This is a genomic window from Halopseudomonas sp. (genome assembly GCF_047631575.1).
Classification (GTDB): domain Bacteria; phylum Pseudomonadota; class Gammaproteobacteria; order Pseudomonadales; family Pseudomonadaceae; genus Halopseudomonas.
Genome location: NZ_JBLIAB010000002.1, coordinates 403,701 through 461,371 on the forward strand (window position 1 = coordinate 403,701; position 57,671 = coordinate 461,371).

48 protein-coding genes and 3 tRNA genes (2 of these 51 cut by a window edge) are annotated in these 57,671 nt (G+C 55.5%); 24 read left to right on the plus strand and 27 right to left on the minus strand.

Annotated elements, in window-relative coordinates:
* The 6 genes from clpX to ACJAXR_RS05940 all read right to left on the minus strand — a co-directional run.
* A protein-coding gene (clpX, locus tag ACJAXR_RS05915; RefSeq protein WP_415057324.1) for an ATP-dependent Clp protease ATP-binding subunit ClpX crosses the window boundary here: on the minus strand, positions 1 to 90 show its 5' portion. It extends 1,194 nt beyond the left edge of the window; the window shows 90 of its 1,284 coding nt (coding positions 1-90); it begins with the start codon at positions 88 to 90; its stop codon lies off the left edge, out of view.
* A gap of 154 nt (positions 91 to 244) precedes the next feature.
* Positions 245 to 886 (minus strand): ATP-dependent Clp endopeptidase proteolytic subunit ClpP, encoded by a 642-nt coding sequence (clpP, locus tag ACJAXR_RS05920; protein WP_415057325.1) that lies wholly within the window; start codon positions 884 to 886, stop codon positions 245 to 247.
* Positions 887 to 975: 89 nt separating this feature from the next.
* A complete protein-coding gene (gene tig, locus ACJAXR_RS05925) occupies positions 976 to 2,322 on the minus strand; it encodes a trigger factor (protein ID WP_415057326.1) in 1,347 nt (448 codons plus the stop codon).
* A gap of 161 nt (positions 2,323 to 2,483) precedes the next feature.
* Positions 2,484 to 2,568: transfer RNA gene (locus ACJAXR_RS05930), tRNA-Leu, on the minus strand.
* Positions 2,569 to 2,619: 51 nt separating this feature from the next.
* Positions 2,620 to 2,695: transfer RNA gene (locus tag ACJAXR_RS05935), tRNA-His, on the minus strand.
* A gap of 44 nt (positions 2,696 to 2,739) precedes the next feature.
* Positions 2,740 to 2,816 (minus strand) — tRNA-Arg (locus ACJAXR_RS05940).
* Positions 2,817 to 3,119: 303 nt separating this feature from the next.
* On the opposite strand from ACJAXR_RS05940, the gene folD reads away from it, so the two are divergent.
* The gene (gene folD / locus ACJAXR_RS05945) at positions 3,120 to 3,974 is read left to right on the plus strand and encodes a bifunctional methylenetetrahydrofolate dehydrogenase/methenyltetrahydrofolate cyclohydrolase FolD (protein ID WP_415057327.1); all 855 of its coding nucleotides are present in this window, start codon (positions 3,120 to 3,122) and stop codon (positions 3,972 to 3,974) included.
* A 46-nt stretch (positions 3,975 to 4,020) separates the two neighbouring features.
* Here folD and ACJAXR_RS05950 read toward each other — a convergent pair whose 3' ends face one another.
* The 6 genes from ACJAXR_RS05950 to ACJAXR_RS05975 all read right to left on the minus strand — a co-directional run bounded on the left by ACJAXR_RS05950 (position 4,021) and on the right by ACJAXR_RS05975 (position 11,555).
* A complete protein-coding gene (locus tag ACJAXR_RS05950; RefSeq protein WP_415057328.1) occupies positions 4,021 to 4,806 on the minus strand; it encodes an SDR family oxidoreductase in 786 nt (261 codons plus the stop codon).
* A 24-nt stretch (positions 4,807 to 4,830) separates the two neighbouring features.
* Complete coding sequence (prpF, locus tag ACJAXR_RS05955; RefSeq protein ID WP_415057329.1) at positions 4,831 to 6,024, minus strand: 2-methylaconitate cis-trans isomerase PrpF; 1,194 nt, start codon at positions 6,022 to 6,024, stop codon at positions 4,831 to 4,833.
* 37 nt (positions 6,025 to 6,061) lie between these two features.
* Positions 6,062 to 8,653, minus strand: coding sequence for a Fe/S-dependent 2-methylisocitrate dehydratase AcnD (gene acnD / locus ACJAXR_RS05960; protein WP_415057482.1), 2,592 nt, complete (start codon positions 8,651 to 8,653; stop codon positions 6,062 to 6,064).
* A gap of 137 nt (positions 8,654 to 8,790) precedes the next feature.
* Positions 8,791 to 9,918, minus strand: a complete 1,128-nt coding sequence (gene prpC, locus ACJAXR_RS05965) for a 2-methylcitrate synthase (protein WP_415057330.1) — start codon at positions 9,916 to 9,918, stop codon at positions 8,791 to 8,793.
* A gap of 45 nt (positions 9,919 to 9,963) precedes the next feature.
* Positions 9,964 to 10,851, minus strand: coding sequence for a methylisocitrate lyase (prpB, locus tag ACJAXR_RS05970; protein ID WP_415057483.1), 888 nt, complete (start codon positions 10,849 to 10,851; stop codon positions 9,964 to 9,966).
* Positions 10,848 to 11,555, minus strand: coding sequence for a GntR family transcriptional regulator (locus ACJAXR_RS05975; protein ID WP_415057331.1), 708 nt, complete (start codon positions 11,553 to 11,555; stop codon positions 10,848 to 10,850). The genes prpB and ACJAXR_RS05975 overlap by 4 nt, the downstream gene beginning before the upstream one ends.
* A 251-nt stretch (positions 11,556 to 11,806) precedes the next feature.
* Between ACJAXR_RS05975 and ACJAXR_RS05980 the strand changes: the two genes are divergently transcribed.
* Genes ACJAXR_RS05980 through pabB form a run of 3 tightly spaced genes read left to right on the plus strand, consistent with a single transcriptional unit; the run spans position 11,807 to position 15,702 of the window.
* Positions 11,807 to 13,336 (plus strand): inactive transglutaminase family protein, encoded by a 1,530-nt coding sequence (locus tag ACJAXR_RS05980; protein ID WP_415057332.1) that lies wholly within the window; start codon positions 11,807 to 11,809, stop codon positions 13,334 to 13,336.
* A gap of 9 nt (positions 13,337 to 13,345) precedes the next feature.
* Positions 13,346 to 14,359 (plus strand): alpha-L-glutamate ligase-like protein, encoded by a 1,014-nt coding sequence (locus tag ACJAXR_RS05985; protein ID WP_415057333.1) that lies wholly within the window; start codon positions 13,346 to 13,348, stop codon positions 14,357 to 14,359.
* Positions 14,356 to 15,702: an aminodeoxychorismate synthase component I gene (gene pabB / locus ACJAXR_RS05990; protein ID WP_415057334.1), complete on the plus strand. Its 1,347-nt coding sequence runs from the start codon at positions 14,356 to 14,358 to the stop codon at positions 15,700 to 15,702. The genes ACJAXR_RS05985 and pabB overlap by 4 nt, the downstream gene beginning before the upstream one ends.
* Positions 15,703 to 15,786: 84 nt before the next feature.
* Here pabB and thrH read toward each other — a convergent pair whose 3' ends face one another.
* Positions 15,787 to 16,404 carry a bifunctional phosphoserine phosphatase/homoserine phosphotransferase ThrH gene (gene thrH / locus ACJAXR_RS05995; RefSeq protein WP_415057335.1) on the minus strand — a complete coding sequence of 206 codons (618 nt, stop codon included), beginning with the start codon at positions 16,402 to 16,404 and terminating at the stop codon, positions 15,787 to 15,789.
* 218 nt (positions 16,405 to 16,622) lie between these two features.
* Here thrH and ACJAXR_RS06000 point away from each other — a divergent pair, with 218 nt between their 5' ends.
* Positions 16,623 to 17,354 carry a phosphoadenylyl-sulfate reductase gene (locus tag ACJAXR_RS06000; protein WP_415057336.1) on the plus strand — a complete coding sequence of 244 codons (732 nt, stop codon included), beginning with the start codon at positions 16,623 to 16,625 and terminating at the stop codon, positions 17,352 to 17,354.
* Positions 17,355 to 17,404: 50 nt separating this feature from the next.
* Here ACJAXR_RS06000 and cysB read toward each other — a convergent pair whose 3' ends face one another.
* From cysB to ACJAXR_RS06015, 3 genes are all read right to left on the minus strand, one after another.
* On the minus strand, positions 17,405 to 18,379 hold the full coding sequence (cysB, locus tag ACJAXR_RS06005) for an HTH-type transcriptional regulator CysB (protein WP_415057337.1): 975 nt from the start codon (positions 18,377 to 18,379) through the stop codon (positions 17,405 to 17,407).
* A 168-nt stretch (positions 18,380 to 18,547) separates the two neighbouring features.
* The gene (locus ACJAXR_RS06010) at positions 18,548 to 19,456 is read right to left on the minus strand and encodes a 5'-nucleotidase (RefSeq protein WP_415057338.1); all 909 of its coding nucleotides are present in this window, start codon (positions 19,454 to 19,456) and stop codon (positions 18,548 to 18,550) included.
* A 9-nt stretch (positions 19,457 to 19,465) separates the two neighbouring features.
* Complete coding sequence (locus tag ACJAXR_RS06015; RefSeq protein WP_415057339.1) at positions 19,466 to 20,422, minus strand: putative 2-dehydropantoate 2-reductase; 957 nt, start codon at positions 20,420 to 20,422, stop codon at positions 19,466 to 19,468.
* 240 nt (positions 20,423 to 20,662) lie between these two features.
* On the opposite strand from ACJAXR_RS06015, the gene ACJAXR_RS06020 reads away from it, so the two are divergent.
* Entirely contained in the window at positions 20,663 to 21,745 is a 1,083-nt protein-coding gene (locus ACJAXR_RS06020; RefSeq protein ID WP_415057340.1) for a 3-deoxy-7-phosphoheptulonate synthase, read from the plus strand.
* A gap of 57 nt (positions 21,746 to 21,802) precedes the next feature.
* Here ACJAXR_RS06020 and ACJAXR_RS06025 read toward each other — a convergent pair whose 3' ends face one another.
* The 3 genes from ACJAXR_RS06025 to ACJAXR_RS06035 all read right to left on the minus strand — a co-directional run bounded on the left by ACJAXR_RS06025 (position 21,803) and on the right by ACJAXR_RS06035 (position 25,006).
* Positions 21,803 to 23,032: a hypothetical protein gene (locus ACJAXR_RS06025; RefSeq protein WP_415057341.1), complete on the minus strand. Its 1,230-nt coding sequence runs from the start codon at positions 23,030 to 23,032 to the stop codon at positions 21,803 to 21,805.
* A gap of 192 nt (positions 23,033 to 23,224) precedes the next feature.
* Positions 23,225 to 23,509, minus strand: a complete 285-nt coding sequence (locus ACJAXR_RS06030; RefSeq protein ID WP_415057342.1) for a GNAT family N-acetyltransferase — start codon at positions 23,507 to 23,509, stop codon at positions 23,225 to 23,227.
* An 87-nt stretch (positions 23,510 to 23,596) separates the two neighbouring features.
* Complete coding sequence (locus tag ACJAXR_RS06035) at positions 23,597 to 25,006, minus strand: GntP family permease (RefSeq protein ID WP_415057343.1); 1,410 nt, start codon at positions 25,004 to 25,006, stop codon at positions 23,597 to 23,599.
* 216 nt (positions 25,007 to 25,222) lie between these two features.
* Here ACJAXR_RS06035 and ACJAXR_RS06040 point away from each other — a divergent pair, with 216 nt between their 5' ends.
* Positions 25,223 to 25,483, plus strand: a complete 261-nt coding sequence (locus tag ACJAXR_RS06040; protein ID WP_415057344.1) for an Lpp/OprI family alanine-zipper lipoprotein — start codon at positions 25,223 to 25,225, stop codon at positions 25,481 to 25,483.
* Between the two features lie 76 nt (positions 25,484 to 25,559).
* Here the strand turns inward: ACJAXR_RS06040 and ACJAXR_RS06045 are convergent, their stop codons facing one another.
* Genes ACJAXR_RS06045 through ACJAXR_RS06055 form a run of 3 tightly spaced genes read right to left on the minus strand, consistent with a single transcriptional unit; the run spans position 25,560 to position 27,532 of the window.
* A complete protein-coding gene (locus tag ACJAXR_RS06045; RefSeq protein WP_415057345.1) occupies positions 25,560 to 26,537 on the minus strand; it encodes a L,D-transpeptidase family protein in 978 nt (325 codons plus the stop codon).
* A gap of 10 nt (positions 26,538 to 26,547) precedes the next feature.
* Positions 26,548 to 26,868 carry a hypothetical protein gene (locus ACJAXR_RS06050; RefSeq protein ID WP_415057346.1) on the minus strand — a complete coding sequence of 107 codons (321 nt, stop codon included), beginning with the start codon at positions 26,866 to 26,868 and terminating at the stop codon, positions 26,548 to 26,550.
* Positions 26,869 to 26,899: 31 nt separating this feature from the next.
* Positions 26,900 to 27,532 carry an arylesterase gene (locus ACJAXR_RS06055; RefSeq protein ID WP_415057347.1) on the minus strand — a complete coding sequence of 211 codons (633 nt, stop codon included), beginning with the start codon at positions 27,530 to 27,532 and terminating at the stop codon, positions 26,900 to 26,902.
* 15 nt (positions 27,533 to 27,547) lie between these two features.
* Between ACJAXR_RS06055 and ACJAXR_RS06060 the strand changes: the two genes are divergently transcribed.
* A complete protein-coding gene (locus ACJAXR_RS06060) occupies positions 27,548 to 28,228 on the plus strand; it encodes an ABC transporter ATP-binding protein (RefSeq protein WP_415057348.1) in 681 nt (226 codons plus the stop codon).
* Complete coding sequence (locus ACJAXR_RS06065) at positions 28,225 to 30,726, plus strand: ABC transporter permease (RefSeq protein ID WP_415057349.1); 2,502 nt, start codon at positions 28,225 to 28,227, stop codon at positions 30,724 to 30,726. The genes ACJAXR_RS06060 and ACJAXR_RS06065 overlap by 4 nt, the downstream gene beginning before the upstream one ends.
* Before the next feature lie 27 nt (positions 30,727 to 30,753).
* Here ACJAXR_RS06065 and greB read toward each other — a convergent pair whose 3' ends face one another.
* Entirely contained in the window at positions 30,754 to 31,227 is a 474-nt protein-coding gene (gene greB / locus ACJAXR_RS06070; protein ID WP_415057350.1) for a transcription elongation factor GreB, read from the minus strand.
* A gap of 481 nt (positions 31,228 to 31,708) precedes the next feature.
* On the opposite strand from greB, the gene nirB reads away from it, so the two are divergent.
* The 9 genes from nirB to dacB all read left to right on the plus strand — a co-directional run bounded on the left by nirB (position 31,709) and on the right by dacB (position 43,367).
* The gene (nirB, locus tag ACJAXR_RS06075) at positions 31,709 to 34,267 is read left to right on the plus strand and encodes a nitrite reductase large subunit NirB (protein ID WP_415057351.1); all 2,559 of its coding nucleotides are present in this window, start codon (positions 31,709 to 31,711) and stop codon (positions 34,265 to 34,267) included.
* A complete protein-coding gene (nirD, locus tag ACJAXR_RS06080) occupies positions 34,267 to 34,656 on the plus strand; it encodes a nitrite reductase small subunit NirD (RefSeq protein ID WP_415057352.1) in 390 nt (129 codons plus the stop codon). The genes nirB and nirD overlap by 1 nt, the downstream gene beginning before the upstream one ends.
* A 45-nt stretch (positions 34,657 to 34,701) precedes the next feature.
* The gene (locus ACJAXR_RS06085; protein WP_415057353.1) at positions 34,702 to 35,514 is read left to right on the plus strand and encodes a formate/nitrite transporter family protein; all 813 of its coding nucleotides are present in this window, start codon (positions 34,702 to 34,704) and stop codon (positions 35,512 to 35,514) included.
* Between the two features lie 49 nt (positions 35,515 to 35,563).
* Positions 35,564 to 37,294 (plus strand): protein kinase domain-containing protein, encoded by a 1,731-nt coding sequence (locus tag ACJAXR_RS06090; RefSeq protein ID WP_415057354.1) that lies wholly within the window; start codon positions 35,564 to 35,566, stop codon positions 37,292 to 37,294.
* Between the two features lie 163 nt (positions 37,295 to 37,457).
* The gene (locus tag ACJAXR_RS06095; protein WP_415057355.1) at positions 37,458 to 38,639 is read left to right on the plus strand and encodes a GGDEF domain-containing protein; all 1,182 of its coding nucleotides are present in this window, start codon (positions 37,458 to 37,460) and stop codon (positions 38,637 to 38,639) included.
* Between the two features lie 64 nt (positions 38,640 to 38,703).
* Positions 38,704 to 39,078, plus strand: coding sequence for a YajD family HNH nuclease (locus tag ACJAXR_RS06100; protein WP_415057356.1), 375 nt, complete (start codon positions 38,704 to 38,706; stop codon positions 39,076 to 39,078).
* A gap of 161 nt (positions 39,079 to 39,239) precedes the next feature.
* Positions 39,240 to 40,949, plus strand: a complete 1,710-nt coding sequence (locus ACJAXR_RS06105; protein WP_415057357.1) for a DEAD/DEAH box helicase — start codon at positions 39,240 to 39,242, stop codon at positions 40,947 to 40,949.
* Between the two features lie 5 nt (positions 40,950 to 40,954).
* Positions 40,955 to 41,788, plus strand: coding sequence for a TatD family hydrolase (locus tag ACJAXR_RS06110; RefSeq protein WP_415057358.1), 834 nt, complete (start codon positions 40,955 to 40,957; stop codon positions 41,786 to 41,788).
* Positions 41,789 to 41,906: 118 nt separating this feature from the next.
* Entirely contained in the window at positions 41,907 to 43,367 is a 1,461-nt protein-coding gene (gene dacB, locus ACJAXR_RS06115; protein ID WP_415057359.1) for a D-alanyl-D-alanine carboxypeptidase/D-alanyl-D-alanine-endopeptidase, read from the plus strand.
* 24 nt (positions 43,368 to 43,391) lie between these two features.
* Here the strand turns inward: dacB and rlmKL are convergent, their stop codons facing one another.
* Positions 43,392 to 45,647, minus strand: coding sequence for a bifunctional 23S rRNA (guanine(2069)-N(7))-methyltransferase RlmK/23S rRNA (guanine(2445)-N(2))-methyltransferase RlmL (gene rlmKL / locus ACJAXR_RS06120; RefSeq protein ID WP_415057360.1), 2,256 nt, complete (start codon positions 45,645 to 45,647; stop codon positions 43,392 to 43,394).
* A gap of 267 nt (positions 45,648 to 45,914) precedes the next feature.
* Between rlmKL and rmf the strand changes: the two genes are divergently transcribed.
* Positions 45,915 to 46,130 carry a ribosome modulation factor gene (rmf, locus tag ACJAXR_RS06125; protein ID WP_415057361.1) on the plus strand — a complete coding sequence of 72 codons (216 nt, stop codon included), beginning with the start codon at positions 45,915 to 45,917 and terminating at the stop codon, positions 46,128 to 46,130.
* A gap of 138 nt (positions 46,131 to 46,268) precedes the next feature.
* Here rmf and ACJAXR_RS06130 read toward each other — a convergent pair whose 3' ends face one another.
* The 3 genes from ACJAXR_RS06130 to ACJAXR_RS06140 all read right to left on the minus strand — a co-directional run bounded on the left by ACJAXR_RS06130 (position 46,269) and on the right by ACJAXR_RS06140 (position 52,487).
* On the minus strand, positions 46,269 to 47,291 hold the full coding sequence (locus tag ACJAXR_RS06130; protein WP_415057362.1) for a quinone-dependent dihydroorotate dehydrogenase: 1,023 nt from the start codon (positions 47,289 to 47,291) through the stop codon (positions 46,269 to 46,271).
* A 73-nt stretch (positions 47,292 to 47,364) separates the two neighbouring features.
* Positions 47,365 to 47,598, minus strand: coding sequence for a DUF2835 domain-containing protein (locus ACJAXR_RS06135; protein WP_415057363.1), 234 nt, complete (start codon positions 47,596 to 47,598; stop codon positions 47,365 to 47,367).
* 35 nt (positions 47,599 to 47,633) lie between these two features.
* Positions 47,634 to 52,487 (minus strand): NAD-glutamate dehydrogenase, encoded by a 4,854-nt coding sequence (locus ACJAXR_RS06140; RefSeq protein ID WP_415057364.1) that lies wholly within the window; start codon positions 52,485 to 52,487, stop codon positions 47,634 to 47,636.
* A 233-nt stretch (positions 52,488 to 52,720) separates the two neighbouring features.
* On the opposite strand from ACJAXR_RS06140, the gene ACJAXR_RS06145 reads away from it, so the two are divergent.
* The 5 genes in view from ACJAXR_RS06145 to ACJAXR_RS06165 are tightly spaced (at most 2 nt apart) and all read left to right on the plus strand, a layout consistent with a single transcriptional unit that may run on beyond the window.
* Positions 52,721 to 53,680 (plus strand): AAA family ATPase, encoded by a 960-nt coding sequence (locus ACJAXR_RS06145; protein WP_415057484.1) that lies wholly within the window; start codon positions 52,721 to 52,723, stop codon positions 53,678 to 53,680.
* Positions 53,681 to 53,682: 2 nt separating this feature from the next.
* Entirely contained in the window at positions 53,683 to 54,651 is a 969-nt protein-coding gene (locus ACJAXR_RS06150) for a DUF58 domain-containing protein (protein ID WP_415057365.1), read from the plus strand.
* The gene (locus tag ACJAXR_RS06155) at positions 54,648 to 55,109 is read left to right on the plus strand and encodes a DUF4381 domain-containing protein (protein ID WP_415057366.1); all 462 of its coding nucleotides are present in this window, start codon (positions 54,648 to 54,650) and stop codon (positions 55,107 to 55,109) included. The genes ACJAXR_RS06150 and ACJAXR_RS06155 overlap by 4 nt, the downstream gene beginning before the upstream one ends.
* Entirely contained in the window at positions 55,102 to 56,082 is a 981-nt protein-coding gene (locus tag ACJAXR_RS06160) for a VWA domain-containing protein (protein WP_415057367.1), read from the plus strand. The genes ACJAXR_RS06155 and ACJAXR_RS06160 overlap by 8 nt, the downstream gene beginning before the upstream one ends.
* Positions 56,072 to 57,671 carry the 5' portion of a VWA domain-containing protein gene (locus tag ACJAXR_RS06165; RefSeq protein ID WP_415057368.1) on the plus strand. It continues 272 nt past the right edge of the window, so only the first 1,600 of its 1,872 coding nucleotides appear in the window; the start codon lies at positions 56,072 to 56,074; its stop codon lies off the right edge, out of view. The genes ACJAXR_RS06160 and ACJAXR_RS06165 overlap by 11 nt, the downstream gene beginning before the upstream one ends.

The following is a 57,671-nucleotide window of genomic DNA, read 5'->3' on the forward strand; positions in this document are numbered from 1 at the left end:
CAGCTTGCGCACTTCATGCTGGCTTTTGCCGCAGAAGGAGCAATACAGCAGCTTGCCGTTGTCGTCACCCTTCCCAGTAATATCGGTCATCTAAAACCCCTGCTAACGTTCTATCTTGTCCACATAGATGGGGGCAATACCCCCACTTTGCAAGTGCGACACTCTCAATGCATACCCGCGCTTCACCCGGGAAGGCTGGACAAAGAGACATACGACGCCACTTCGGACCCAGAATCCGGCATCGTTATTCGGCGTTGTCCCGGCTCTCCATGACCTTGTCGATCAAGCCATAGGCAACCGCTTCTTCTCCGCTCATGAAACGGTCGCGATCAGTATCACGCTCGATCACTTCCAGAGTCTGACCCGTGTGGTGCGCCAGGATATTATTCAGTTTGTCGCGTATCTTGAGGATTTCTTTGGCATGGATTTCGAAGTCAGACGCCTGACCCTGAAATCCACCCAGTGGCTGGTGAATCATCATGCGCGAGTTTGGCAGTGAAAAACGCTTGCCCGGTTCACCACCAGCTAGCAAAAACGCACCCATGCTGGCAGCTTGGCCGATGCACAAGGTACTGACGTTTGGCTTGATGAACTGCATGGTGTCGTAAATCGCCATACCAGCTGTTACTGATCCGCCGGGCGAATTGATATACAGGTGAATATCCTTGTCCGGATTCTCCGACTCAAGAAAAAGCAGCTGCGCTACGACCAGGTTGGCCATGTAGTCCTCGACCTGGCCCACCAGAAATATGACCCGCTCTTTAAGGAGACGAGAATAAATGTCATAGGAGCGCTCGCCCCGAGCTGACTGCTCGACAACCATGGGCACCAGACCGCCCGCTGACTGAATTTCCGGTGGAAACTGATTGAAGCTATTATGAGTCATGGATTGATGTCACTCCGATTGAACCTGTCGCGAAAAAACGAAAGCCAGCCCTAAGGCTGGCTCACGCATTGCTTAAGTTGTTGACGAGCTTACTCGTCGGCACCGGCCTCAGCTTCGTCAGCTTGAAGGTCCTTGGCTGACTGGGCAGGCTTAACGGCATCTTCGTAGGGGACCTGCTTGGTGGTCACCTGAGCCTTCTGTAAAACAGTATCCACCACTTGCTCTTCGAGCACAACCGACTGAATCTCTGCCAATTGTTGCTCATTCTGGTAGTACCAGTTCACAACTTGCTCAGGCTCCTGGTAAGCAGAGGCCAGCTCTTCGACCATAGCGCGTACCCGATCGTTGTCAGGCTTGATGTCGTTCTGCTTAACCACATCAGCTACAACCAGACCCAAACTGACACGACGCTTGGCCTGCTCTTCAAAAAGCTCAGCCGGTAGCTGCTCGGGCTTGATGTTGGCGCCACCGAACTGCTGAACGGCCTGCTCACGCAGACGGTCAATCTCGGTACTGACCAGCGCCTTTGGCACGTCAATGCTATTGGTGGCGAGCAATCCGTCCATGACCTGAGTCTTGACCTTAGTCTTGATCGCCTGGCGCAACTCGCGCTCCATGTTCTTGCGCACTTCAGAGCGGAATGCCTCGATACCGCCCTCTTCCACACCGAACTTTGCGAAAAACTCATCATCGAGTTCAGGCAAAGCTGGAGCTGAAACAGAGTGGACTATAACGTCGAATTCGGCAGGCTTGCCGGCCAGCTCCAGATTCTGATAATCCTCTGGGAAGGTGACTTTAAGTGTTACAGAATCACCTGCCTTGGCGCCTACCAAGCCGTTTTCAAAACCGGGAATCATGCGGCCGGAGCCAAGCACTATTTCAGTGTTGCTAGCAGTACCGCCTTGGAAGGGCTCGTCGTCAACCTTGCCAACAAAGTCGACTTTCAACTGATCGCCGTTTTCTGCAGCGCGCTCGGCCAATACAAACTGAGTGTTCTGCTTGCGCAGAATATCGAGCATGTTTTCTAGATCCTCGTCACGCACTTCCGACTCTATTCGCTCGACCTTGATCTCAGCGAAATCGCCCAAGATGATTTCCGGATATACTTCAAAAGTAGCGACATATTCGAAGTCTTTGCCCTCATCTAGCTCCTTTGGCTCAACGCTAGGGGCGCCGGCTGGATTGAGCTTTTCCTGCATGATGGCTTCGTAGAAGGAGGATTGAATAACTTCACCCATCACTTCCTGACGGGCCGAGCCGCCAAAACGCTTACGAATAACGCTCATCGGCACTTTGCCAGGACGAAACCCATCGACTTTTGCGCGACTAGCTGTCTGTTGCAGGCGCTTGTTGACCTCGGATTCAATACGGTCAGCCGGAATGCCGACAGTCATGCGGCGCTCAAGGCCGGAGGTGGTTTCAACCGAAACTTGCATGGAGAGTCCTCGTTGAACGAATAGATTGATTGGTGATTTCGTAAAAGCCGAACAGTCTAATCGCTAACGCAATGGAAGTCATCATCAGACGCAATGAGCCACGGCTGGCAAGGAAGAAACAGAGAGGCATTTCTAGAATCGAAAAGCAAAGATCCAATAGATGGTGCGGACGGGGAGACTCGAACTCCCACACCTTGCGGCGCCAGAACCTAAATCTGGTGTGTCTACCAATTCCACCACGTCCGCAAAACAGGGGCTTCAAACAACAACGCCAGGCCGGAGCCTAGCGCTTTAAAATGGGGTGGACGATGGGTTTCGAACCCACGACAACAGGAGTCACAATCCTGTGCTCTACCAACTGAGCTACGCCCACCATAACTGCCGACTAATCGCTTCACCATACAGGACACATTGCGATGGTGCACCCGGCAGGACTCGAACCTGCGACCATCCGCTTAGAAGGCGGATGCTCTATCCAACTGAGCTACGGGCGCCTTACGCACCTTCAGTCTATCTAGGCTACCTAGAGTATCCTGAAATGCCCGCGATGACAGCTTTGGACTGTAAAAGCGGTGGAGCCTGGTCGCCTTCCAAACCGGTCATGCGGTGTTTGTGAAGCGGGGCGAATAATACTCAGCCACCTTCTCCACGTCAACGTCTGTGCTGCACTTTTTATAATTATTTGAGGGAGTTGCGAATGCTGAAGCTGATAAACCGTTGATCGTGCTCTTCAGTCTTTTGCCAACCGCCCTGCCGTGCGACAATTGACTCCTTCTCAAGTGTGTACCAGGAAAGCAATGAACGCCAAACTCATCGACGGCAAACAGATTGCCGCCAATATCCGTCAGGAGATCGCCACCAAGGTGGCTGGACGAATGGAACGGGGTCTGCGCGCACCCGGCCTGGCCGTCATCCTGGTCGGCCAGGATCCGGCCTCGCAAGTGTACGTTAGCCATAAGCGCAAGGATTGTGTTGAGGTGGGGTTCGTCTCGCGCTCCCATGATCTTCCGGCAGAGGCATCCCAGGCCGAACTACTGGCACTGGTTGATAGTCTGAACAACGACCCCGAGATCGATGGCATCCTGGTGCAGCTTCCGCTACCCAAGCATCTGGATGCATCACAATTACTTGAGCGTATCCGCCCAGACAAGGATGTGGATGGTTTTCACCCCTTCAACATCGGGCGACTGGCCCAACGTATGCCCATGCTGAGACCCTGCACTCCCTTCGGGGTGATACGCTTGCTGCAAAGCACAGGAATCGATTTATATGGCCTCAATGCCGTTGTTGTTGGCGCGTCCAATATAGTGGGTCGGCCAATGGCCCTGGAGCTGTTGCTTGCAGGCTGCACGACGACTGTGGCACACCGTTTCACCAAGGATCTGGCCGAACATGTTGGCCGTGCCGACTTGTTGGTTGTTGCGGTCGGCAAGCCAGGCATCGTCCGTGGAGATTGGGTCAAACCAGGCGCCATAGTGATTGATGTCGGCATTAATCGTACCGACGACGGACGCCTCACTGGCGATGTGGAATTCGAAAGCGCAGCAGCGCGTGCAAGCTGGATTACGCCTGTGCCGGGCGGTGTCGGGCCAATGACCCGCGCCTGTCTGCTCGAAAACACCCTACACGCGGCCGAGCACCTACATCCCTAGCTCAATGCTTAAAAAGTCTGGCCAGGCCCCTCGCCCGGCCAGAGATTTACAGACTGACAGTGCTGCCGCCGTCGATCGGTAAGCTGACACCATTGATAAAGGCTGCCGCTGGCGAAGCCAGAAAACCCACCGCGTTGGCAAACTCCTCCGGCTTACCGAATCGCCTTACCGGCACTGTCGCTCGCATAGCCTGAGACACCTCCTCTGTTGATTTGCCAGCGTTATGCGCCATATGGCCAATCAAGCTGTCCAGACGCGCCGTTTGCGTCAAACCCGGTAGAACATTGTTTACCGTAATGCCATCACTGGCCAGCTCTCCCGCCAGTGTCTTGGCCCAGTTGGCCATCGCTGCTCGAATGCTGTTGGATACACCCAGATTGGGGATAGGCGTTTTGACAGACGTGGAGAGCACATTGAGAATGCGACCGTAACCGGCGCTACGCATGCCTGGCAACAACAATTGAAGCAGCGCTTGCGCGCCCACCAAGTGTTGGTTGAATGCGGCCGCGTAAGCCTCCGGATTGGCCAGATGCGCGGGCCCGGGCGCCGGGCCACCCGTATTATTCACCCAGATATGCAATGGCCCTTTTACCAGCTCGGCCCCCACCGCCGCCGAAAGTGCCTCGGTATCTGCAGCGTCCACAGCAATGAAGCTGTGATTCTGCTGCTGCCCGGTGGCCAGACTCTGGCAAACACGCTCGAGCTTGTCCGCCGATCGTGCCAGCACCACCACTTCGGCTCCCTGTTCAGCCAGCTGCCGGGCACAGGCTTCGCCCAGCCCCTGGCTAGCGCCACAGACAAGCGCTCGCTTGCCACTCAGGTCAAGATTCATATGCTGTCCTCTCAGAATGATAAGTCAGGAAAGACTATCGCCCGGCACCCGGACCCAGCCTTCCATCAAAACACGCGCGCTGCGGCTCATTACGGCTTTTTTGACCTTCCATTGCCCATTCTCTTGCCTTGCTTCAGCGCCAACGCGCAGGGTGCCGGAGGGATGACCAAAAACCACCGCGGTACGATCACCCCCACCCGCAGCCAGGTTCACCAGTGTGCCTGGGATGGCTGCCGCTGTGCCAATGGCCACCGCTGCCGTACCCATCATCGCATGGTGCATCTTACCCATAGACAATGCCCGCACCAGCAGATCAACGTCTTGCGCACGCACCTGCTTACCACTGGAAGACACATAGTCCTCCGGCCCAGCAACGAAGGCCACCTTGGGCGTATGCTGCCGGTTGACCGCTTCGTCGACATGCTTGATCAAGCCCATGCGCACCGCGCCATGGGCGCGAATGGTCTCGAACATCATCAGTGCCTCGGGATTACCGTTGACCACATCCTGCAGTTCCGTACCGTCATAACCGATAGCATTTGCGTTGATGAAAATGGTCGGTATGCCAGCATCGATCATAGTCGCCTGGAGCACACCCACTCCAGGCACCTCAAGTTCGTCCACCAGATTGCCGGTGGGAAACATCGAACCACCCTCGCCTTCCTCGTCTGCGGCCGGATCCATGAACTCGATTTGCACTTCTGCCGCCGGAAACGTCACGCCATCAAGTTCAAAGTCACCGGTTTCCTGCACTTCGTCGTTAGTCATCGGCACATGGGCAATGATCGTCTTGCCAATATTAGCTTGCCAGATGCGGATCACGGCGACTCCATCCCGCGGCACGCGCTCGGAGTCGACCAGACCGTTACTGATCGCAAAGGCGCCCACCGCTGCTGACAGATTGCCGCAGTTTCCACTCCAGTCGACAAAGGCCTTGTCAATCGACACCTGACCAAACAGGTAATCGACATCGTGCGCTGGTCGAGTACTGCGCGACACAATGACCGTCTTGCTGGTACTGGACGTTGCACCGCCCATACCATCAGTCTGCTTGCCGTAAGGGTCGGGACTCCCGATCACGCGCAACAAAAAGGTGTCTCGTGCCTTGCCAGGCTCCTGTGCTACCGCAGGTAGATCTTCCAGGCGAAAAAATACGCCCTTGCTCGTACCTCCACGCATGTACGTGGCGGGAACCCTGATCTGGGGTGCATGCGTCATTGCCAAACTCCTGAATAATTCATTTAGACCAGCGCTCTCAAAGAGCGCCTTCCGCTTCTAGGAAGTCCTGGGCAAACCGCTGCAGCACACCGCCTGCATCAAAAATAGATACCTCTTCCTGGGTATCCAGACGGCAGGTCACTGGCACATCAACGCGCTCGCCGTTCTTGCGGTGGATCACCAGAATCATGGTGCTGCGCGGCGTGATGTCCCCGGTAACATCAAATGTCTCGGTACCATCGATCGACAACGAGTTGCGCGTCGTGCCTGCCTCAAATTCCAACGGCAGCACACCCATGCCCAGCAGGTTGGTCCGATGAATGCGCTCGAAACCCTCCGCGGCAATAGCCTCGACACCGGCCAGACGCACACCCTTGGCCGCCCAGTCGCGGGACGAGCCCTGGCCGTAATCGGCACCAGCGATGATGATCAGCGGCTGCTTGCGCTCCATGTAAGTCTCGATTGCTTCCCACATTCGGGTCACAGTGCCCTCAGGCTCGATACGTGCCAACGAGCCCTGCTTGACCTTGCCGTTCTCCTGAACCATCTCGTTCAACAGCTTGGGGTTAGCAAAAGTCGCACGCTGAGCGGTTAAATGATCGCCGCGGTGGGTGGCGTAGGAATTGAAATCGACCTCCGGCAGGCCCATCTTGTGTAAATAAGCGCCCGCGGCGCTGTCGAGCATAATGGCGTTGGAGGGCGACAGGTGGTCGGTAGTGATGTTGTCCCCCAACACCGCCAGCGGCCGCATACCTTTAAGTGAACGCTCACCCGCCAGGGCCCCCTCCCAATATGGCGGGCGACGAATATAAGTGCTTTCAGGACGCCACTCGTAGAGCGGATTGACGTTCTGCGCTTCACGGGTAATATCGAACATCGGAATATAGACTTCGCGATACTGCTCCGGCTTAACGCTCTGCTTGACGATCGCGTCAATCTCTTCATCCGCCGGCCAGATATCCTTTAGCGTGACGTCGTTGCCATCCTTGTCGATACCCAGAACATCCTTTTCGATGTCAAAACGGATGGTGCCTGCAATCGCGTAAGCAACAACCAGAGGCGGCGACGCCAGGAAGGCCTGCTTGGCGAAGGGATGAATACGACCGTCGAAGTTGCGGTTGCCCGACAGAACGGCGGTGGCGTAAAGGTCACGGTCAACCACTTCCTTTTGAATAACCGGATCCAACGCCCCACTCATGCCGTTACAGGTAGTACAGGCAAAGGCTACAACGCCAAAACCCAGTTGCTCCAGTTCACCCAGCAAGTCAGCCTCTTCCAGGTACATTTTTACTGTCTTCGAGCCCGGTGCGAGGGAGGTTTTCACCCAGGGCTTGCGCAGCAGACCTAGCCGATTCGCATTGCGTGCGATCAAACCCGCGGCAATCATATTGCGAGGATTGCTAGTATTGGTGCAGCTGGTGATCGAGGCGATAATCACTGCGCCATCGGGCATCTTACCCGCTTCGTTTTCGACCACACCACTGATACCCCGCGAGGCCAGCTCGGAGGTAGGCAGCAGCGCATGGGGATTGGATGGACCCGCCAGAGTACGGGCGACACTCGACAGATCAAAGGTGAGTACGCGTTCGTATTCAGCGTTTTCAAGACTGTCGGCCCACAGACCCGTATGCCGCGCATACTGCTCAACCAGTTTGACTTGGTCATCCTCGCGTCCGGTCAGCTTGAGATAATCGATGGTCTGTTCGTCTATATAGAACATCGCGGCAGTAGCGCCATACTCGGGCGTCATATTCGAGATAGTCGCGCGGTCGCCGATAGTCAGTCTGGTGGCACCCTCACCATAAAATTCCAGGTAAGCACCGACCACGCGCTCCTTGCGCAGAAACGAAGTCAAAGCCAAGACCAAATCTGTACTGGTGATACCCGGGTTGAGTTTACCAGTCAGTTCCACACCGATGATGTCGGGCAGACGCATCCAGCTCGCGCGGCCCAGCATGACGCTTTCCGCCTCGAGCCCACCGACACCCACGGAGATAACGCCCAGGGCGTCAACCATCGGCGTATGGCTGTCGGTACCCACACAGGTATCCGGAAAGGCCACACCCTCAGCTACCTGAATCACAGGCGACATTTTTTCCAAATTGATCTGGTGCATGATGCCGTTACCGGGCGGGATAACATCAACGTTCTTGAACGCGGTCTTGGTCCAGTTGATAAAGTGGAAACGGTCATCATTGCGACGATCTTCGATGGCGCGGTTTTTCTCGAAGGCATCCTTTTCGAAACCGGCATGCTCCACGGCCAAGGAATGGTCGACGATCAACTGTGTGGGTACGACTGGATTGACCTTGGCCGGATCACCACCCTTTTCGGCAATAGCATCACGCAGACCCGCCAAATCGACCAACGCGGTCTGGCCGAGAATGTCGTGGCAGACTACACGGGCGGGAAACCAGGGGAAATCCAGATCACTGCGGCGCTCGATGAACTGTTTCAAGGACTCGGTCAGCATCGCCGGGTCGCAGCGGCGCACCAGATTTTCGGCGTGAATGCGCGAGGTATAGGGCAGCTTGTCATACGCGCCTGGCTGGATGGCATCGATCGCTTCGCGGGTATCGAAATAATCCAGTTGAGTGCCGGGTAACGACTTGCGGTATTGAGTATTCATGGCATCAGGACTCATCAGGTAATCTTTGTTTAAGACGCATGCAGATAGACGGCTTTACGCCTGCTTTGGGATGTTGCTGGTTGCACGGAACCATATGCGAAATTGGCGACCAGCTCACAACCTCAAAAATCGGTTTTTTAACGTTTCTCTATCGCCTCGACTACACGCGGCTCGACGCCAACGTAGTCGGCACTCGGACGAATAATACGGTTATCAGCGCGCTGCTCCATCACATGCGCAGCCCAGCCAGTCAGGCGGCTCATCACAAAGATGGGCGTGAACAGCTTGGTTGGGATACCCATGAAATGGTAAGCCGAGGCATGGAAGAAATCAGCATTGCAGAACAACTTCTTCTCGCGCCACATCACCTCTTCACACCGCACCGAAACCGGATAGAGCACAGTATCACCAACATCTTTTGCCAGCTTCTCGGACCACTGCTTGATGATCTCGTTGCGCGGATCGCTGGTAGCGTAGATCGCGTGACCAAAGCCCATGATTTTTTCCTTGCGCTCGAGCATACCGAGCATTTCCTGCTCCGCATTCTCGGCACTGGTAAAGCCCTCGATCATCTCCATGGCGGCTTCGTTGGCACCACCGTGCAGCGGACCACGCAGCGAACCAATTGCCGCTGTAACGCAGCTATGCATGTCCGAGAGGGTCGAGGCGCAGACGCGAGCGGTAAAAGTCGACGCATTGAATTCGTGCTCGGCGTACAGAATCAGCGACACATTCATGGTCTGTTCATGCAGGCTGTTAGGCTTTTCGCCGCGCAGCATATGCAGGAAGTGCGCGCCAACAGAGTCGTCATCGGTATTTTCATCGATGCGTACACCATCGTGGGTAAAGCGGTACCAATAACAGATGATAGACGGGAAGATCGCGAGAAGACGGTCGGTAGCATCCTGCTGCTGGTCGAAGTCGGCTTCCGTTTCCAGATTACCAAGCATGGAGCAACCGGTCCGCATCACATCCATGGGATGGGCATTCCCGGGAATACGTTCCAGTACTTCCTTTAACGCCTTGGGCAAGGTGCGCAGGCCTTTAAGCTTAAGCTTGTAAGCATCCAACTCAGCCTGGGTAGGCAGCTCACCCTTGAGAATAAGATGCGCGACCTCTTCAAACTGACAGTTTGCTGCCAGATCTTTTACATCATAGCCGCGATAAGTCAGACCAGAGCCTGTCTGTCCGACGGTGGACAGTGACGTCTTACCAGCGACCTGACCACGCAGACCCGCGCCACTCAATTTTTTTGCTTCAGCCATGCCGTTCTCCTTCTTGTTTGGTACCGGGCTTGCCGTGCAGCCGGTTCAGGATTTCTTCTGCGCAAAGAGCGCATCGAGTTTTTGCTCAAAAACGTGGTAATCGATACGATCGTAAAGCTCCATGCGAGTCTGCATGGTGTCGATGACATTTTTTTGCGTACCGTCGCGTCGGATTGCGGTGTAGACATTCTCTGCAGCCTTGTTCATGGCGCGGAAAGCCGACAGCGGATACAGCACTAATGACACATCAGCAGCAGCCAACTCGTCCGTCGTGAACAACGGCGTCGCGCCAAACTCGGTAATGTTGGCCAGAATCGGCGCATTCACTTTAGAAGCGAACAACTTGTACATCTCCAATTCAGTAATGGCTTCCGGAAACACCATATCGGCACCCGCTTCCACGCAGGCAGCCGCACGATCCAGCGCGGACTCAAGCCCCTCTACTGCTAGCGCATCGGTGCGCGCCATGATCACGAAGCTGTCGTCGGTCCTTGCATCTACAGCCGCCTTGATGCGATCAACCATTTCCTGCTGGGTGACAATTTCCTTGTTTGGACGATGACCACAACGCTTGGCACCCACCTGATCTTCTATATGAATAGCCGCAGCGCCGAACTTGATCATCGACTTCACTGTCCGTGCGACATTGAAAGCGCTAGAACCAAAACCGGTATCCACATCCACCAGCAGCGGCAGGTCGCAGACATCAGTGATACGACGAACATCGGTCAGCACGTCGTCCAGGCCGGTGATACCCAGATCAGGCAGACCCAAAGATCCCGCAGCAACGCCGCCGCCGGAAAGATAAATAGCCTTAAAACCAGCGCGCCTGGCAAGCAGTGCATGATTGGCATTAATTGCACCGACTACCTGTAATGGATGCTCACTGGCGACCGCATCGCGGAAACGTTGACCGGGTGTATTGGACATCAGACAGATTCTCCTGGGGAAGTAACAGCGCCGCTCTGCTCATGCATGCGGCGTTCAATGTTGCGGCGTGAGGCGCTGATGTGACGACGCATCAGCATTTCCGCGAGTTCTCCATCGCGATCGGCGATGGCTTCGATAATTCGATGGTGCTCGGCAAACGCCTGTTGCGGGCGATTTGGAGTGGTGGAATAGCGGTAGCGATACATCCGAACCAGATGATAGAGATCACCCAACAACATATCACTCAGCGCACGATTCTTGCTGCCGCGAATAATCACATAGTGAATATCCAGATCGCCTTCCTGCTGGTAATACGACTGGTTCGCCTGCAACCCACTGTGTTTTTCGTGCGTTGCCAGAACGTCTCGCAGGGTGGCAATCTCGCTCTCGGTCATATTCTGCGCAGCCAAACGGCAGGCCATCCCTTCGAGCGCTTCGCGCACATGATAGAGCTCAAGCAATTCTTCGTAACTGAGTGAAACTACGCGCACGCCGGCGTGAGGAATTCTGACCACCAAACGACGCCCTTCCAGGCGCCTGATGGCTTCACGCAGTGGGCCACGACTGATGCCGAAGGTATCTGAAAGATATTGCTCGCTGATCCGAGTGCCGGGTGGGATTTCGCCTTTCACGATAGCAGTCTGAATACGCTGAAAGGCACCATCCGATAATGTAAGTGTCGGTAACTCGGTTTCGAGTTGCGTCATAACAGCTACCTTGTAGACAATAGTCTGTTGATATCAGTTTATTTGGTGAATTTTGCGCCCTAAAAGATAGAATTGTCAACAATCTGTGCCTGCGGCAACCCGCACTGACAATACATTTATACCCGTTGCCGTTGGCGAGCGTAGATCACCGCCTCTACGACCCGGCGAAGGGTCATGCTAAGATGCCATTCGTCGGCCGCGCCCTGCGTATAATGAACGCGCCACGCCCTCATTCTGCCGCTGAGAACACTATGCAATCGATCAATACGCATTTGAAAATCCTGATCGCCATTCTGGTCAGTCTGGGTATCGCCATCACTGGCTACCAGATCTATGTCATGGAAATCCCCCTTACGGAAGATGAAACAGACGCTATCTGGAGTATGGATGCGAAACTGGAATTCGAAGCAGCAAGAGGGGTGCCGGTCAAAGCTCAGATGTTCATACCGCCGCTGGCACAGGATTACATCAGTCTCAATGAAAGCTTTATTTCCAATAACTACGGCGTAAGTATTAACCAGCAAAATGGCAATCGTCGGGTGACCTGGTCCTCACGACGCGCCAGCGGTACCCAGGCACTTTATTACCGTCTTGTGTTGACTCAGCGCTACAGCAGCGAGCCGCCACCGGCAGTCAGCCCACCCCTGCGCGACCCAATCCAGCTCGAAGGCGCAGAGCAGGTTGCCGTCAATGCACTGATCAGCCCTATTCGTCAGCACTCAGCAGACATCGAGACATTCATCAGCGAAGCAATCAGTCGCGTTAACGACATCACCGACGACAACGTCAAACTGCTGCTTGGTGGAGACACATCTCCCCTGGCGAAAGCACGTGTCATCGATGTTTTGCTTGCCCAGGCACGCATTCCGCTAGAGCTAGTACACACCGTGAGACTGGAGAATCTTCCTAACCAAGAGCCCGAGCTGTGGTTGCGCAGCTACAACGGTGAGCGCTGGCTATATTTCCACCCCGAGACCGGACAACAAGGCATCCCGGAAAACCGCCTGGTGTGGTGGACTGGTACCGAATCGCTGTTCGATATCGAGGGTGGTCGACGGGGCAATTTGACACTGACCGTTACCAACAGCGAAATGAACGCAATGCGCCTGGCTGAGATGACCTCCAACAGTGGCTCATCACAACTACTCGAATATTCCCTGTATGGCCTGCCCTTGCATGCCCAGCAGGTGTATCGCGTCATGATCATGATTCCGATCGGCGTACTGGTCATCCTTTTGCTACGCAACATTATTGGCATCCAGACCCTCGGCACCTTCACTCCAGTACTAATCTCTCTGGCGTTCCGTGAAACTCAAGTGGGTTGGGGCATTGTGCTTTTCACTCTGATTACCGCTCTGGGTCTTTCCCTACGCTCCTATCTCGAGCATTTAAAACTGCAAATGTTACCGCGTCTGTCGATCGTACTGACCTTCGTCGTCATCATCATTGCAATAATCAGTCTGTTCAGCCACAAGCTAGGACTTGAGCGAGCTCTGGCAGTGTCGCTGTTCCCGATGGTGATCCTGACCATGACGATCGAGCGCCTGTCGATCAATTGGGAAGAGCGCGGTGGCGGTCATTCCTTTAAGGTCGCTCTCGGCACACTGGTCGCAGCAACCCTTGCGCACCTGCTGATGTCCATTCAGGAGCTGGCGTACTTCTTCTTCACATTCCCCGCCACGCTGTTGATCCTGGTTGCGTTCATGCTCGCCATGGGCCGATACCGCGGTTACCGGTTGACCGAACTGATGCGCTTCAAAGCGCTGACGAAACAGGGCTGAGGAAAAAACATGTTCTTCTGGAATACCTGGAAAACACTGCAGGCCAATGGCGTGATGGGCATCAACAGGCGTAATGCCGATTACGTGCTCAAATATAATAAGCGCCATCTTTACCCGGTCGTCGATGACAAGATCCTGACCAAGGAGCGCGCCATCGCAGTGGGTATCAATGTGCCAAAAATGTATGGCGTTATCGAGACAGAAAAGGATATCGACCGCTTTGACGAAATCGTCAAAGGCTATCGTGACTTTGTCATCAAGCCCGCTCAGGGGGCTGGTGGTGACGGGATCATCGTGATCGCTGACCGTTTCGAAGGCATGTTCAAGACCGTCTCAGGCAAGATCATCAGTCGTGACGATATCGGTCATCATATTTCCAGCATTCTGTCAGGCCTGTATTCGCTTGGTGGCCATCGTGATCGCGTGCTGATCGAATATCGTGTAACACCCGATCCGCTTTTCAAAGGCATCAGCTACGAAGGAGTGCCCGACATACGGATCATTCTACTGATGGGTTACCCGGTCATGGGGATGCTCCGTCTGCCGACGCGGCAATCAGGCGGCAAGGCCAATCTGCACCAGGGGGCCATCGGTGTTGGCGTCGACCTGGCGACAGGCCTGACGCTCAAGGGAACCTGGCTGAACAACAAGATCAGCAAGCACCCGGACACCACTAACCCCGTCCACGACGTTCAGCTTCCCGATTGGGATGGCTTCATGAATCTGGCAGCGTCCTGTTACGAGCTATCAGGACTGGGCTATATCGGTGTCGACCTGGTGCTCGACGAAGAAAAGGGTCCGCTGATTCTGGAGCTCAACGCAAGGCCGGGTTTGAACATCCAGATCGCCAATGATGCGGGTTTGACGCATCGCTGCCATATGGTTGAACGGCATCTGGCGGCGCTGAAAAAAATCGGCCGCACCGAGATGGCCCTGGAACGCGTCGCCTATGCGCAACGACATTTCGGGCCACCTGCTTCAGTTGGATCAAAAACGAATAAGGAGCCTGGCGCACCGGCATGACAGTTCCGACACTAGGCTGTTATCAGCTGACGGAACTGCCATACCAGGCAGACCCGCTGCCGCGCCTGACCGCCTCACGCTCACTGGGTCACCCTGTGCTGCTTGATTCAGCAGCAGGACTAGAGCGTTTTGCCCGGTACAGCATATTGTCTGCCGGGCCGCTGCAGCTGATCTCTCCGCGCCCCGACGAGTCAGGCGCAGCCACACTCGCCCGCCTGCGCAACGCACTTCAAATCCTGGCTCCCGCCACCTGGCCTGACAAAATCCATCTACCTTTTGGCGCTGGGGCATTGGGTTTTGTGAGTTATGATTTTGGCCGATTACTGGAGAATCTAACGAGCCAGGCCACGGTCGATATCAGCCTGCCTGCATTGCAGATGGGTATCTACACCTGGAGTCTGATTAGCGATCACTCAGCCAAACGCTGCTGGCTTGTCTGTCATCCAACAGTCACGGAGAGTGAGCGCAAACAACTCGTCAAGCTGCTGGAAACCAGCACCAGCGCGCCAGACAGCTTCTGTCTGAACGCCCCCTTTCAGCCGGATCAAAGCAGAGAGGCCTATCAGTCTTCCTTCCAGAAGATCAAAGAATACATCAACGCCGGCGACTGCTATCAGATCAATCTGGCACAACGCTTTCAGGCCCGTTGCAGCGGCGATCCGCTTCAGGCATACCAACGCCTGCGCAAGGCATGCCCGGTTCCTTTTGCCGCTTATATCGAAGCACCCGGTTACGCCTTGCTGTGCCTCTCGCCAGAACGCTTCCTCAGCGTAACCGGGGATACAGTAGAAACGCGGCCGATCAAGGGCACACGGGCCCGAGGCGTCACAGCGGAGCAGGATGAAGCGCTGGCGCGGGAGCTGCAGGAGTGCCTCAAGGATCGAGCCGAAAACCTGATGATTGTCGACCTGCTGCGCAATGACCTTAGCCGAACCTGCGAATTGGGCAGTGTACGGGTACCTGAATTATTCAAACTGGAAAGCTACCCAAACGTACATCATCTAGTCAGTAGCGTCACCGGCACACTCGACAGCGACCACGACGCACTGGATCTGCTAGCCGCCTCCTTTCCCGGCGGATCAATTACCGGCGCGCCTAAAATTCGTGCCATGCAGATCATCGAGGAACTGGAACCGGTCAGGCGCAGCTTGTACTGCGGCAGCGTCGGCTATATAGGATGTGAGGGCCAGATGGACCTGAATATCGCCATCCGTAGTCTGATTCACCAGGATGACACCCTTTACTGTTGGGGTGGCGGTGGAATAGTCGCTGACTCCGAGGGCGAAGCTGAATACCAGGAAACCCTGACCAAGGTCAGAGTATTGCTAAAAGCCCTTGAATAAGTTGCCCGCCGAGGGCGAAGACACAGTGACTCCGAAGCAGCGCGCGCTACAGGGCTAATCGCCGACATCAATCAGCTTTGCCGCTTATAGAGTCAATGGGCGATTAGAGGCCGAAATAAACTCTTTCTTCAGTGCGTCGAAAGTATGCACAGCAGGGAACTGGGGGAACTCGGCGATCACGTTATCCGGTGCGTGAAAGAGAATGCCGGCATGGGCCTCGGACAGCATCGTCGTATCGTTATAGGAGTCACCAGCAGCTATTACTCGATAATACAAACTCTTGAATGCCAACACCGACTGTCGTTTTGGATCCTTCTGACGCAACTGGTAGTCCACGACGCGATTGCTTTCATCGGTAATCAAGCGATGACAGAGCAGTGTCGGGAACCCCAGCTGGCGCATCAAGGGTTGTGAGAACTCGTAGAACGTGTCTGACAGGATAACGACTTGAAATCGCTCGCGCAGCCAGTCTACGAATTCCGGAGCACCTTCAAGCGGCTTGAGCGTACCAATGACTTCCTGAATGTCACCCAGCTTGAGACCGTGCTCCTCGAGGATGCGCAAACGTTGTTTCATCAGTACGTCATAGTCGGGAATATCACGCGTGGTTGCGCGCAATTCGGCAATACCGGTTTTTTCAGCGAATGCAATCCAGATTTCCGGAACCAGTACACCTTCGAGGTCTAAGCAGGCGATTTCCACACATTACTCCATATCGGCACAGTAGGCAGTCAAGTTGGCGCAACAATCTACCTTTTGTCCTTGCCGTGCGCAATGGTACAGGGCCACAGGCCCTTTTTTTGATAACGTTACGGCATGGAAGTATAACCAAATAAAAGAGGATGGACTAAGGCGGCTTTGTTAGACTTCCCGCAACAACGACCGCAGGCCACTTCAAGCGGCCAGCCACGGAGAGCCTGATGCCTAACGCACCTTTTAACGTAGAGACACTGGCGCACGAGTACGCTGGCAAATCGCCCCAGCAGATACTGCAGCTGGCTCTTGATCACTTTCAGGACCTCTGGTTGTCCTTCAGTGGCGCTGACGATATTGTCCTGCTCGACATGGCCTGGAAGTTAAACCCCGATATCCGGGTGTTCACGCTGGATACAGGTCGTCTGCATCCTGAGACCTATCGCTTTCTCGAGCAGGTACGTACACATTATGGCATACAGATCGAGGTGCTCTCCCCCGACCACCAGGCGCTGGAAGCCTATGTAAAGGAAAAGGGCTTGTTCGACTTCTACGAGAGCGGCCATGGCGAGTGCTGCGGCATTCGCAAGATTGCACCTTTACGCCGTAAGCTCTCTAACGTCGACGCCTGGCTCACCGGGCAACGCAAGGACCAGAGTCCAACCCGCAGCAATGTACCTGTGATTGAAGTCGACAGCGCGTTCAGCACGCCAGAGCGCTCATTAATCAAGTTCAATCCGTTGGCAAATTTCACCAGCGAGGATGTGTGGAACTACATCCGCATGCTGGAAATCCCTTATAACAGCCTGCATGAGCGAGGCTTCGTCAGCATTGGTTGCGAGCCCTGCACTCGACCGACACTGCCCAACCAGCATGAACGCGAGGGTCGCTGGTGGTGGGAAGAGGCAACACAAAAAGAATGCGGCCTGCATGGCGGCAACCTGATCGTCAAGGGTTAAGGCCCCTCCCGCTGGCGTGGCGACAAACCAGAGCCGCCGCTCAGGCTCGATCAGTGCTCGGGTAACGTCACATCGGCGAACAACTCATCCAGCTCGGGCTTGCTGTGACATAACAATGCCTGGTCGACACGCTCTCTAGTCAGGTGGGGTGCAAATGCCTCGACAAAGGCATACATGAATCCCCGCAGGAAGGTGCCACGACGAAAGCCGATTTTGGTCACACTGGCTTCAAACAAATGGCTTGCATCGATCATCACCAGATCATCATCAGCCACCGGATCGACTGCCATTTTCGCCACGATGCCAACCCCCAAACCTAGGCGGACATAGGTTTTCAGAACATCTGCGTCCGCCGCGGTAAATACCACCCGGGGACTTAATCCTCTGTCGCTAAACGCTTCGTCCAGTTTTGAGCGCCCGGTAAAGCCAAACACGTAGGTTACCAATGGGTAGTCGGCCAGCGCTTCAAGTGTCAGCGGGCCGACCTTGGTCAAGGGATGCCCCTTGGGGACAATGACGCAACGGTTCCAACGATAACACGGCATCATGACCATATCCGAGAACAGCTCAAGGGCCTCGGTGGCAATGGCAAAATCAGCCGTACCGTTTACCGTCATCTCGCAGATCTGGATCGGCGTACCCTGATGCATGTGCAGCGACACATCCGGATAGCCCTTGATAAAGCGGCTGATGATGGGTGGTAATGCATAGCGGGCCTGAGTATGGGTAGTGGCGATTGTCAGATTACCCTTTCGCTCGTTGCTGAATTCCTGAGCAATCTGTTTGATGCTGTCGACCTTGCGCAGAATCTCCCCGGCAGTCTGGATAATTCGCTCGCCAGCCGGCGTAATACGGGTCAGATGTTTTCCACTTCGCGAAAATACTTCGACGCCTAGCTCGTCTTCCAATAACCGGATCTGCTTACTGATGCCCGGCTGTGATGTGTAAAGACTTTGCGCCGTAGCGGATACGTTCAAATCATGATGTGCCACTTCCCATATATAGCGAAGTTGCTGCAGCTTCATCGTTCAACCCTCTGTCATATCCGCCGGTGATCCAGCATGCGCTGTGAGCCGTCTTGTGTACGCACTGCTCTTTATAACCATATTAGCGCGTTATGACCTCAGGTTAGACCATTTAAAGCGGGAAGTAAGGCTCAGTTTGAAAAAAAACGATAGTCAGGCCAAGACGCCCTATTTTGAGGCCCGGTTGCTGATCCCGTGGGGTACATGCCCTGTCGGAACGACACCCACGGCACTCAGACAGTGACCCTCCTGATCATCGAAAAAAAGATCCGCGCCAAAAGCCCGCAGAAACTCGGATTTATCCAGGCCTCCAAGGAAAAGGGATTCGTCCAGGCGGATATCCCACTCGCGCAGGGTGCGGATTACGCGCTCGTGAGCCGGCGCACTCCGCGCAGTAAACAGAGCTGTTCGAATGGGACACTGACCATTGGAGAACTCGCTCTGGATGCGACTGAGCGCAGCAAGGAACCCCTTGAATGGCCCGCCACCCAGAGCGAGCCGAGCAGCAGCCTGCTCGCTGGCCTGAAATGCTTCCAGCCCGTCACGCTGAAAAATCTGCTCCGATTCATCCGAGAACAGCACAGCATCTCCATCAAAGGCAATGCGTAACTCATCACGTTCCTCACGACGATGCTTGGAGGGCAGGATAGTCGCTGCCGCGAAACCAGCTTCAAGTGTGCTGCGCACATCCTCAGCGTGGGTAGAAAGAAACACTTGGCTACCAAAGGCAGGTATGTAGGCGTAGGGACTGCGTCCGCCAGCAAAGGCGGCACGGGTAATACCCAGCCCGTAGTGCTGGATGGAGTTGAACACTCGCAATCCGGTATCGGCACTGTTGCGTGAGAGCAGTACTACTTCTACTCGGGTATCGCCTTCCAACAGACTATTGATGTTCAATAATTTCTGCACCAACACAAAGGCTTCGCCCTGCTCCAGGGGAATGTCTTCACGATCAATCTGGTATTGCCGGTAAGCTTCCAGGCCCTCCTTTTCATAGACATGATGACTGTCATCCAGATCGAAAAGGGCCCGGGAGGAGATAGCCACTACGAGTTTTTCGCCTAGCCTGACCGGCATGCCCTGCTCCTATTCGGTTGTCGTGTAGCTGTCCTGAATGAACTGCAACATATTTAACAATGCCTCGGTTCTGGGCATCTCGCAACCGGCTTCGGTGCCAAGTCGCAACGCTTCACCGTACAAACTTTCAAGCTCCATCGGACGCTTGTGCAGCCAATCATGATACATGCTCGGGTAATAATCGGGCATGTGCCGGGTCACTTTGAGCAACTTGTCGGCGTAATCCTCTGGCATGACATGCCCGCAGGCTTTAGCCGCCGCCACTACCTCCTGCATGAGATCACCGATCAGCCGACGGCTTGCCGGATTCCTCAGCAAGGCCTCGGTACCCGCATCGAGCAACACCGACACCCCATTGAAAGACGCGTTCCAAACCAGCTTCTGCCAGCGGGCCGCATCGATATTGTCCATCTCACGCGCTTCGATACCCGAGTCACGAAAGATCTTTGCGGCTTCGGCAATAATAGTTGCGGACTCTTCCTGATTGGCCAACCCCGAGTGGTAGCCAAGATCAATCAAGCCATTTGCTTGATGCTTGACCTTACCCGGGCCTTCACGGAACAGGCATACATAGCATAGCCCGCCTATCAGATGAATATGCTCGGGCAGCATTGGCCGCAGATGCGCTTCATTATTTAAACCGTTCTGGAACAGAATAACCTTGGCACCTTGCGCCGCTGCTTTAGCGATAATCGGTGCCAGATCAGCATTGCCGGTAGCCTTGGTGCCCACCAGCAACCAATCGCAGGGCGGCATGTCAGACACACTCTGATAGGCCTGGACCGGATGCAGCGTCATCTTCCCATGCACCATGCTGTCCACATTGATGCCTCGCTCCTTCACCGCCGCATACTCGCTGCGCAGTAAAAAATGCACATCATGGCCTGCTCTAGCGAGCATCACGCCATAAAATCCACCTATAGCCCCTGTCCCGATAACCCCTATGCGTGGTTTTACGCTCTGCATGGCGACCTCTCTTATTGAATTCAGTTATCCATGGTAATACCCAGCAAGGGGGGAAGACAGTCAGCAAAGCGACAAAGAGCCCAAGATTGGCCCAACACAAACCGACTCCTCTGACGATTAACAACCTTAATCAAGGCAATATGTGCCCATGGGCTAGCCTACATCGCTTTCCTTGATTAAGCTGTTGGGCTATTGATGAAGGTGGCCCGATTGGTCGCCTATATGACCGCTGGAAAAGATATGGCTGACTTACCTATTGATGACCTGAACGTTGCCTCCAATGAGGTATTGATAACCCCTGCCCAGCTCAAGGCTAAGATCCCGATGGCGGCTGCTTCCGAGGCAACTGTTACCCGGAGTCGGCAGGTAATACGCGACATTCTCGAAGGCAAGGATCACCGGATTTTTATCGTGATTGGTCCCTGCTCAATCCACGACCTAGAAGCGGCCAAGGACTACGCCGGACGCCTGAAGCAATTGGCGGAAGAAGTTGGCGATACGCTGTACCTGGTTATGCGAGTGTACTTTGAAAAGCCGCGCACCACCGTTGGCTGGAAAGGCCTGATCAACGATCCTTACCTGGATGACTCGTTCAAGATTGAAGACGGCTTGCATATTGGCCGCCAGTTGTTGAGCGATCTCACATCAATGGGCCTACCCACCGCCACCGAGGCATTGGATCCCATATCGCCGCAATACCTACAGGATCTGATTTCCTGGTCGGCGATCGGTGCGCGCACCACCGAATCCCAGACCCACCGCGAAATGTCGTCAGGTCTATCCTCCGCGGTTGGTTTCAAGAACGGCACGGACGGTGGCCTCACCGTGGCAATTAACGCCCTGCAGTCTGTATCGAGTCCGCATCGGTTTCTTGGCATCAATCAAGATGGCCAGGTATCGATCGTCACCACCAAGGGCAACCAATACGGTCACGTCGTACTACGCGGCGGTAACGGCAAGCCCAACTATGACTCGGTCAGCGTATCGCTGTGCGAGAAAGAGTTGGAAAAAGCCGGTATCGCACCAAACATCATGGTGGATTGCAGCCACGCCAACTCCAACAAGGATCCTGGCCTGCAGCCGCTGGTAATGGACAATGTCGCCAATCAGATTCTGGAAGGAAACACTTCTATCATTGGCTTGATGGTGGAAAGCCATATCGGCTGGGGCAACCAGTCAATCCCCAAGGACCTGAAAGACCTGCAATACGGCGTTTCCATCACCGATGCCTGCATCGATTGGGATACTACCGTGGCAAGCGTGCGCAGCATGCATGCCAAACTGAAAGAGATTTTGCCGGGCCGTCAGCGCACCACCAACTGACAGACCGGCCTGACTAGTCGCGAGATGTGTCGTGGCTAGTCAGTTCTTGCACTTTTATCAATCCTTTCCTGCAGTCATGGGCTTAACTGGGATACGTTGGTGAATCCTTAGATCAATACCCCAGATGGCTTTGAACACCTGCAGAAACAGGTAAAGAAACGAAATCGGCAAGATCATCGTTTTAAGTACAAACAAGGTCATGACAGTTACAATTGTGGTCGCCATGTTATTGAGGATATCCATCAGCTCCGAATAAGTACTCGGGTCGCCCAATCTGGTCACCTTTACCGCCATTGAGCTGATGCCACTGCCAAGCGTATTCCAGAATCCGCCTTTCTCCCCTTTGGCTTGCGCCAGCGCCTCGCGCTCTTGATCAATACGGCCCATGGAAAGCTTCAGGGCCTGAATCTGGCTCTTCAAGTCAGCAATACGCGCCTCAACTGAGTCCACACGCGTAATGGCGACGCGGTGAGCGGCACTGCGGTTCAAAAAATTGTAGCGCTCGCTGGCGCTGAGAGTAGATTCAAGCACTCCGAGTGACACATCCGCAGACTGTTTTTCCTGAACAAGATCTCCGAGGGTCGACTCGATCGATCCAAGCGCACTCTGGACCTCGGCGTCTTTGGCCGCAAGCTGCGCCAGACCGCTGTCATGCATCGCATCCAGCGAGGGAACTCCACCATTGGTTTGCTGGTTCATCACATCAATACTCACCGGCAACCTTTCCAGTACCGTGACGTCCCGACGCAGTTGCTCTTCCAGGAAAACCTGGTCAACCCAGCCGCTAAGCACCACCATCAGCACCACGGAAAAGCGCAGAAAAACCATAAATACGAACATCTTGAGTGACACAGCTATCAGCCGACTGTGGCTCGTGAACAGGCTCCCAATCAACAGCAGACCCACTACTGTCAACAACACTCTGAAGAATAGATCTGAGACCAGAACGAGCAGGATTTTCTGAAGTATCAATGATCCCAGAGCGAACTGCATCAACGTGCCAAATTGCTCGACCATATCGTTAAAAGGATCAAGCGCTTCCCCAGGACTGAAGCCCACCACCACCATCTGCACATCTATCGATTGGAGCACCGAAATAACGGCATTCAATGAGCGAGCCACCGCGAAGGCGACAGACGTCTGCAGCAGAGCTCCATCGACGTAAGCAACAGAATAGCGATCTATCACTCCGGTCCACGAGAGCAGAATCAGAAACACGATACCGATAACCATCAGCATTCGTTGCTGCACAGTCCCGCTCTTTTCGAAACGACCGCCCATTTCCATTATTTTTCCTACCTCATTTTCCCTGCTCTTGGCTTATAACATTCAAAGATTGAAAGATTCAGACCTGCAAGCATTGAGGGTAACGACTTGAGTGTATAGACCGACGTGAACAAATTCGAGCGCAGTTGTCAGCTTGTACCCCAGGCCATTGGAGGAAGGCGAGACACCCGTTTGGAGTTGCTGACAAGGAATTCAGGGCTGTCGAGTCCCGAGCTTCTTCTGCCGCTGCATGTAACGCTCGACATAAGAGCAGGAGGGAATCACTACATAGCCCTTGTCGTGGGCAAATTGCAGAGCATGCTCGGTAAGTTTGGCGGCCAGACCTTTACCTCGCAGCCCATTGGGAACAAAGGTGCGATAGATATCCAGCGTCTTTTTGCCCAGATCCATGTAAGCCAGGTAAGCACGGGTACCGTCGATTGTTATGAAAAACTGTTTATCGTTCGGATCATGCTGGATGTTGATGTCCTGATTCATGTCGTATGCTCCCCGGCAGCGAAAATGGCTGCAAAGCATTTTGACCCCCACCAGCTGGGAAAATTCACTGGTGAAGGTCAATCCGCATTATGCGGGCGGAGTCACTCCCACCCCCAGTGCCATCAGCAACGCTATCGATGCAAGACAGGCAATAACCGGGATGGCAACCGTGACCATGAACATATCTTTATACGCTTCGCGGTGCGTCAAGCCCATGATCATGAAGGTGGCGATCACTGCGCCACAGTGTGGCAGCGAGTCCAGGCCGCCGGAGGCAATAGCTGCGATACGGTGCAGTATTTCCGGCTCGATGCCCATCTCCAGATACTGTGGTGCGAGAGTTTGCATGAAAATCTGCAACCCGCCGGACGAAGAGCCAACGATCGCTGACACCACACTTGCAGAGGCGAATACCGATAACAAAGGCGGCAGATCAGCCGCCAGGATCCACTGCGCGAACTGACTGAACCCTGCCGTCTGGGTGACTACGCCACCAAAGCCGATCACCGCCGCCGTATTGATCAGGGGCATGATGGAATCTTCTGCACCCTGACCGAATACCTCAACTGTCTTGCGCCGCATGGATGGGAACAGTACGACACAGGTCAGCGAGCCGAGAATCAATGACATACTCGGCCAGATGATCGGTTGCGCTTGGCTGAACACTAGGAGAGAGGCAAATAGGCTATCGCTTTGCGACCAGTCGGCCATGGAAATGATCAATCGCGGTAACATGATGACGCCCAGAACAACAGCCAGCGGCACCAGGGATAACTTCCAGGAGGGTACATTTTCCATGTCCCCGGCCAGCTGCTCCATGCGTCGATCCTGAGCATTCTCCACAAACCCTTCACCATTAGCCCGAGCGATGCGCCAGGCGCGCTCGACATACAACATGCCCAGACCTGCCATGATCACTGCTGCGAACAGACCAATCCAGCCACCTGCAAACAAATCAGTACCCAGGGAGCTGGCGGAAATCACATTATGGATGGAGGGGGTACCTGGCAGCGCCGTCATCGTGAAGGTACCCGCACCAATAGAGGTCGCGGCAGCCCATAGCCGCTTGGGCAGGTTGGCCTCGCGCATCAATGTGATACCTAACGGATACATGGTAAAGACCACAACAAAGACGACTACTCCGCCGTAGGTCAACAGTGCGCAAACTACCATGCCGACCAGCAGAGTGTGCTTGACGCCAAGACTCCGCGTGATAGCCAGGGAAATACTCTTGGCCGCCTGGCTCGTTGCCATGGCCTTACCGAAAATCGCACCGCACAGAAACAAAAGGAAAAAGCGGCCGGCAAAACTAAAGGCGCCCAGTGATCCGGAGGGATAGTATTCAAGCAACGTGCGGGGAATCAGCAGACCGTTGGTAACGGCGACCACCAGTGCGCAGACAAGTGACGCAATAAAGATGTTGATGCCGCGCATGGCCATGTAGATAAGCAGCGCCAAGCCGGCCAGCAGTCCCAGATTTCCCAGATTTCCCAGCATAGGAAGCATCCCTTTGTAATTATTGATTAGCTTGCGACACGATACCTTAGCTACCCGACATTACAATATTCCAGAGCACCCGCTCCATACGCTGAATACCACTCCTGCTAAGTGCTTTATAGGCCGATTGTTTCGTTTTTCGAAGTTACTGCTAGACTAATTATGGCCAATTGGCAGAGATATACCCAATACGTACAACCCAGTAAGGGAATCCCCATGAGAAACGCATTGCAGATATCCGCGATCACATTAGCCGCATTGCTTGCCGCCGGCTGCAGCACCAATGACCAGCAGATACAACAAATGGAAGCTCGGTTGTCAGCGACGGAAACCTCTGTCGCCCGCGCTCAGGCACGTGCTGATGAAGCCTACCGTATGGCAGAAGAAGCTATGGCCGCAGCGCAGCGCGCAGACCGCAAGGCCGAGGAAGCCAACGAACGCGCTCGTCGCATGCTGGAACGAGCCAGCCGCAAGTAAAACCCCGCCGATGGCTCGACCATTTCGGCCGGTGTCGGCCGAAATGCTTGAGTCTGCTTCGGCCTTAAAGAGACTATTAATAAGCGTTTATTTGCTTACTCGGGCCGAGCCCTTGCGTTGCCTCGCCGATCAATACGGGGATCCCCTCCTCGGCAAACACGGCATCCCTAATCGCTTGCCAATTCAGCCGAATACCTACTACCGCGTCATTGCGCTGATTCAGTGCCTCCTCAATGGCTGCCTGGCGATCGAGGGTAGACGGCATGCCATCCCCGTCGAGGGGCGTGTGCACCTCGAGGTAAAGATCGCCATCATCGCTCAGACCCAGTTTGAACGGCTGGTTGACGATACGTACAGGTGTGTTGATCGGTATCTGCGGGAATAGACTGGTGATGTCTTCATTGCGCATGCGAAAACAACCGTGGCTGACGCGCATGCCAATGCCAAAATTCTTGTTGGTGCCATGAATCACGTATCCGCTCATGGCCAGATTCATCTTGAAAGGCCCCATTGGATTATCCGGACCGGGCGGCACCACTGCTGGTAGCGGATCGCCTTCGGCTGCGTGCTCCTCACGGATTGATTGGGGAGGATACCAGGAAGGATTGGCTTCCTTGCGCAGCACTCGTGTTTCCCCGATGGGCGATGACCAGCCTTCTCGCCCGATGCCAACGGGGAAGGTAAGCACCCTGCCACCTTCCGGCGGAAAGTAGTAAAGCCTATATTCTGCTAAATTGATGACAATACCGCTGCGCGGCACATCAGGCAGAACGTGCAACCCAGGCATGAGTACCTCTGTGCCCTCGCCGGGCAACCAGGGATCCATACTCGGGTTGGCCGCAATCATCTCCAGATAACCGAACCCATGTTCGCCGCCCAATCCGGCAAAGGTATCTTCATAATGGGCGGTAACGGAGTACAGCTCGCCTACCAGTTCCTGGTTTGTATATTGAAGTGGGTACTCGAATGCTGATACGGGTCCGGCAATCGATGCCAGCGCCGCGAGGATGCCCAGGCAGAATAAGTAGCCACGCTTGAAAAAACCAGGGCGCATGTCAGTACCTCTATGCAACGCCGAGATCAATCTGGCGGCGTCTGTCGTTTAGCTGCTCACCACGAGGACTGGCTGATCGGCTCGCTGTGACGCGCTGTGAGCGGGCGTTCGCCAGACACTGGGGACACAACTGCGGCATTATAGCCCGCAGCAACTCACTGAAAACTGGACGCGCGGGCAATAAGTCACCACACAGGGTGCGCTCCACCGGCACATCCAGGCGCATATTTATGTCAGTCAGATGGGTATGCCAAGGGTCGCCAACAAACAGGTCATGCTGTTCTTCGCGCTCAACCACGCACCACCGTCTGGCCATCCAGCTTACTGTCACACTTTTCTCCTGCCGTATGAGCGCCTGTAATTCAGTGCGTTTCGCGCGACGAGCGCCAGACATCGATAAGAAGCCAGGCGTTATCGAGTATGCGCTGCTGCGCCTGAGCTGTCGGATGCACACCGTCGGCCTGCATTAGACTCTGATCTGCTGTACCTGCAATACCTTCAAGTAGAAAAGGCATCAGTGGCACCTCATGCTCAGTGCTCACGTCGACAAAGACCTGGGCAAAGGCATCGGTAAAGCGTTGCCCATAGTTGGGCGGCAGACGCATACCCAACAGCAGCACATCTGCACCGCTGTTCTGTGCCTGCTCAACCATCCTCGAAAGATTCTGTTGCATATCTGTGGGCCGCATTCCGCGCAGCCCGTCATTGCCACCCAACTCAATCACTACAACCTCGGGGCTATGCCGCTCTAACAGGCGTGGCAGGCGGGCCAGCCCTCCAGCCGTGGTGTCGCCACTAACGGACGCATTGACCACCGGAATGGACTCGCCTTCTGCCGCCAGACGCTGTTCTAGCAGCGCCACCCAGCCATCAGCGATATCCATACCGAAAGCGGCGCTGATACTATCTCCCACTATCAGTATTCCCTGGGCATTTGCAGATCCTGCCAGCATGCATAAAGTCGCGATTACCAGGTATTTTTTTAAGACCCTCATCAAAAGGCATATTCCATGTCAGACAACGTGATCGTTGCCAGTTACCTTAGCAAAGTCGTTCGCAGCCCGGAAGCGACATTGACCATCCTAGACGATGTCAGTCTGGAAATCGCACGAGGAAGTAGCGTAGCCATTGTCGGCGCTTCCGGTTCGGGTAAATCAACCTTGCTGAGTCTGCTCGCAGGTCTCGATCTGCCAAGCAGTGGCGAAGTACATCTGGCCGGGAAAAATCTGAGTGCCTTGGATGAAGACCAGCGCGCCAAGCTGCGCGCAGATCATGTCGGCTTCGTGTTTCAGTCTTTCCAACTGCTTGACAGTCTTACCGCGCTGGAAAATGTCATGCTGCCCCTCGAACTGCACGGCCGGCGCGACGCCCGACAGCGTGCTGCCCATCTGCTCGACCGCGTTGGTCTGGCGGCACGACTCACCCATTACCCGCGCCAGCTCTCCGGTGGAGAGCAACAAAGGGTGGCCATTGCCCGCGCCTTTGCCAGCGAACCGGATATTCTCTTCGCCGACGAACCCACAGGTAACCTAGACGCCGTCACCGGCCAGCACATTACCGACCTACTGTTCGAGCTGAACCGCGAGCAACACACCACACTGGTAATGGTCACCCATGACCAGCGCCTGGCCGAACGCTGCCAGAATGCACTGCAGCTGGAAGCCGGACGCCTGCTGGAGCCGGTGCAATGAAGACCGGCACCTGGTCACTGGCCACCCGCTTAATGGCACGCGAATGGCGTGCCGGCGAATTGCGCGTATTGATCATGGCACTGATTATTGCCGTGCTGGTGAGTACCGCGATCAGTTTTTTCACCGACCGTTTACAGCGCGGCATGGTCAGTCGAGCTGCGGAATTTCTCGGTGCCGACATGGTCGTTTCCTCCCGGGCACCCCTGCCTGAAACGTATCTGCAGCGCGCCCTGGAGGGCGGCCTTGCACATGTCGACATTGTCGAATTCAATAGCATGATGACCAGCGACGTGGAGATGCAGCTAGCGAGCGTCAAGGCAGTTGGTCCCGGCTATCCGCTGAGGGGTCAAATGCGCATCGCCGAACAAATGTTCGGCGCCGAACGCGTGGCTACCGGTATTCCGCTGCCCGGCGAAATATGGGTAGAGCCTCGCCTGGCCGCCCAGCTAGCCTTGGAGACAGGCGACGCCCTGGACGTCGGACGCATCAGTCTGAACATCGAATCGATGCTGACCTATGAGCCTGACCGTGCCGGTGACTTTTACAGCCTTACCCCGCGGGTGCTGATGAACCTGGCCGATCTGGACGCAACCGAGATTGTTCAGCCCGGTAGCCGCGTGCGCTACCGGCTACTACTTAGCGGATCAGAGACCGCATTACAGAGCTATACAAGTTGGCTCCGCCCTCAGCTGGAGGACAATCACCAACTGACCACGGTTGCTGACGATAACCAGCAGATTGGTAGTGCACTGGATCGTGCCGCCCAGTTTCTCGGCTTGGCCAGCATAGCCGCAGTCGTGCTCGCAGGCGTCGCTGTCGCCCTCTCGGCCAGCCGTTTTGCCACGCGACATTTCGATACCAGCGCCCTGCTGCGGTGCCTGGGTGCCAGCCGCCGCCGGGTGATGTCTATTTTCCTGATTCAACTGGCCTGCCTGGGTCTACTTGCCACTCTGATTGGTTTGGCTCTGGGCTGGGTCATGCAATGGGGGCTGGTGTATCTACTGCGCGAGCTGTTGCCCCCCAATCTCCCTGGCGTCGGGCTCAAACCCCTGGTAGTGGGGGCGGCCACCGGCCTGATTGCGCTGGCGGGCTTCGCGCTGCCACCGCTTATTCGTCTTGGCCAGGTCGCGCCGCTACGGGTACTGCGCCGGGACCTGGCACCGCTGCCCAGCAGTGGCTGGCTGATCTATGGACTCGCACTGGGCGGACTCAGCCTGTTGATGTGGCAATTCACCGGCAACCTGCGTATCACCCTGGCCGTTGTATTCGGCGGTGCTATCGCGGCGCTGCTGCTGGGACTGATAGCCTGGGCGCTGCTGCGCCTGTCCGGAAGCCGGCTGCGCAACGCCGGCCTAGCCTGGCGTCTGGGCAGCGGTCAGTTGCTCAAGCGACCAATAGCTGCCGCAGGACAGATCCTTGCCTTCGGTCTTATTCTGATGTCGATGGTGGTTGTTCTGATACTGCGTACCGAGCTCCTCGACACCTGGCAAGAACAACTGCCCGAGGACACACCCAACCATTTCGCGCTCAATATCATGCCCAATGAGCAAGCAGCGTTTTCGGCAACGCTGGAGCGTATTGGCGCAGTCAGCGCACCACTGTATCCGGTTACACCGGGGCGTCTGACGGAAATAAATGGCCAGCCGGTACGCGAGATTGTCACCAAGGATACTCAGGGAGAACGGGCAGTCAGCCGCGACCTGAGCCTGACCTGGTCAGCCAGCATGGCAGCCGACAACCAGCTACTAGCAGGCCAATGGTGGCCAGAGCCTCTGCCCGCGGATGAGCCGCTAATATCCATCGAGTCCGGCCTGGCTAGCAGTCTGGGCGTGACAGTGGGCGACGAGTTGAGCTTCGTGATCGCCGGGCAAGTACTGGATGCCCGCGTCATCAATATCCGCGAAGTCAACTGGGACAACTTCACCCCGAACTTTTACGTTATTTTCTCGCCCGGCAGCCTGGACAGCATGCCGGCCACGATATTGACCAGCTTCAGCTTGCCGACCGAGAAAAGGGCGGAACTGCGCGAATTGGCACAGGCCTTCCCCGCCATGACTCTTCTCGAAGTCGAAGCCTTGCTCAAGCAAATCCGCGACATCCTCGCTCAGGTCACCCTGGCGGTCGAGTACGTTATGGTCTTTGTACTACTGGCTGGTTTCACGGTGCTCTTTGCCGCCTTACAGTCAACCCTCGACAACCGTCTGTATGAAGGCGCTTTACTGCGCACGCTGGGGGCGCGCAAGGCATTGCTACGTCAAGCCAATCGACTGGAGTTTGCGCTGTTGGGCACCCTGGCCGGCGTCATGGCTATCGTCGCGGCTGAGCTGATCACCTGGTTACTCTATCGTTTCGCGCTAAACCTTGAATGGTCACCGCATTACCTTCTCTGGATAGGGGTACCGCTGACCGGTGCAGTATTGATCGGCGTCGCCGGTGCCTTGGGTACACGAGCGGTGGTACGTGAAAGTCCCATGCGTCTGATCAATCGTGGCAGCTGAATAGGCAGCAGGCCAAGGGTGGCTAGCCTAAACAATATACTCGATCTGTTTGATCCACCAGCCCATCTCTCCCTCGGGGGTGGTGACGACGGCCTCATCGCCGACTGACTTACCCAGCAGTGCTCGAGCCATGGGCGAATCGATGGAGATGTAGTCCTTGCGGTCGAAAATCTCATCGTAGCCAACGATCCGAAACCGCCGATTATTACCCTCATCGCTTTCCACAATGACCCAGGCGCCAAAGAACACGCGTCCTTCCTGCTCGGATCGATGCTCGACCACCTTCAGATCCTCGATGCGTTTGCGCAGGTAGCGTACTCTCCGGTCGATTTCACGTAGCAGCTTTTTGTTGTACTGGTAGTCCGCGTTTTCACTGCGATCACCTAGAGAAGCCGCCCAGGTAACCTTGCGCGTGGTATCAGGTCTTTTCTCGCGCCACAGATAATCCAGCTCCTGTTTCAGCTGCTCGTAGCCTTCCAGCGTTATCAATCGTGTTGTCACTGTTTCGCTCTCTGTTCTTCCGGCGCTTAGCCAGTGGCTGCCGCACTAAAAAAGGGATTTTTTGTATTTCTCGCACCTTAGTGGACCCAATTTCCAGCAGAGCCGCTTTACAAAAACATCGTGTTCAGCGATTACCTCAGGGCAAATCACGTTCTGACAAAACCACCCATGCAACCGCAATACGGGGTTTAAAACGGATCCGCTCTCCAGTCTGAGCAGAGCATCCGCCGTCTTCTTGATCAAGTGGCATATAAATTGCTTAACATGTTATGTAATCCGGCCTGACGTACAGCTGGACAATCCTGGCGGTCAATGACGGCCTCTTCCGGGACAGGTGATCCCGGCAACGTTGCCAGGCACTCACCCACTGTAAACAACCTATGAATATCAGGCAAAGGCGCCTGGAGCTGATAATCAGCTCCAGGCGCCTTTTTTGTTTTGGGCCATTGCCGACGGCAACGGCTGCGACGGAGGAACAGCTATGAGCTCTATCACCCATCAGGCCAGCAAAGAGATTCTGGTCATTATCGGCAACGGCATGGTAGGCCATCATTGCGTCGAACAGTTAATTGCGCGTGGCGCGCTCGCCCGTTGCGACATCCATGTGTTTGGTGAAGAGCGCCAACGGGCGTATGACCGAGTGCATCTTTCCGAATACTTTGGCGGACGTGATGCCGAATCACTCGCCCTCAGCAATGCAGAACTGTATGCCACCAATGGGGTGCAACTGCATCTCGGTGTTCAGGTGCTAGACATTGATCGCGGGCGCAGGGAAGTTATTACCGGCAACGGTCGCCAACCCTATGATCGGCTGATAATGGCAACTGGCTCCTATCCGTTCGTACCGCCGATTACAGGTGCTGAAGGCAATTCACGGCTAGTCTACCGAACGCTGGACGACCTGGATGCCATCCGTGAGGCAGCAACCGGCTCGCGCCGAGGCGTAGTTGTCGGTGGTGGCCTGCTTGGCCTGGAGGCTGCTAATGCACTCAAGTCCCTGGGTCTCGAAGCTCACGTTGTAGAGTTTGCCCCGCGGCTGATGCCCGTGCAGCTCGATGATGAGGGCGGCGCTGCCTTGCGTGCGCAGATCGAGGCGCTGGGCGTTGGCGTACACCTGGGCTGTGCCACCGAAGAGATCGTCGTCGGCCAGGACTACCGTTACCGGATGAACTTCAAGGGCGGCGAGTACCTAGAAACCGACCTGATCGTCTTTTCGGCGGGCATTCGCCCGCAGGATGCCCTCGGCCGCAGCACCGGGCTGGAACTAGGGCCACGAGGCGGCATTGCAATTGACGACGATTATCGGACAAGTGATCCGGTCATCTTTGCCATTGGCGAATGCGCTGCCTGGAATGGTACCTGCTTCGGTCTGGTAGCCCCCGGCTACAGCATGGCGCGCAACCTCGCGCTGCAGCTCACTGACGAGCCACACGAATCGTTCACCGGCGCCGACATGTCAACCAAGCTCAAGCTACTGGGTATCGACGTGGGATCAATCGGCGACGCCCAAGGCGCTACCGAAGGATCCAAGAGCTATCGATTTATCGATGAAGCCAATGCTAGCTACCGTCGTCTGGTGGTCTCTGCCGACGGCAAAAAAGTACTTGGTGCCGTTCTGGTCGGCGATAACAGCTATTACGACACGCTGCTGCAATATGCCCAGAATGCTATCGACCTGCCCAAGGACCCTGCCGGTCTGATCCTGCCGCTGTCCGACGGCACGCCCTCACTAGGCGCTGATGCCCTGCCCGATACCGCGACAATCTGCTCCTGCCACAACGTCAGCAAGGGTGCCATCTGCTGCTCGGTTGATGCCGGCTGCACCGATCTTGGTGATCTGAAAGTGACGACCAAAGCCGGAACGGGCTGCGGTGGCTGCAGTGCGTTACTCAAGCAGGTTTTCGAGTACGAACTCAGTGCGCGCGGCGTCGAAGTGGACAAGAGCCTGTGCGAGCACTTCGCGCATACCCGCCAGGAGTTGTATGCGATCGTCAGAGTCGAGGGCATCACCCATTTTGATGAACTGCTGACTCGCCACGGCCGCAGCCACACCGGCTGTGACATCTGCAAGCCGGCAGTCGGTTCGATCCTCGCGTCCTGCTGGAACCAGCCAATCACCGATCCACTATTGGTGCCGTTACAGGACACCAATGACACCTTCATGGCGAATATGCAGAAGAACGGCACCTACTCGGTGGTACCCCGGATCGCCGGAGGTGAGATTACCCCCGATAAACTTATTGCGATGGGCGTCGTGGCGAAAAAGTACGACCTGTACACCAAGATCACCGGCGGTCAGCGCATCGACCTCTTTGGTGCCCAACTGCATCAGCTGCCGGATATCTGGGCTGAACTGATCGATGCCGGCTTCGAGACCGGTCACGCCTACGGCAAATCCCTGCGCACGGTCAAATCCTGTGTCGGCAGTACCTGGTGTCGCTACGGCGTGCAGGACAGTGTCGGCATGGCCATTGTGCTGGAAGACCGTTACAAGGGCTTGCGCTCTCCGCACAAGATCAAGTTCGGCGTATCCGGCTGTACCCGCGAATGTGCTGAAGCGCAAAGCAAGGATGTCGGCGTCATCGCCACCGAAAATGGTTGGAATCTGTATGTGTCTGGTAATGGCGGCATGCGTCCGCGCCACGCAGAACTCTTTGCCACCGATCTGGACGACGCCACCCTGATCCGCTACATCGACCGATTCCTGATGTTCTATGTGCGCACCGCCGATCGCCTGCAGCGTACCTCGGTCTGGCGCGAGAGTCTGGAAGGCGGCCTCGATTACCTCAAAGATGTGATCATCGATGACAGCCTCGGGCTGGCCGACGAACTCGAGGCGCAGATGCAGCTGGTGATTGATCGCTACGAATGCGAGTGGGCCAATGCTCTCAAGGATCCAGAGAAACTCAAGCGCTTCCGTACTTTCGTCAACGACGAGCGCAGCGACCCGGACATCCACTTCGTCAAGGAAAGAGGCCAGAACCGACCGGCCAAGACTTCCGAACTCCACCTGATACCTGTCGCCGAGGAGGCAGTCTGATGACTCACACCAATGTCGCCCGTACCGAAAAATCCGGAGCCGTGCCGACCGAACAATGGAAGCCCATCTGTCAACGCCAGGACCTGGTTGCCAACTCCGGTGTAGTGGTCTGGCTGGACAACACTCAGGTTGCCCTTTTTCATCTACCTCAAACCGAGGATGGGGAAAAAGTTTTTGCCCTGCAAAACCATGATCCCAAGTCCGGCGCCAACGTCATAGGTCGCGGCATCATCGGCCACCTCAAGGGTGGTTTGGTCATTGCCTCACCACTGTACAAGCAGCACTACCGGCTGGATAACGGAACCTGCCTGGAATATCCAGACCAGCAACTACGTCATTGGCCCGCGCGCCTCAACGGTGAGGTTGTCGAAATTCAGACCGCGCCCTGACAGGCTCCATTTTCAGCTTGCTCATACAACCAGAGAGAAACATTCATGTCCTATCTAGTTCCCTCCGAGTTCGTCACCAAGATGATTGATGCTGGCGAATCGAAAGTATTCATGGCGCCACGCGACGCGCTTATCCGCGCCTTCATGGCCGGGGCCATTCTCGCGATTGCGGCGGTGTTCGCCGTGACGGTCACCGTACAGACCGGCTATCCCATTATCGGTGCCATTCTGTTCCCGGTGGGTTTTTGCATTCTGTACCTGATGGGTTTCGATCTGCTGACCGGCGTATTCGTTCTGACACCTTTGGCGCTATTCGACAAACGGCCTGGGGTCACTGTGAGCGGAGTTTTGAAGAACTGGGGTCTGGTATTTACCGGCAACTTCGCCGGCGCCATCACCGTGGCCTTTCTGATGGCCATTGTGTTCACCTATGGATTCACTCAGGAGCCGGATGCCGTCGGCAAGATCATCGGCGATATTGGTGAAGGCCGCACTGTTGGCTACAAGGATCACGGCGCCGGCGGCATGCTAACGATCTTTATCCGCGGCGTGCTGTGCAACTGGATGGTTTCACTGGGCGTGGTTGGCGCAATGATATCGACTACCGTCAGCGGCAAGGTCATCGCTATGTGGATGCCGATCATGCTGTTCTTTGGCATGGGTTTCGAGCACTCGGTGGTTAACATGTTTCTGTTCCCATCCGGTCTGATGCTGGGTGGCAACTTCTCGATCATGGACTATCTGATCTGGAACGAATTGCCGGTCGTGATCGGCAACCTGATCGGAGGCCTGTCGCTTACCGGACTGACCCTTTACGCCACCCATATTCGCACTGGCGCCAAGCGTCTGCCTGCCTGACATAACCCACCCCGTCCTATTACGGCCGGGACTTGCCGTACAGGACATCATGATCAGCCAACTGACCATCTCATCAGGACAGTGTTCCGACAAGGGCCGGAAAACCATCAACCAGGACTTTCACGGCATCCGCGTTCCCCGTGAACCCCAGCTCGGCACCAAGGGCATTGCGATCGCCCTGGCCGATGGCATCAGCAGCAGCCAGGTAAGTCAGATTGCCAGCCAAACCGCCGTTGCGAGCTTTCTGGAAGACTATTTCTGCACCTCCGATGCCTGGTCGGTCAAGAGGTCCGCCCAGCGTGTGTTGATGGCTACTAATTCCTGGCTGTATTCCCAAACGCGCCAGAGCCAGTACCGCTATGATCGAGAAAAGGGTTACGTGTGTACACTCAGCGCCCTGGTCATCAAGTCGACCACCGCGCACTTGTTTCATATCGGCGATGCCCGCATCCATCACCTGCGTAACGGCAGCATGGAGCAACTGACTGATGATCACCGAATATGGATAGCCCAGGACCAAAGTCATCTGAGCCGGGCTTTGGGTATCGATTCGCATCTTGAGATCGATTACCGCGCGTTACAGTTGGAGCAGGGGGATATTTTCGTCCTGACCACCGACGGCATCCATGAACACGTGCGCACTGCACGCATGACTGAGCTGATCGTGGAAAACGCTGACGACCTTGATCTCGCCGCTCGCGCAATACTCACCGACGCCTTCAACCGGGGCAGCGATGACAACCTGACAGTTCAAATCGTTCGCATCGACAGTCTACCCATACGCGATATCAATGAAGTCTTCCAGCAACTGGCCGATCTACCCTTCCCTCCCGTTTTGGGTCCGCGGATGCTCCTTGACGGATTTACTGTCATCCGCGAGTTACATGCCAGCCATAGAAGTCATGTCTATCTGGTTCAAGATAATGAATCTGGCCAACACATGGCTCTCAAAGCGCCAGCCATCGACATGCAGCACGACCAGGGTTATCTGGAACGGTTCCTAATGGAAGAGTGGGTTGCGCGCCGGATTGACAGCGGGCATATCATCAAAGCCATAACGCCCTCTCGCAAACGCCGGGCCTTGTATACCCTGACGGAATACGTCAAAGGCCAAACACTCGCTCAATGGATGATCGATAATCCCCATCCCGACCTCGCGAGTATCCGCGCCATTGTTGAGCAGATTGCCCGAGGGCTCCGTGCCTTTCACCGATTAGAGATGCTGCATCAGGATCTGCGTCCCGCCAACATCATGATCGACGGTAGCGGCACTGTTAAGATCATTGACTTCGGAGCTACACGGGTGGCCGGCGTCATGGAGAGCGTATCGCCTGGAACCTATCAGGATATTCTCGGCACCGAGCAATACACCGCGCCGGAGTATTTCCTGGGCGAGAACGGCACAGCCTGCTCAGATATTTTTTCCCTGGGCGTCATCACCTATCAGATGTTGACCGGCAAACTCCCTTACGGCGTAAAAGTTGCGCGCGCCCAAAGCCGAGCGGCGCAAAGCCGCCTAGCGTACGTCTCGGCGCTGGACGCAAAACGTGAAATACCCGTTTGGATAGATGATGTGCTGAAGAAGGCCCTGCATCCGCAACCAGACAAACGTTATCAGGAACTGTCGGAATTCACCTACGATCTGCGACACCCGAACAAGGCCTTCCTCGAACGTACCCGAGCACCGCTTCTCGAACGCAACCCTCTTTTGTTCTGGCAATCTACCTCAGCCGCTCTGGCTGCCATGGTGGCGCTGCTTATCGTCTTCTGGCCGCGTTAAAATCCTATATAAAGCTCCTCTCTACTCGACCGACCACAAGTCCTGAGTGATTAAAAGGGGTTGGTCAGAAGCATTTTGAAAAAACCAGTATCCAATGACTTATAGCTGATACAGGTTTACCATCCTGCGGTGGTCAAAAAATAATAAAAACCGAGACAATAGAATGGAAATTGCTCAGTGGACCAAGGGCAGCGAAGCCCATCCGGCGTTCAAAAGCGAGACAGCCACCCGCAATGACCAGGCCTTACGCAAACGCAGATTGGCTATGTCTTTCACGTCTTATCTTGTCTCTTTCACAGTCGTATTGTTGTTCTGCTACCACGGCTTAGTTCCTTTGACGGTGGCAAAGCAATACTTGCTTTTCAGCGTGATGATCAACAGCCTGATATGGGCGCTGATCCATTTCGACATCAATCTTAAGCTGCACGAGCCAAGCATGACCACGCTGCAGATCACACTGAGTCAATGGCCCGCATTGTGGTTGATATTCTTTCTCGAAGCCGGGCAGGCTCGAGCGATTTTCCTGCTAATGATCGCAGTACCCCTGCTTTACGGAATCCTTGCCCTTAACGTGCGCCAGTTCATCTGGGTCAGTATTCTCTTCTTTACTCAGTATGGTGTACTGCACTTGGCGCTTTGGCAGTTACGGCCCGAAGTACTGGTTACAAGTATCGAACTGGTTCAGCTGTTCGTCTTCGCCATAGTATTGGCTCAAGCAGCCCTGATAGGCGGCTTTATCAATGGCCTGCGCGGCAAACTACGTGTGCGCAATCGTGAACTGCAGTCCGCGATGGAGCGCATTCAGGAACTGGTCAACATCGACGAGCTTACCGGGATCTACAATCGCCGACGTGTCGTTCAGGCTCTCTCGGACGAATCCAACCGATGCCGACGCATACCCGGGGCTTTCAGCCTGGCCACAATGGATGTGGACCATTTCAAACAGGTCAACGATACCTACGGCCACCAAGCAGGGGATGAGATTTTAAGCAAACTGGCCAAGGCCGTAGTTGCCGATTTAAGGGCAATCGACAGCTTTGGTCGTTATGGTGGCGAGGAGTTTCTTATGGTCCTGCCACAGACAACTCTGGCCGGCGCACGTATAAAATCAGAACGATTGTGCAAAAAAATCGCGGCACTTCGATTCAATGGCTTACCCTCCGGATTCAGCATTAGCGTGTCTATTGGAGTGGCCGAACCCCATGTCGATGAAAGCACAGATGACACGCTAACGCAGGCCGATCGTGCTCTTTATACTGCCAAAGACAGCGGCAGAAACTGCGTTATCTGTTGTGATGCGTCACCATCGGACGCAGTCCCTCGTGGCCCCACCTCTGCAATCTGAATTCCTCTCCCGCCCCGGCGCTAGCTGCGTTAGACTAGGCCCATTAGCCCAGCGAGGTGCATTCATGAATACCAGCAATACGCCATCGGCTACCGCACGTTTGGACAAGATTCTGGCAGACGCGAAGCACAGCCGAGAAAGCGGTTACCGCGAAAAGGCATTGAAGATGTATCCATGGGTCTGTGGTCGCTGCGCGCGCGAATTCAGCGGCAAGCGCGTCAGCGAGTTGACCGTGCACCATCGTGATCATAACCACGACAACAACCCCCAAGACGGTTCCAACTGGGAACTGCTGTGTTTGTACTGCCACGATAACGAACATGCCCGCTATACCGACCAGCAATACTTCACAGAGGGATCGACTGCGAGCCAGCAGGGACCGCAATCCAGCCACAAAGCCTTTGCCGGACTGGCTGATCTGTTGAAGAAAAAATCCTGAGCGTCACCCCAGCCACCCACGACGATGCAATCTTCAATAAAATAGTGATGTTTGGCAGGCCAGTAGGGCCCCCTGGCGAGCCACTGAAAAACCTTGCGGCAATTATTAGCGAAAGCGCGTATACTATCTGATCTATTTATTCCCCAAGGTTTACTCCAAGTATGTCCGATACCGCTCCGGCGGCACCTCAGTTCGCCGACTTAGGCCTGCCTGCACCACTTCTCGAGGCGATTACCAGCCTCGGATATGAAACACCCTCTGCCATTCAGGCCGAGGCTATTCCTACACTACTAGCCGGCGAGGACCTGCTCGGCTTGGCCCAGACCGGCACTGGCAAGACAGCCGCCTTCGCGCTGCCCGTTCTGGCTGGCATTGACGTCAGCGTGCGTGCGACCCAGGCGCTCATACTCACGCCCACGCGTGAACTGGCCTTGCAGGTTGCAGAAGCGTTTCAGCGTTATGCGCAGAACATGCGCGGCTTTTCCGTGCTCGCACTGTACGGCGGCTCGCCGTTCGCGCCTCAATTCAAGGCGCTTGAGCGCGGCGCCCATGTTGTGGTGGCGACACCCGGCCGCCTGACCGACCACATGCGTCGCGGCAGCATCAAATTCGAGAACATGCGTTTCCTGGTGCTCGACGAAGCGGATGAAATGCTCAAGATGGGTTTTGCTGACGACCTTGACGCGGTATTCGAGAAGGTTCCGGAAAATACTCAAAAAGCACTTTTCTCCGCGACCATGCCAGCAGGCGTGCGCACTGTTGCCCGCAAGCACATGCGTGACCCGAAGGAAATCCGTCTGCACAGCGGGGTGAGCAGCAGCCTGGATACCATTACCCAGATCGTCTGGGAGGTGTCCAACCACCACAAACTCGATGCCATGACACGCTTGCTCGAAGTTGAGCCCGTCGAAGCCATGATCGTGTTCGTGCGGACCAAGACTGCCAGCATGGAAATTGCCGAGCGACTTGAAGCCCGCGGCTTCGCCGCCGCCGCACTGAATGGCGACCTTAGCCAGCAGTTGCGTGAACAAGTCGTTGATCGCCTCAAACGCGGTCTGCTCGATATCGTGGTCGCAACCGACGTAGCTGCCCGCGGCTTGGACGTTGAGCGCATTTCCCACGTACTGAATTATGACGTGCCGCACGATAGTGAGTCCTACGTGCACCGTATCGGCCGAACTGGTCGGGCCGGGCGTTCGGGCACAGCGATTCTATTCGCCACACCGCGCGAACGCCGTCTTCTTCATCTGCTGGAAAAGGCCACCGGCCAGAAAATCCAGAGCCAGGCATTGCCTAGCGCCGATGCTGTCCGCAGTGGCCGTCTGACCAAGCTCGCCAAGCGCATCAATACCGCCCGCGAGACAACCGGTGCTCTGCATGAAAAGCTGGTCGCCGATCTGATTGAGCTGACCAGTCTAGAGCCGCAAGAATTAGCCGCCACGCTTCTGGCAATCATGCCCAGCGCCAAGACTTTGGTCGAGCCGGTCAAGGACTTGCCTACTGCTGCACCGGCTAGCCAGAATGACGGCTATGCCGATCGCGACAGCGGTCTGGTACGTTACAAGGTCAAGGGCGGTCGTTCCAATGGCCTGATGCCCAAGCCTCTGGTCGATGCACTATGCCGTCACGGCGGCCTTCAGCGCCAACAGATCGGACACATCAAACTGTTCAATGAACACAGCGGTGTCTACCTGCCGGAACTGAACGAAGCCACATTGGCTCGCCTGACCTCGGTCGAGATCAATGGCGTAGCGCTTCAAATCCGTGCCTGGCCTTTGCCTCCGGGCGAGTCCGAGCCACCGACGCGCCCGCGTCCGCGCAAGGATTTCGCCAGCAAGCCTCGCAGCACCAAGCCTCGTCCGACCAAGTAACTTTCGTGCCGGAATGGATTGATATCGGCGTCAACCTGACCGACTCCGCCTTCGACAGTGATCGAACGGCGGTACTCGAACGGGCTTGGCAAGCCGATGTCAGCCAGATTGTTCTGACTGCTACTTCGTTGGCGGTCAGTCATCAGGTACAACCTTTCTGCGCTGAATACCCTGACCGCCTGTTCTGTACCGCCGGAGTGCATCCGCATCATGCAGACCAGTGGACTAGCGAAGTGGCGGCTGAATTGCGCAGCCTCTCAGCCGCCGACTGCGTCAAGGCTGTTGGCGAATGTGGTCTCGACTACAATCGTGACTTCTCACCCCGTCCCCAGCAAATCAAAGCACTCGAAGCACAGCTGCAACTGGCAGCCGAACTGCAGCTGCCCGTGTTTTTGCATGAACGTGAGGCGAGCAAGGTACTGATTGATATTCTGCGCCATTACCGGGACGACATTCCCTGCGCAGTGGTGCATTGCTTCACTGCTGACCGTGAAGCGCTGTATCCATACCTGGACATGGACCTGCATATTGGCATCACCGGATGGATATGTGATGAACGCCGTGGAAGCCATCTGCATTCGCTAGTTGGCGACATCCCCGCCGGTCGGCTGATGATTGAAACCGATGCGCCTTGGCTGACACCCAGAACATTACGACCCAAACCAAAAAGAGGTCGCAACGAGCCCGCTTTTATTCACTCTGTCGCCAGCATGCTGGCAGCGTGTCGGAATGAATCCATCGAGCAGCTCGCTGCACACACCAGTGCCACGGCCAGGACGTTTTTTGACCTACCCTTTCCGACCTGCTCTACACCAAAAGCTGAATCCGGCTGTCGATAAACTGCGCAGCCCCTTGGCGGCGACCTGCAATTGCGACATGATGCCTGTGAATACAACAAAGTCAGGCATCACACCTGCTCACTGGCTTGTCAGCAGACCCTGGAGTAATCAGCAGATCATGCGATCCTTCTTTCGCCATCTTGTTTCTACCACCGCCATGCTCACTCTGGCCACGAGCGCATGGGCAGCCGATTCCGGCACGCTGCCAGCAACTGTAAAGCAATCACTGGAGGCGGCAAGGGTTCCGCTGGACGCCATGTCAATGGCCGCAATTCCCCTTGAAGGCCAGGGTATGGCTCAGTTTATTAATGCCGACAAGGTCGTCAATCCCGCATCCACAATGAAGCTGGTTACTACCTATGCTGCGCTGGAATTGCTTGGCCCCACCTACAGTTGGCGCAGCGAGTTACTCGGCACCGGACCGGTGAGCAATGGCGTACTCGAAGGCGACCTGATTTTCCGCACAAGCGGAGATCCCAAGATGACGCTTGAAAGGATGTGGAGCCTGTTGCGTGAACTTCGCGCGGCCGGAGTGAGGGAGATAGCTGGCGACCTGATTCTTCAACCCGCCGATATCCGGCTGCCAATTAATGCCCGCCCCTTCCCGGACGATGGCAACGACCCGAGTAAACCCTTTCTGGTCGAGCCTGACCCGCTACTGACTAATTTGAAACTGTTGGTACTCAGCAGTTACGGTGAAGACAACGGTGTGCGCATTCATCTGGAACCTGCGTTACCCGAGATCACGATCGTCAACCAGCTTCGTTTGCTGGAACCCGTCTCCAACTGTCCGTGGCCCAATGTTACCTATGGGATAGATGACCAGGGCACCCATGCCACCGTCACACTCGTCGGCGCTCTGCATAAGGGCTGCTCGGTACAACGCTACATGTCTGCGCTCGACGCACCAACCTATACTGGCAGCACGCTGCGCACACTCTGGCGTGACATGGGCGGCGCCGTGCGCGGCACCACCCGCGTAGGTCAGGCGCCATCAGGTGCTCGTAGCCTGGCGCGCAGTGACTCACCCGATCTGGTGACCGTCATCCGCGACATCAACAAGTTCAGTAATAACACCATGGCCCGACAACTGTTTCTGACCATCGGTCGCGAGACCCGCAATGCCACTGACCTTGACGACCAGCAGGCGGCCGTCCGCAGTATCAACAAATGGCTCAACGTTAAAGGTATCCAGCCGACTGGGCTGGTCATGGAAAATGGTTCGGGATTATCGCGTATTGAACGGTTAACCGCTCGGGACATGGCGATGTTGCTTCAGCAAGCGTGGAAGAGCCCCTACTCCGCCGAGTTCATCGCTTCGCTGCCACTGGCCGCGATGGATGGCACCATGCGTCGCCGGTTGCGCAATACCTCGGTAGCGGGCCAGGCGCATATCAAGACAGGCTCGTTAAGCGGCGTTCGCGCGATTGCGGGCATTACCCGGGATGCTAATGGTCAGAGCTGGGCTGTCGCAGCAATCGTTAACCATGCAGCGGCCGGTGCCAGCCGGGAAGCGCTGGATAGAGTGCTGACGGACGTCCACCGTCGTGCGCCCACCAACGTTGCCGCCAACCGGTAGGCTGCGGCGGCAACGGGCAACGCGTTAGACGGATTCGGACGCGGTACGACGGGTAATACACCAGGTACGGTGTATCCGCGTATTGCGATGGAAGTCCTTGTCCAGAGTCTGTGCGGAAATATCACTGACAAGGTATTTTTCGTTCAGCTCTCGGTCCAGACGAAACCGCCGGAAGTTGTTCGAGAAATACAAAGTCCCGCCCGTCGCCAATCGCAACATGGCCATTTCAATGAGGTGCACATGATCGCGCTGCACGTCGAACACATCGTCAAGCCGCTTGGAATTTGAAAAAGTCGGAGGGTCGATAAAAATCAGATCATATTCACCGCGGTCGGCTTCCAGCCACTGCATCACATCGGCGTGCACCAATTGATGCAAGTCAGATAAGCCGTTCAGTGATAGATTCCGTCGCGCCCAATCGAGATAGGTCTTGGACAAATCGACACTGGTTGTGCTGCGAGCGCCACCAACAGCCGCATGCACAGTAGCGCTGGCCGTATAGCAGAAGAGATTGAGAAAGCGCTTGCCGCGGGCCTCAGCAGCCAGCTTGAGGCGCAGAGGTCGGTGATCAAGAAAGACGCCGGTATCCAGATAGTCGGTCAGATTGACCAGCAGCTTCACCTGCCCTTCTCTAACCGTCAGAAACTCACCCTTGCGATCCATGCGCTGGTACTGCTTGCTCCCGCTCTGGCGCAGGCGTTGCTTGAGTACCACCCGACTGGCCGGAATGCCAAGCACATCGGGTAGCGCGATCAGCACATCCTGCAGTCGACTGCGCGCCTTGTCTTCGCTAATAGTCTCGGGTGCCTGATATTCCTGCACATGCACCCAGCCATCATACAGGTCGATGGCGACCGCAAATTCAGGCATATCGGCATCGTAAACCCGATAGCAGGTAACGTCATTCTGGCGTGCCCATTTCCCAAGGTTCTTCAGATTCTTTTTCAACCGATTGGCGAACATCTGTGCTGACTCGCTCAATCGGGCGGTTATCGCTGGCTCGGCAGGAACCGCTGAAGAGCCAGTCGGTTTCGGGTCAGGTACTTGAGCAGCATCCGCGTCCACAGGCTTCGCGAGGGGTTTCGCGCTACCGCTAGCGCCGGTTACATAGCGTTCGGGCTGCAGATCCATCATCAGTAATTTGCAGGGTAAAGCGCCGTTGAACAGTGCGTACTGTTTGTGACTGCGAATCCCCATGCGCTTGCCAAGATCAGGATTGCCGGTAAAGATAGCGGCTTGCCAACCGGTGCAGCGCTCGCGTAGCACCTCTCCCAGTTTCTGGTACAGGTATACCAGGCTCGCTTCCTCACCGAGACGCTCGCCGTAAGGTGGGTTACAGACAATCAGACCGGCCTGACCGCGATCGGGATGGGGAGCAAAGGTTGCCAGCTCTCCCTGATATACCTTGACCCAATTACCCAGACCTGCCCGCTGGATGTTGTTGCGCACCGGCTGCAGAAGGCGCGGATCAGCCTCGTAACCGCGAATCCAGAGCGGCTCGGAAGCAAGACCCACTTCGGCCCTCTGTCGCCCCTGAGTATGCAAGGTGTTCCACAAGGCGGAATCGTGCTGTAACCAGCGACTGAAACCGAACTGTTCCCGCTGCAGATTGGGCGCCATGTCGGTGGCCATCATCGCAGCCTCGACCAGAAAGGTACCTGAACCGCACATGGGGTCTGCCAGGGCGCCACCGTCCGCAGCCAGTTGTGGCCAGCCGGCGCGGATCAGAATAGCGGCTGCCAGGTTCTCTTTAAGCGGTGCTGCGCCCTGTTGCAGGCGGTAGCCGCGTTGATGCAGGCTGTGACCCGACAAATCCAGAGCTAATTGTGCTTCGCCACTACGGCAGTGCACGTTGATACGCAGATCGGGATTCAGCCTATCAACCCCTGGACGCGTTCCATCGGGCTGACGCAGCCGGTCAACTATTGCGTCCTTGACCTTAAGGGCGCCGAAATGGGTATTGTCGATTCCGGGCAGTATGCCAACGAAGTCCACACTGAGAGTCGCTTCAACCGGCATATGCGCTGCCCAATCGATCGCCGCAACACCATCGTACAGACCCTGGGCGTCAGCCACGCTGAAACGATTCAGCACCAATAGGACCCGGTTGGCCAGTCGCGACCACAAACAGATACGGTAACCCAGCTCCAGATCGCCACGAATGCTGACCCCTGCAACGGTTTCCTTAGCCGCGTCAGCACCCAATGCATTCAATTCGTCGAGCAGCAACCCTTCGATGCCTTTCGGACATGTAACAAAAAATTCAAGACTTTCATGCATCTGTTTGATTTCCAAAACTTTGTGTATTTGGCGTTGGCAGTTTTAGTACCGAGACCACTAAAGAGCAATTCAGCTATGCCAAATCAGTCTTTCAGTACCCTCAATTGATAGGGTACAACAGGACAGGACTCGATAACGGGCAAACCTCTTGGGAAGTCAGAACAGTTGATCGACTTCCCCGGCAAGACAGGAGTTTCCTGCCATGCCAACCCCCAGCATTGCCGATCTGCAAGCTGGGTTTGTTCTAGCATATGAGGGCTCTACTGTATGAGAAGACTCAAGCGTGATCCGATGGAACGAGCATATTTACGCGGTTATCAGAATGGTGTTCATGGCAAATCCCAGGATTCCTGTCCGTTCAACAGTCCCAACACCCGCCAGAACTGGATCAATGGCTGGCGTGAGGGGCGAGCAGATCACTGGGCCGGTTATACAGGTATTTCCGGCGTACATCGCCTTAACGAGATGCGCGCGGTAGGTTAAATTCCCGATATAACGTTTTCCCCATGGCGCTTCCCTAGAGCGCCGCCCCCCGTCGGGGCCCTTCCGGCCTTCGCCATGCGAAGGCCGGTTTCCCGGGGCAGAAAAATCTTCAACCGGAACCTGTGCATTTTTCAATTGTTACTTCTGTAACGCGGCTATGGCGTCCACACATTCGCCGACAAGTTCCGGCCCGCGGTAGATAAATCCACTATAAAGCTGAACCAGACTGGCACCCGCATGGATCTTGTCTGCCGCGTCAGTACCGGACAAAATACCTCCCACACCAATAATGGGTATACGACCTTTTAACTCACCAGCCAACAGACGCACTACTTCAGTAGCAACATCGGTTAGTGGCCCGCCAGATAACCCACCGATTTCATCGGCGTGCTCCAATCCCACTACTGCCGTGCGCTCAAGGGTGGTGTTCGTCGCAATCACCGCATCCATGCCTTCCTCAACCAGCACTGCAGCTATCAAGGCTAGATCCTCCGGCAGAACATCCGGAGCAATCTTAATCGCTATGGGCACGTATTGGCCGTGCATCGCAGTCAATTCGCGTTGGCACTGCTTGATACTTTCAAGCAGCCGCTTGAGGGTATCGCCATATTGAAGCGATCGCAGACCTGGGGTGTTAGGAGAGGACAAATTGACGGTCACATAACTGGCCCGTGTGTAGACCTTGCGCAGACAGTAAAGATAATCATCTACCGCACGGTCAACCGGTGTAACCGCATTCTTGCCGATATTCACACCCAGCACACCTGCAAAACGCACGGCGTCTAAACGCTGCAACAGCGCCTCAACACCCAGGTTATTGAATCCCAAACGATTAATAATCGCGCTTTGCTCGGGCAACCGAAACATCCGTGGCTTGGGATTGCCCGTTTGCGGCCGCGGAGTAACGGTACCCACCTCGAGAAAACCGAATCCCATCGCCGCCAATCCATCGACAGCAAGAGCATTCTTGTCCAAGCCCGCAGCCAGACCCACTGGGTTATCAAAGGTAAGCCCCATAACCTGAACCGGCTGAGGCGTCCTCGGCCTGCACAACTTATCCGCCAGACCAAGTCGACCTGCAGCACCTAGCATATCCATCGTCAGATCGTGCGAGGCCTCTGCGGGCAGGCGGAAAAGCAGTGAGCGAAGCATGGAATACATGAGTCAGAGCCTTGTGAATGATTTTCAGCGAATAGTATACCTGTTAGACACGCACTTGGCGGCTAACAGCGAGCTATTGGCCCAAACGCTGAAGGGAAACCAGCTTGCCATCACTAGTGAAGCGCATGAGAAAACTGCCGTATATTCCATCGTGCGTAAGGAAGGGCCGCAAATGGTGCGCCGGCAGGCTAACGCGCCTGCCGTCACGGCTATGCATCAATACACGGTTAGCATAGCCACGATACCAAGCCAGATAACGCTCGGCCGGAACCGCTATATCCACAACCAATTGCTGCTCTGCGGGCAATCCGAGATCCTCTGGATGCAATAGATTTAAGACGCTCAGTTAACTGCATGTCGGGATGCCTGCGCAAGATCCAGCAATTCACGCATGGCTACAGCCACCATCGGATAGTCACCACCACTCGCGTTCTTCAGATCCGACATCATCACCCGCCAGCGTTTCACCATCAGCGGATTAGTTGCAACCCACTCCTTAACCAGCGCCTCAGGGGTAGATTCCTCGTCACGATCATGCAGTACCGATACAGTCATCATTCTAGCCTGTGCATCAAGGTCATCACGATAGCTTTCTCGCGCCAGAGCTTGCCAGTGATTGTCCACTGGCAATCCGTTGATCTGTTGTCCAAACCAGGGCAATTGCAGCTCACTGCCCAGCGCAAAGAACACCTGAGCGACGCGCTGTTCAGGCTGACCAGTGGCATCAGCGGCTTCGATAATACCCAACAAGGTAAAGCAATGACTGGTTCCGGCTACCAGACGTGCTATAGCCTCTGGAACACCTGCAGTCATATAAGCCTCGAATCGCGCCTGCCATTGGCCGTGAACCTGTCCTTCGAGCAGGCTATCGAATTGCGCTGCCAGGGTTTCCACTATGGGTGCAAAATGTGCCACTTCACGTTCAGGCGTCAGATCACTGCGGCGGTTGCGCACAAACCAGCGCGTTGCCCTGCGCCCCAGTTGCATTAAATTGTCCATCATTTCCAGCTGTATTTCCGACGTAACCTGATAGTCCAGCGACTCAATAGAGGCAAAGTGTGCCTGAAGCTTGAACACGTCACGGGCTACCACATAGCCACGCGCTAACTCACTCGGCAAAGAACCGGTTGACTGCTGTAGCCGACGCAGGAAGGTAATACCCATGTGGTTGACCAGGTCGTTAGCCAGTTGCGTAGCGATAATCTCACGCCACAACCGATGATTATTCAGCGCTGCAGGATACTTTTTCTCCAACACCGAGGGGAAAGCGGTCCCCAGTTCCCGAGCCAGATAGCTATCCTCTGGCACACCGGACGCGACCAGAGCCTCCTTCAGATCGGCCTTGGAATAAGAGATCAAAATCGACAACTCAGGACGGGTCAGACCTAAGCCTCGAGCTGACCTTTCAGTCAACTGTTCGTCATCGGGAATGAACTCAAGCGACCGATTGAGCTTGCCACTACTCTCCATGGCGCTGATAAAACGGCGATACTCGGTCATGGCCTTGACGGCCTGACGTTGGGCCAGACTGATCGCCTGGGTTTGTTTGTAATTATTGGCCAATACCAGTTCGGAAACATCATCGGTCATACTGGCGAGCAATTTGTCGCGCTGCTTGCCAGTCATGTCCCCCGCCTGAACAACCTCGTTAAGCAGGATCTTTATGTTGACTTCATGATCGGAACAATCGACACCGCCCGCATTATCGATAAAGTCGGTATTCACCGCTCCGCCCTTGAGACAGAACTCGACTCGCCCAAGCTGGGTCATACCCAGGTTGCCACCCTCGCCGATCACCCGACAGCGCAAGTCGCTACCATTGACCCGAAGGATATCGTTAGCCTTGTCTCCCACATCCATGTGGCTTTCCTTGGAGCTCTTCACATAGGTGCCGATACCTCCATTCCAGATCAGATCGACGGGAGCCTTGAGCAAATGATTGATAAGCTCGTTAGGCGTAAGCTTTTCTGCTTTTATGGCAAAGAGTTCGCGCATCTGGGAGGTCAGGATAATCTGCTTCAGACTCCGCTCGAACACGCCACCGCCGGCCGAAATAAGGGTGGTCTTATAGTCGGTCCAACTTGACCGCGGCAGATCAAACAGCCGCTGACGTTCTTCGAAACTGGTTTCTGGGTCAGGATCAGGGTCAATGAATATATGCTGGTGATTGAATGCTGCTACCAATTTCAGACTGCGTGAAAGCAACATGCCGTTACCAAAAACGTCTCCAGCCATATCGCCAATACCCAGCACAGTAACGGGCTCTGTCTGGATATTGACTCCCAATTCACGGAAATGCCGCTGGACCGAAACCCAAGCGCCTTTCGCGGTGATACCCATCTTTTTGTGATCGTAGCCAGCGGATCCGCCAGAGGCGAAAGCATCTCCCAACCAGAAATTATAATCAGCTGCAATACCGTTGGCGATGTCGGAAAAGGTGGCGGTGCCCTTGTCGGCTGCAACCACCAGATACGGATCGTCTTCGTCATGGCGCACCACCTGATCAGGCGGCACAAGCTCACCGTCAACAAGATTATCGGTCAAATCGAGCAGGCCACGGATGAACAGCTGGTAACAGGCGATGGCCTCCTGTTGCACCTCGTCACGGGTACCTCCGACCGGCAACCGACGCGGTACGAAACCACCCTTGGCCCCCACGGGAACAATAACCGCATTCTTGACCTGCTGTGCCTTGACCAGTCCAAGAACCTCGGTGCGATAGTCTTCCTCGCGATCAGACCAGCGCAGCCCTCCCCTTGCGACCTTGCCGCCGCGCAGATGCACACCTTCGAACCGGGGCGAATAGACGAATATTTCGTACATCGGCTTGGGCAACGGCAATTCAGCGATCGCACGCGGATCAAGCTTGAAACTGAAATAGTCCTTGACACAGCCCTGAGCATTATTCTGGTAAAAATTGGTCCGCAAAGTGGCCTTGATCAGCTCCAGGTAGCGTCGCAATATACGGTCCTCGTTGAGGACTGGCACCTGATCAAGAGCACCGATAATCGCCTGCTCCAGACGCTGTTGCATCTCATCTAAATCCACTGGCGTCAGCTTGCGCGCCAGGTAGAAACGAGTTTTGAAAAGGCGTACCAGCTCCCGGGCTATGTCCACATGGGCGACAAGGGTGCTGGCAATGTAAGGCAGCTCGAAGCCGAGCCTGATCTGTTTTAGATAACGCGCGTAGGCGCGAAGCAAAGCCACATCGCGCCAGGGCATTCGTGCCAGAAGCACCAATCGATTGAAGCCGTCATTCTCTGCGGCGCCCCGCCAAGTTTGCTCGAAGGCATCACGAAACAGATCGTTGACCTCATGAATATCCAGCTCACGGTCCAGCGCAAAGGTAAACTCGAAATCGTGAATCCAGAACTCCTCTCCGTCGTGCCTTTTAAAACTGAACGGGAATTCGCCCATCACCCGCAAACCCAGATTTTCCAGAATCGGCATCACATCGGACAGGGGCAAAGGCTCGCCCAGATGGTAAATCTTGCAATGCAACACCCCCGCCTTCTGGGATAGAGGTTGATAAAAACTCATAGCCAGAGGACTTTCGGTAGTCAACGACAGGAGGTGTTCCATGTCCACCACACCGCTGGCCGCGTTGAAGCGTTCGGCATAGCCCGCAGGAAAGCCGTCGGCAAAGTCCTCGAGCACCGCTGTCGCAGAAGCCTCACCGAGACTCTCGTTCAGACGGTCACTGAAATCATCGTGCCAGTCACGACAGACACGGATGATGTCTTGTTCGATTTTCAGCGGATCCACTACTAGCTTCCGCTTGGGGTCGACACTCAGAATAAACTGAGTACGAGCCAACACCGACTCAGAGAAGTAGGTCCAGAACTCACAGTCACTGGCCTGCAACCGATCCCTCAAAACCCCTTCAATTTTCAGTCGAATTTCAGTGGAATAGATTTCCCGTGGCACATAGACCAAGCAATAGTAGAAACGACCGTAGTTGCCGCTGCGCAGAAACACACGAATCTGGTTGCGCTGCTGAATCTGCACAATACTCAAGGCGGTGTCGCGCAACTCTCCCTCGGACATCTGGAACAAATCATCGCGGGGCAACACCTGCAAGGCCTGATCCAGCTCTTTGCCAAGATGGCTGTGGGAGGTAAAACCAGACGCGGTGCGCACAGCTGCCACCTTTTGCCGCAAATGTGGAATACGCTCCACCGTATCGGCGTAGACACGGGAGGTATAGAGACCCATAAAACGATGCTCGACAAGCACCTTGCCCTTGTCATCAACCTCACGAATGGATACATAGTCTGGATAAGCAGGCCGATGCACCTTGCTCGATTGCGAAGCCTTGGCAAAAGACAGCAATACCGGTGCACGCAGATAATCCACAACCTTGTCCGGCAGACCAGTCAACGATTCATCACGCGGATTGAGTGCCAGAACACCCAGACAATGATCCGGTAAAATGCCTAGCTGCTGGCTTTTCAACCCTTCGTTGATGCTGAAGCATTCATAACCAAGAAAGGTGAAATGGTCATCCAGCAACCAGGCAATGAACGCCTCACATTCCTTGCGCTCGGCAGCCGGAAAAAACCCAAACTTCTTGCTTTTGAGCGACTTCATAAGCGCCCGAGCCTGCTCTCCCATTGCAGCAAAATCCACGACAGCAGCCCGCACGTGACTTAGCACCTCCCCCAGCGACGTGGCTACGCGCTTGAGCTCAGCAGCACTAGCGCAGCGATCAATCTCGATGTACATGACCGACTCGAACTGTGCCTGAGTCGACTTGCTATGTGGATCAAGAACACTTTCGAGTACGCCCTCGCTGTTGCGCTTGACTGCCATGACGCTGTTCTGCAGCGTATGAATGGCATAGCCCTGACGGTTGAGCAGCATCCGTACAGAATCAACCAGAAAAGGTGAGTCACAGTGTAGAATCTCAACCACCGAATGGGTCGATTGCCAGCCATGCTGTTGGATGTCTGGATTGAATACTCTCAGCTTTTCGCCCTGCCCGTCATAGCTCTGGAAAAAGCGCCAGAACGATAACGTGCAACCCAGCAGATCCGTGTCGTGCCGGGCCAACAGTTCCTCCAATGGCACAATGCCGAAGAACTGATCACTGAACTTGGTAATCGCGTCCTTTTCATCTGGCTGTACAAGTTTCAACAAGCGAATTTGCAATATACTGAGGAATTCTTCTCTACTGCTGGCCATGATAAATGCCATGCTGCCTCCGGATTAACCTGCAACTCAGGCGTTTGCAGGGTCTTGCGGTATGGAACTGGAGTGATACGCGGTATCGTTACCGAACCCCGCTTTCGTATGAGATCAGTCTAGACCATAGTCTGTCGCCAGAGGGACAATTTGCTGGACTGAGGTGACGGGCGCGGTTGCTAGACAGGGCTGAAAGGTGGGCACGAAGCGATATGGAAACGAATGTCAGGATGAAAAACAACCTTATGACGCATCACCAATCATTGATGGATCTGCGCACGTGGATGGGTCAGCAGATCTTTGGCCAGGAGCAACTGGTCGATCGCATGCTCATCTGCCTGCTCGCCGGAGGCCATATATTGGTAGAAGGTGCACCCGGCCTGGCGAAGACCAAGGCGATCAAGACACTTTCCGAAGCCATAGAAGCGGACTTTCACCGTATACAGTTCACCCCGGACCTGCTGCCAGCCGATATCACCGGAACCGAAATCTATCGACCAGAAACCGCCAGTTTCAGTTTTCAACAAGGCCCGATATTTCATCATCTGGTGCTCGCAGACGAGATCAACCGAGCGCCGGCCAAGGTACAGTCAGCGCTGCTTGAGGCGATGGCCGAGCGTCAGGTCAGTATCGGAAGGGAAACCTACCCGCTGCCGGAACTGTTCATGGTCATGGCAACGCAGAACCCGATTGAACAGGAAGGCACCTACCCCCTGCCCGAAGCGCAGTTGGATCGCTTCCTTATGCATGTGCGCATCGGCTTCCCGGACGCCGCACTGGAGCGCCAGATTCTGCACCTTGCCCGTGGCGAGGCCCAGGGCGTCAGCGCCCATATCGGCGAGCGCATCAGCCAGGAAAGTATTTTCGGAGCCCGTCAGGAAGTCCTTGGACTGTTCATGGCCGACGCTGTAGAGGAATATCTCATCCAGCTGATCATGGCCACCCGTCGTCCGGAGCTTTATAGCCAGCAGTTAGCAGAATGGCTCCAGTTAGGCGCGAGTCCACGGGGCACCATTGCACTGGACCGTTGCGCGCGGGCCCATGCCTGGCTCACCGGTCGCGACTTTGTCAGTCCCGAGGATGTTCAGGCAATCGTACATGACGTGCTGCGTCACCGTATCATTCTGAGTTTCGAGGCCGAAGCCGCAGGGATCGATGCCGATCGGGCAATCAACCTGCTGGTTGAATCCGTCGCGGTGGTATGAAGGTGACCGGCCCACAATCGACCTCCGATGACGTACTGGATGACCGCCTATTCGTCAACCTTGATAGCTTGCTGGAGAGTCGTCATGAGTGTCAGCGCATGCCGCTTTTTCGTGGGCCGATGCAGGCCAGTCGTCAGCTGGGCCGTCAGTATTCGAGGCTTCGCGGGCGTGGCGTGGACTTCGATCAGGTACGCGCCTATCAACCCGGGGACGACATCCGCAGCATTGACTGGCGTGTTACCGCCCGCAGTGGCAAGGTTCATACAAAGGTATTCAACGAAGAACGCGAACGCCCAGTGTTTATTTTATGCGAGCAAAGCAATCGCCTTTTTTTCGGCAGCCAGCTGTGCTTTAAATCTGTTCTTGCCGCTCAGGCCTGTAGTCTGATCGCCTGGACCGCGCTGGCGCACAACGACCGGGTCGGAGGCTTGGTATTTGGTAAAGTCTGTCACGAGGTACGGCCACAACGTAACCGGCAATCTCTACTGCGTCTATTTCGTCTGCTGATAGAAGCTAATCACGCCCTGCAGCCGTCCCAGGATGCTCCTGGGGATGAGCCCAAGGAGCTGCTCAATCAGGCATTGCGGCATACCCGGGAAGTCGTCAGACCCGGCAGCATTCTCTATGTCATTTGCGACCACAGTGCCGTGGACCAATTGAATCAAACACTCCTGGTTCCGCTTGCGGCACACAACGATCTGGTGCTCCTCCCCCTCTATGACGCCCTGGATGCAGAATTGCCACAAGCGGATATGTTGGAATTTGTCCAGAATGGCGAGCAGCTGAGCGTCAACGTCAGTGATGAGGTAGTGCGCACGGCTTATGCTGCACAATTTCTCGCCCAACAACATGCCTGGCAGCACCTCGCCCGCCGCCTGGGGTGTTCGCTTTTTAGCCTCAATACCTCAAGCAGCGCAGCCGGGCAGATAGGCACCATGTTCAGCGCCCAAAAAAGACGGGGGCGGACGTGAACGAAACCCTGTATCAGTCATTAATTCATCCGATGGCCCCTGAGCCAATATCCTGGTGGCCGCCCGCGCCAGGCTGGTGGGCTCTGCTGACACTTCTAGTGACGGTCAGCTTTCTGCTGCCCTGGGCCGTCATGCGCTTGAAAAAATTCAATATCAAGCGGCGCGGGACTAACCAGGCACTCAAGGACATCTCGGCAGATCTCTCTGATCAACAGTGGCTTAGCGAGATCAACAGCTTACTTAAAAGACTGCTTCTGCGTCGCGGTGAAGTCGCCCCTACTCGCTTGTTTGGTGAACAGTGGCTTAACTACCTGTGCCAAGGATATCCGCGGCCACAACGCTCTCATCTGGCGCCCCTTGCCGCCGACTTATATCGCCAGGCGCCCAATCTCAGCGACGACCAACGCCGCGCATTGTTGCGTGAACTCCGCCGCTGGCTGAGCTATAACCATGTTTGAGCTGCACTGGCCGGCAGCCTTCCTACTCTTGCCGCTGCCCTGGCTTCTACGCTGGCTACTACCCTCCGCACCGGTGCGCAGCGCAGCGCTTCAGGTTGACTTTCTGCAGCGTCTTGGACAGCTACCTACCAGCGTTTCATCGATGCCATTGACGCGCCGTCGTTGGTTTTTTGTACTTGTGTGGTTGCTTTTGATCTTAGCTTCCAGTCGCCCGCAATGGCTAGGGGATCCCCTACCGATCAGCATTAGCGGTCGCGACATGATGTTAGCCATCGACCTTTCTGGCAGTATGGAATACGAGGACATGCGGCTCGACGGTGAGCAGGTGCCACGTATGACAGTCGTCAAAAAACTGGTTTCCGACTTTATCGCCCAACGCGAGGGTGATCGTATCGGCCTTATTCTCTTTGGCTCCAGCGCCTACGTGCAGGCGCCCCTGACCCACGACCTGCAAAGTCTGGATGAGTGGGTCGATGAGGCCTTTGTCGGCCTGGCCGGACGCGAGACGGCCATTGGTGACGCTATTGGCCTGGCGATCAAAAGACTTGTGGCCGAACCGGCCGAAAGTAGAGTACTGATATTGATCACCGATGGCGCCAATACCGCAGGCCAAATAACGCCGCTGCGCGCAGCCCGCTTTGCTGCCAGCGAAGGTATCCGTATTTTCACTATCGGGGTTGGAGCCAGTGCGGATCAGTCGTTGACCTCCGGAATACAGGATCCGTCCATTAATCTCGACGAAGGCACCTTGATCGATGTTGCTCTGGCGAGCGATGGGGAGTATTTCCGCGCGCGCAATAGCGCGGATATTCAACAGATCTACCAGCGCATCGAAGCCCTTGAGCCCGCCTTGCGTGACAGTAGTCCACGCCGGCAAGCGCGCCCTCTATACCCCTGGCCCCTCGGGCTGGCCATGTTGATAAGTCTGGTGATCGCCAGCGTCGCGGTCTACCGGAGGCGCCATGCCGTTTGAAATACTCGGCAGCCTCACCATCGTCCGGCCGGGCTGGCTGCTCCTACTGATTCCCTGCGGCGTGCTGTGCTCGCTTCTATACAATCGAATCAATAAGTATTCGCCCTGGGACAGGCTCCTGCCTGCGGCGCTGCGCAGAGCTCTACTGCAGCGTGAACCCGGTCCGGGCCATGCCGGCAGTTTTCTGCTACTCGGCATGGCATGGTCAGTGGCTGTTATCACTCTGAGCGGCCCCGTGTGGGAGAGCGTCTCCCCGGCCATGCGTCAGAACCAGTCTGCATTGATCGTAGTGCTGGATGTGTCTCACAATATGCTGGCCAATGACCTCGCTCCATCGCGGCTGGAACGAGCCCGACTGAAGATTAGAGACCTGCTGCAAATGCGCAGTGACGGTCAGGTCGCTTTAATAGCTTTTGCCGGAAGCGCCCACCGCGTTACCCCCTTGAGCACCGACCATGCGACCTTGACCGATCTGCTCAATGGTCTCAGCCCGGACATCATGCCGGTGAGTGGCTCGGATCTGGGTGCAGCGCTGGCGCTGGCTGAAAAAATGGCAGCGCCACTGCCACCTAACAGCACCCAGATACTACTAATCACCGGGAGCATCGACAGCGCACAGTTCGATAAGCTGAACGAGGTAGCGCTGCGACTTGGCAGGCAATTAGCAATCCTGGGGGCGGGTACTACTGAAGGGGCACCGGTAGCATTGCCTGAGGGTGGTTTTATGCGCGACAACCAGGGCCGAATTCTGCTTCCGCGCCTCGACAATAGGGCACTGGCAAGCATTGCCCGACGCTCTGGGGCGAGTTATCACGACCTCACCCGCAACGATAGTGATCTCATGAGTCTGCTGCAGCCAATGACACTGATCCACCAGGTCGATGCCAAGCAACTAACCGAGCGCAGCGACCAGGGTCACTGGCTGATACTGCTTCTGCTTCCACTCGCCGCTCTGGGTGCACGCCGTGGCTGGCTCGGCCTGTTACTCTGTGCGGTGCTGCTGCCAATGCCCGCCGAAGCCAGCCCGACATGGGCTGATGTATGGCTCCGCTCAGATCAGCAAGCTATAGAGCTACTTGCCGAGGATCGGCCCGCAGATGCCGCAGAGGTATTCGAAGATCCCCATTGGATCGCCTGGGCCCTTTATCAGGCCACTGACTATCGCGCAGCAGCGCTCGCCTATGAAAAACTCCTGCTGGCAAATCCTGATGATTCCCAGCTGCATTTCAACCATGCAACAGCACTGGCCATGAGCGGCGCTTTGGAAAACGCACTGGAAGCCTACGAGCAAACCCTCACCCGCGCGCCGGACCATGCAGCCGCACGGCATAACCGCAGCCGAATAGAAGCCTTGCTCGAAGAGCAGGTACGTCAGGCTGAAGAGCTCAAACAAAACGACCCAAATGAGGAAGATGATCCGGGTGACAATGACAATCGGCAAACAGAAAACCCATCGTTTAACAGCTCGTCAACCGTTGATGAAGCCCCCGGTTCCGAGCGACCGGACAATAACGGCAAGGCCTCCCCCGATTCAACAGCGCCACACATTGATTCTGGATCAGTCAAAGCGGACGTTGAGCGAAGAACAG

Excerpts from the sequence above, each read along its gene's own strand:
- ACJAXR_RS05950 (WP_415057328.1), bottom strand. The coding sequence starts at position 4,806 with ATGAATCTTGACCTGAGTGGCAAGCGAGCGCTTGTCTGTGGCGCTAGC.
- ACJAXR_RS05985 (WP_415057333.1), top strand. The coding sequence starts at position 13,346 with ATGTTCTTCTGGAATACCTGGAAAACACTGCAGGCCAATGGCGTGATG.
- prpC (WP_415057330.1), bottom strand. The coding sequence starts at position 9,918 with ATGGCTGAAGCAAAAAAATTGAGTGGCGCGGGTCTGCGTGGTCAGGTC.
- ACJAXR_RS06015 (WP_415057339.1), bottom strand. The coding sequence starts at position 20,422 with ATGCAGAGCGTAAAACCACGCATAGGGGTTATCGGGACAGGGGCTATA.
- rmf (WP_415057361.1), top strand. The coding sequence starts at position 45,915 with ATGAGAAGACTCAAGCGTGATCCGATGGAACGAGCATATTTACGCGGT.
- ACJAXR_RS06010 (WP_415057338.1), bottom strand. The coding sequence starts at position 19,456 with ATGCCGGTCAGGCTAGGCGAAAAACTCGTAGTGGCTATCTCCTCCCGG.
- ACJAXR_RS06055 (WP_415057347.1), bottom strand. The coding sequence starts at position 27,532 with ATGAGGGTCTTAAAAAAATACCTGGTAATCGCGACTTTATGCATGCTG.
- ACJAXR_RS06095 (WP_415057355.1), top strand. The coding sequence starts at position 37,458 with ATGGAAATTGCTCAGTGGACCAAGGGCAGCGAAGCCCATCCGGCGTTC.
- ACJAXR_RS06045 (WP_415057345.1), bottom strand. The coding sequence starts at position 26,537 with ATGCGCCCTGGTTTTTTCAAGCGTGGCTACTTATTCTGCCTGGGCATC.
- ACJAXR_RS06130 (WP_415057362.1), bottom strand. The coding sequence starts at position 47,291 with ATGTATTCCATGCTTCGCTCACTGCTTTTCCGCCTGCCCGCAGAGGCC.
- cysB (WP_415057337.1), bottom strand. The coding sequence starts at position 18,379 with ATGAAGCTGCAGCAACTTCGCTATATATGGGAAGTGGCACATCATGAT.
- ACJAXR_RS05980 (WP_415057332.1), top strand. The coding sequence starts at position 11,807 with ATGCAATCGATCAATACGCATTTGAAAATCCTGATCGCCATTCTGGTC.
- ACJAXR_RS06030 (WP_415057342.1), bottom strand. The coding sequence starts at position 23,509 with ATGAATCAGGACATCAACATCCAGCATGATCCGAACGATAAACAGTTT.
- clpP (WP_415057325.1), bottom strand. The coding sequence starts at position 886 with ATGACTCATAATAGCTTCAATCAGTTTCCACCGGAAATTCAGTCAGCG.
- ACJAXR_RS06105 (WP_415057357.1), top strand. The coding sequence starts at position 39,240 with ATGTCCGATACCGCTCCGGCGGCACCTCAGTTCGCCGACTTAGGCCTG.
- dacB (WP_415057359.1), top strand. The coding sequence starts at position 41,907 with ATGCGATCCTTCTTTCGCCATCTTGTTTCTACCACCGCCATGCTCACT.
- ACJAXR_RS05975 (WP_415057331.1), bottom strand. The coding sequence starts at position 11,555 with ATGACGCAACTCGAAACCGAGTTACCGACACTTACATTATCGGATGGT.
- ACJAXR_RS06140 (WP_415057364.1), bottom strand. The coding sequence starts at position 52,487 with ATGGCATTTATCATGGCCAGCAGTAGAGAAGAATTCCTCAGTATATTG.
- pabB (WP_415057334.1), top strand. The coding sequence starts at position 14,356 with ATGACAGTTCCGACACTAGGCTGTTATCAGCTGACGGAACTGCCATAC.
- folD (WP_415057327.1), top strand. The coding sequence starts at position 3,120 with ATGAACGCCAAACTCATCGACGGCAAACAGATTGCCGCCAATATCCGT.
- ACJAXR_RS06145 (WP_415057484.1), top strand. The coding sequence starts at position 52,721 with ATGACGCATCACCAATCATTGATGGATCTGCGCACGTGGATGGGTCAG.
- ACJAXR_RS06020 (WP_415057340.1), top strand. The coding sequence starts at position 20,663 with ATGGCTGACTTACCTATTGATGACCTGAACGTTGCCTCCAATGAGGTA.
- ACJAXR_RS06060 (WP_415057348.1), top strand. The coding sequence starts at position 27,548 with ATGTCAGACAACGTGATCGTTGCCAGTTACCTTAGCAAAGTCGTTCGC.
- nirB (WP_415057351.1), top strand. The coding sequence starts at position 31,709 with ATGAGCTCTATCACCCATCAGGCCAGCAAAGAGATTCTGGTCATTATC.
- ACJAXR_RS06040 (WP_415057344.1), top strand. The coding sequence starts at position 25,223 with ATGAGAAACGCATTGCAGATATCCGCGATCACATTAGCCGCATTGCTT.
- ACJAXR_RS06085 (WP_415057353.1), top strand. The coding sequence starts at position 34,702 with ATGTCCTATCTAGTTCCCTCCGAGTTCGTCACCAAGATGATTGATGCT.
- tig (WP_415057326.1), bottom strand. The coding sequence starts at position 2,322 with ATGCAAGTTTCGGTTGAAACCACCTCCGGCCTTGAGCGCCGCATGACT.
- ACJAXR_RS06035 (WP_415057343.1), bottom strand. The coding sequence starts at position 25,006 with ATGCTGGGAAATCTGGGAAATCTGGGACTGCTGGCCGGCTTGGCGCTG.
- ACJAXR_RS06090 (WP_415057354.1), top strand. The coding sequence starts at position 35,564 with ATGATCAGCCAACTGACCATCTCATCAGGACAGTGTTCCGACAAGGGC.
- ACJAXR_RS06000 (WP_415057336.1), top strand. The coding sequence starts at position 16,623 with ATGCCTAACGCACCTTTTAACGTAGAGACACTGGCGCACGAGTACGCT.
- ACJAXR_RS06065 (WP_415057349.1), top strand. The coding sequence starts at position 28,225 with ATGAAGACCGGCACCTGGTCACTGGCCACCCGCTTAATGGCACGCGAA.
- ACJAXR_RS06160 (WP_415057367.1), top strand. The coding sequence starts at position 55,102 with ATGTTTGAGCTGCACTGGCCGGCAGCCTTCCTACTCTTGCCGCTGCCC.
- prpF (WP_415057329.1), bottom strand. The coding sequence starts at position 6,024 with ATGACGCATGCACCCCAGATCAGGGTTCCCGCCACGTACATGCGTGGA.
- ACJAXR_RS06100 (WP_415057356.1), top strand. The coding sequence starts at position 38,704 with ATGAATACCAGCAATACGCCATCGGCTACCGCACGTTTGGACAAGATT.
- acnD (WP_415057482.1), bottom strand. The coding sequence starts at position 8,653 with ATGAATACTCAATACCGCAAGTCGTTACCCGGCACTCAACTGGATTAT.
- rlmKL (WP_415057360.1), bottom strand. The coding sequence starts at position 45,647 with ATGCATGAAAGTCTTGAATTTTTTGTTACATGTCCGAAAGGCATCGAA.
- ACJAXR_RS06025 (WP_415057341.1), bottom strand. The coding sequence starts at position 23,032 with ATGGAAATGGGCGGTCGTTTCGAAAAGAGCGGGACTGTGCAGCAACGA.
- nirD (WP_415057352.1), top strand. The coding sequence starts at position 34,267 with ATGACTCACACCAATGTCGCCCGTACCGAAAAATCCGGAGCCGTGCCG.